The 53303-nt window shown below is 38.1% G+C and carries 46 protein-coding genes and 1 pseudogene; 42 read left to right on the plus strand and 5 right to left on the minus strand.

From position 1 onward, the window contains the following. Positions 1-179: 179 nt before the first annotated feature. The 38 genes from glmU to ACPLVE_RS05170 all read left to right on the plus strand — a co-directional run bounded on the left by glmU (position 180) and on the right by ACPLVE_RS05170 (position 42392). Entirely contained in the window at positions 180-1553 is a 1374-nt protein-coding gene (gene glmU, locus ACPLVE_RS04985; protein WP_424610374.1) for a bifunctional UDP-N-acetylglucosamine diphosphorylase/glucosamine-1-phosphate N-acetyltransferase GlmU, read from the plus strand. A 7-nt stretch (positions 1554-1560) separates the two neighbouring features. Further along, positions 1561-2511 (plus strand): ribose-phosphate diphosphokinase, encoded by a 951-nt coding sequence (locus ACPLVE_RS04990; RefSeq protein ID WP_424610375.1) that lies wholly within the window; start codon positions 1561-1563, stop codon positions 2509-2511. Positions 2512-2723: 212 nt separating this feature from the next. Beyond that, on the plus strand, positions 2724-3404 hold the full coding sequence (locus ACPLVE_RS04995; protein ID WP_424610377.1) for a response regulator: 681 nt from the start codon (positions 2724-2726) through the stop codon (positions 3402-3404). A gap of 2 nt (positions 3405-3406) precedes the next feature. Beyond that, the gene (locus ACPLVE_RS05000) at positions 3407-4816 is read left to right on the plus strand and encodes a sensor histidine kinase (protein ID WP_424610379.1); all 1410 of its coding nucleotides are present in this window, start codon (positions 3407-3409) and stop codon (positions 4814-4816) included. 264 nt (positions 4817-5080) lie between these two features. Next, positions 5081-6439 (plus strand): S1C family serine protease, encoded by a 1359-nt coding sequence (locus ACPLVE_RS05005; protein ID WP_424610381.1) that lies wholly within the window; start codon positions 5081-5083, stop codon positions 6437-6439. Positions 6440-6550: 111 nt separating this feature from the next. Then, positions 6551-7108, plus strand: a complete 558-nt coding sequence (gene pth, locus ACPLVE_RS05010) for an aminoacyl-tRNA hydrolase (protein ID WP_424610383.1) — start codon at positions 6551-6553, stop codon at positions 7106-7108. A 30-nt stretch (positions 7109-7138) separates the two neighbouring features. Beyond that, the gene (locus ACPLVE_RS05015; RefSeq protein WP_424610384.1) at positions 7139-7489 is read left to right on the plus strand and encodes a hypothetical protein; all 351 of its coding nucleotides are present in this window, start codon (positions 7139-7141) and stop codon (positions 7487-7489) included. Positions 7490-7495: 6 nt separating this feature from the next. Further along, positions 7496-11005, plus strand: a complete 3510-nt coding sequence (gene mfd, locus ACPLVE_RS05020; protein ID WP_424610385.1) for a transcription-repair coupling factor — start codon at positions 7496-7498, stop codon at positions 11003-11005. 45 nt (positions 11006-11050) lie between these two features. Further along, positions 11051-11971, plus strand: a complete 921-nt coding sequence (locus ACPLVE_RS05025) for a peptidylprolyl isomerase (RefSeq protein ID WP_424610387.1) — start codon at positions 11051-11053, stop codon at positions 11969-11971. A 101-nt stretch (positions 11972-12072) separates the two neighbouring features. Next, positions 12073-12624 (plus strand): stage V sporulation protein T, encoded by a 552-nt coding sequence (gene spoVT, locus ACPLVE_RS05030; protein ID WP_424610389.1) that lies wholly within the window; start codon positions 12073-12075, stop codon positions 12622-12624. 66 nt (positions 12625-12690) lie between these two features. Further along, positions 12691-13545: a sporulation peptidase YabG gene (gene yabG, locus ACPLVE_RS05035; protein ID WP_424610391.1), complete on the plus strand. Its 855-nt coding sequence runs from the start codon at positions 12691-12693 to the stop codon at positions 13543-13545. Between the two features lie 178 nt (positions 13546-13723). Beyond that, positions 13724-13996, plus strand: a complete 273-nt coding sequence (locus tag ACPLVE_RS05040; protein WP_424610448.1) for a Veg family protein — start codon at positions 13724-13726, stop codon at positions 13994-13996. A 101-nt stretch (positions 13997-14097) separates the two neighbouring features. Further along, positions 14098-15615, plus strand: a complete 1518-nt coding sequence (locus ACPLVE_RS05045; RefSeq protein WP_424610393.1) for a DUF3794 and LysM peptidoglycan-binding domain-containing protein — start codon at positions 14098-14100, stop codon at positions 15613-15615. A 91-nt stretch (positions 15616-15706) separates the two neighbouring features. Continuing rightward, positions 15707-16603, plus strand: coding sequence for a 4-(cytidine 5'-diphospho)-2-C-methyl-D-erythritol kinase (gene ispE, locus ACPLVE_RS05050; protein WP_424610395.1), 897 nt, complete (start codon positions 15707-15709; stop codon positions 16601-16603). Next, positions 16600-17277, plus strand: coding sequence for a GntR family transcriptional regulator (locus ACPLVE_RS05055; protein WP_424610397.1), 678 nt, complete (start codon positions 16600-16602; stop codon positions 17275-17277). Before ispE ends, ACPLVE_RS05055 begins: the two co-directional genes overlap by 4 nt. Positions 17278-17282: 5 nt before the next feature. Next, entirely contained in the window at positions 17283-18002 is a 720-nt protein-coding gene (locus ACPLVE_RS05060) for a nucleotidyltransferase family protein (protein WP_424610399.1), read from the plus strand. 127 nt (positions 18003-18129) lie between these two features. Beyond that, complete coding sequence (locus ACPLVE_RS05065; protein ID WP_424610449.1) at positions 18130-18297, plus strand: CLC_0170 family protein; 168 nt, start codon at positions 18130-18132, stop codon at positions 18295-18297. Between the two features lie 9 nt (positions 18298-18306). Continuing rightward, on the plus strand, positions 18307-19905 hold the full coding sequence (locus ACPLVE_RS05070) for a spore germination protein (RefSeq protein WP_424610401.1): 1599 nt from the start codon (positions 18307-18309) through the stop codon (positions 19903-19905). Next, a complete protein-coding gene (locus ACPLVE_RS05075) occupies positions 19892-20989 on the plus strand; it encodes a GerAB/ArcD/ProY family transporter (protein WP_424610402.1) in 1098 nt (365 codons plus the stop codon). Before ACPLVE_RS05070 ends, ACPLVE_RS05075 begins: the two co-directional genes overlap by 14 nt. Further along, positions 20986-22140 carry a Ger(x)C family spore germination protein gene (locus tag ACPLVE_RS05080; RefSeq protein ID WP_424610404.1) on the plus strand — a complete coding sequence of 385 codons (1155 nt, stop codon included), beginning with the start codon at positions 20986-20988 and terminating at the stop codon, positions 22138-22140. The genes ACPLVE_RS05075 and ACPLVE_RS05080 overlap by 4 nt, the downstream gene beginning before the upstream one ends. Positions 22141-22218: 78 nt before the next feature. Then, on the plus strand, positions 22219-22857 hold the full coding sequence (spoIIR, locus tag ACPLVE_RS05085; RefSeq protein WP_424610406.1) for a stage II sporulation protein R: 639 nt from the start codon (positions 22219-22221) through the stop codon (positions 22855-22857). A gap of 83 nt (positions 22858-22940) precedes the next feature. Continuing rightward, positions 22941-23645 carry a spore cortex-lytic enzyme gene (sleB, locus tag ACPLVE_RS05090; protein WP_424610408.1) on the plus strand — a complete coding sequence of 235 codons (705 nt, stop codon included), beginning with the start codon at positions 22941-22943 and terminating at the stop codon, positions 23643-23645. 10 nt (positions 23646-23655) lie between these two features. After that, entirely contained in the window at positions 23656-24990 is a 1335-nt protein-coding gene (gene ypeB, locus ACPLVE_RS05095; RefSeq protein ID WP_424610410.1) for a germination protein YpeB, read from the plus strand. 66 nt (positions 24991-25056) lie between these two features. Next, positions 25057-25254, plus strand: coding sequence for a small, acid-soluble spore protein, alpha/beta type (locus ACPLVE_RS05100; protein ID WP_009610892.1), 198 nt, complete (start codon positions 25057-25059; stop codon positions 25252-25254). A 129-nt stretch (positions 25255-25383) separates the two neighbouring features. Further along, positions 25384-26127, plus strand: a complete 744-nt coding sequence (locus ACPLVE_RS05105) for an alpha/beta fold hydrolase (protein ID WP_424610412.1) — start codon at positions 25384-25386, stop codon at positions 26125-26127. 6 nt (positions 26128-26133) lie between these two features. After that, positions 26134-27750, plus strand: a complete 1617-nt coding sequence (locus ACPLVE_RS05110; RefSeq protein ID WP_424610414.1) for a UDP-N-acetylmuramoyl-tripeptide--D-alanyl-D-alanine ligase — start codon at positions 26134-26136, stop codon at positions 27748-27750. 11 nt (positions 27751-27761) lie between these two features. Continuing rightward, complete coding sequence (locus ACPLVE_RS05115; RefSeq protein WP_424610416.1) at positions 27762-28931, plus strand: D-alanine--D-alanine ligase family protein; 1170 nt, start codon at positions 27762-27764, stop codon at positions 28929-28931. Positions 28932-29230: 299 nt separating this feature from the next. Next, positions 29231-30658, plus strand: coding sequence for an APC family permease (locus ACPLVE_RS05120; protein ID WP_424610417.1), 1428 nt, complete (start codon positions 29231-29233; stop codon positions 30656-30658). Further along, positions 30651-31412, plus strand: coding sequence for a M15 family metallopeptidase (locus ACPLVE_RS05125; RefSeq protein ID WP_424610419.1), 762 nt, complete (start codon positions 30651-30653; stop codon positions 31410-31412). The genes ACPLVE_RS05120 and ACPLVE_RS05125 overlap by 8 nt, the downstream gene beginning before the upstream one ends. 132 nt (positions 31413-31544) lie before the next feature. Continuing rightward, positions 31545-31967 (plus strand): DUF1934 domain-containing protein, encoded by a 423-nt coding sequence (locus ACPLVE_RS05130; RefSeq protein ID WP_424610421.1) that lies wholly within the window; start codon positions 31545-31547, stop codon positions 31965-31967. A gap of 2 nt (positions 31968-31969) precedes the next feature. Further along, positions 31970-33658: an arginine--tRNA ligase gene (gene argS / locus ACPLVE_RS05135; protein ID WP_424610423.1), complete on the plus strand. Its 1689-nt coding sequence runs from the start codon at positions 31970-31972 to the stop codon at positions 33656-33658. Between the two features lie 57 nt (positions 33659-33715). Next, positions 33716-34354: an MBL fold metallo-hydrolase gene (locus ACPLVE_RS05140; protein ID WP_424610424.1), complete on the plus strand. Its 639-nt coding sequence runs from the start codon at positions 33716-33718 to the stop codon at positions 34352-34354. Positions 34355-34881: 527 nt separating this feature from the next. Next, the gene (locus tag ACPLVE_RS05145; RefSeq protein WP_424610450.1) at positions 34882-37290 is read left to right on the plus strand and encodes a plasma-membrane proton-efflux P-type ATPase; all 2409 of its coding nucleotides are present in this window, start codon (positions 34882-34884) and stop codon (positions 37288-37290) included. 152 nt (positions 37291-37442) lie between these two features. Continuing rightward, positions 37443-38378, plus strand: coding sequence for an ABC transporter ATP-binding protein (locus ACPLVE_RS05150; RefSeq protein WP_424610426.1), 936 nt, complete (start codon positions 37443-37445; stop codon positions 38376-38378). Between the two features lie 10 nt (positions 38379-38388). Continuing rightward, positions 38389-39504 (plus strand): ABC transporter permease, encoded by a 1116-nt coding sequence (locus ACPLVE_RS05155; RefSeq protein WP_424610428.1) that lies wholly within the window; start codon positions 38389-38391, stop codon positions 39502-39504. Positions 39505-39525: 21 nt separating this feature from the next. Then, a complete protein-coding gene (locus tag ACPLVE_RS05160) occupies positions 39526-40644 on the plus strand; it encodes an ABC transporter permease (RefSeq protein ID WP_424610429.1) in 1119 nt (372 codons plus the stop codon). A 70-nt stretch (positions 40645-40714) separates the two neighbouring features. After that, positions 40715-41170 (plus strand): transposase, encoded by a 456-nt coding sequence (locus ACPLVE_RS05165; RefSeq protein ID WP_424610431.1) that lies wholly within the window; start codon positions 40715-40717, stop codon positions 41168-41170. Next, positions 41157-42392, plus strand: a complete 1236-nt coding sequence (locus ACPLVE_RS05170) for an MFS transporter (RefSeq protein WP_424610433.1) — start codon at positions 41157-41159, stop codon at positions 42390-42392. Before ACPLVE_RS05165 ends, ACPLVE_RS05170 begins: the two co-directional genes overlap by 14 nt. Here ACPLVE_RS05170 and ACPLVE_RS05175 read toward each other — a convergent pair whose 3' ends face one another. From ACPLVE_RS05175 to ACPLVE_RS05195, 5 genes are all read right to left on the minus strand, one after another. Continuing rightward, on the minus strand, positions 42393-43358 hold the full coding sequence (locus ACPLVE_RS05175) for an ABC transporter ATP-binding protein (RefSeq protein ID WP_424610435.1): 966 nt from the start codon (positions 43356-43358) through the stop codon (positions 42393-42395). Continuing rightward, complete coding sequence (locus ACPLVE_RS05180; protein ID WP_424610437.1) at positions 43355-44338, minus strand: ABC transporter ATP-binding protein; 984 nt, start codon at positions 44336-44338, stop codon at positions 43355-43357. The genes ACPLVE_RS05175 and ACPLVE_RS05180 overlap by 4 nt, the downstream gene beginning before the upstream one ends. An 11-nt stretch (positions 44339-44349) precedes the next feature. Then, positions 44350-45273 carry an oligopeptide ABC transporter permease gene (gene opp4C / locus ACPLVE_RS05185; RefSeq protein ID WP_424610439.1) on the minus strand — a complete coding sequence of 308 codons (924 nt, stop codon included), beginning with the start codon at positions 45271-45273 and terminating at the stop codon, positions 44350-44352. 13 nt (positions 45274-45286) lie between these two features. Continuing rightward, positions 45287-46252, minus strand: coding sequence for an ABC transporter permease (locus ACPLVE_RS05190; protein ID WP_424610440.1), 966 nt, complete (start codon positions 46250-46252; stop codon positions 45287-45289). A 62-nt stretch (positions 46253-46314) separates the two neighbouring features. Beyond that, positions 46315-48069 (minus strand): ABC transporter substrate-binding protein, encoded by a 1755-nt coding sequence (locus ACPLVE_RS05195; protein ID WP_424610442.1) that lies wholly within the window; start codon positions 48067-48069, stop codon positions 46315-46317. A 486-nt stretch (positions 48070-48555) separates the two neighbouring features. On the opposite strand from ACPLVE_RS05195, the pseudogene ACPLVE_RS05200 reads away from it, so the two are divergent. The 4 genes and pseudogenes from ACPLVE_RS05200 (at position 48556) to polX (ending at position 53200) form a co-directional block, all read left to right on the plus strand. After that, positions 48556-49229, plus strand: a pseudogene (locus ACPLVE_RS05200) (hydrolase). A 105-nt stretch (positions 49230-49334) separates the two neighbouring features. Beyond that, entirely contained in the window at positions 49335-50465 is a 1131-nt protein-coding gene (locus tag ACPLVE_RS05205) for an aldo/keto reductase (RefSeq protein WP_424610444.1), read from the plus strand. A 267-nt stretch (positions 50466-50732) separates the two neighbouring features. Further along, positions 50733-51206: a methylated-DNA--[protein]-cysteine S-methyltransferase gene (locus ACPLVE_RS05210; protein ID WP_424610446.1), complete on the plus strand. Its 474-nt coding sequence runs from the start codon at positions 50733-50735 to the stop codon at positions 51204-51206. 281 nt (positions 51207-51487) lie between these two features. Further along, complete coding sequence (polX, locus tag ACPLVE_RS05215) at positions 51488-53200, plus strand: DNA polymerase/3'-5' exonuclease PolX (protein ID WP_424610452.1); 1713 nt, start codon at positions 51488-51490, stop codon at positions 53198-53200. The last annotated feature ends 103 nt before the right edge of the window (positions 53201-53303 follow it).

Consider the following 53303-nt stretch of genomic DNA (forward strand, 5'->3'; position numbering starts at 1 on the left):
TTAGTTTAGTCGCTTTGCAACTCCGGAGCATTAACACAAAATGCCACTTAAATAAAAAGGGCTTTGTCAACAAACTGAAAGGAGCTTGTCTCCTTTTTATTTTTTTGTTGAACTTTGCGAGAATTATAGTTAAAATAGTATAGGGTAGAATAGTATATTTTTTATAGAAGGTGGGTAAAGTGGAAGAGCTAGTAAGTGTTATTCTGGCAGCTGGACTGGGCAAACGAATGAAGTCAAAGTATCCAAAGGTTATCCACAAAGTGTGCGGTAAGCCCATGATAAAATGGGTAGTGGAAGCGGCGAAAGAAGCAGGCTCTAAGAAAGTAATCGTTGTAGTAGGGCACGGGCGGGAAATGGTAGAGGAAGTGCTGGGGAATGAGGTTATATATGCATATCAGGAAGTTCAGCTTGGGACAGGTCATGCTGTTATGATGGCAGAAGAGTTTCTGCCAGAGAAGGGAGAAGTTTTAATACTAACAGGGGATACTCCTCTTATCACTTCTGACACCTTGAGAAGGCTCATAGGGTATCACTTTGAAAGAAGGAATGATGCTACTATTTTATCTTCTGTTTTTGACGACCCTACAGGCTATGGAAGGATAATAAGGAATGAAAGTGGAGATGTCGTGAAGATTGTGGAAGAAAAGGACGCAAGCGAAGAAGAAAAAAGGGTAAAAGAGATAAATTCAGGAATGTATGTTGTGAATATTTCCAAATTAAAAGATGCGTTAAAAAAGATAACTAATGATAATGCTCAAGGAGAATACTATTTGACAGACGCTGTAGAGATTATAAGGAATATGGGAGGGAAAATCGGCGCTATAGCCGGGGAGTCAGAAGAGATAATAGGAGTAAATTCTCGAATTCAGCTCTCTGTTGCAGAAAAGGAAATGAGAAGGAGAATAAATGAAAAGCACATGGAAAATGGGGTAACGATAATAGATCCAGACAGCACTTATATAGAGGCAGAAGTTGAAATTGGACGAGATACAGTTATCTTGCCGGGAACTATTCTGCAGGGTAAGACCAGGATAGGGGAAGACTGTGAAATAGGGCCTAATTCGAGGATTGTGGACTCTATCATTGGAAATGGATGTAGTGTAATGTATTCTGTGGTGCTTTCATCAAGTGTGGGCAACAATGTTAAAATAGGGCCTTTTGCCCACATAAGGCCAGAATCTGTGATAAAGAATAATGTAAAGATTGGCGATTTTGTTGAGATAAAGAAATCTGTCATCGATGAAGGGAGCAAAGTTCCACACCTTACTTATGTAGGAGATGCAGAGCTTGGAAAGAATGTTAATATGGGTTGCGGTTCAATTACTGTAAATTATGACGGAAAGCACAAGCACAAGACCATTATAGGAGACAATGTGTTTGTGGGCTGCAATGTCAATCTTGTGGCGCCTGTGAAGATTGGCAATAATGCGTATATTGCTGCGGGCTCTACCATAACAGAAGATGTGCCTGAAGGAGCTCTCGCCATTGCGAGGAGCAGACAGACCAATAAAGAGGGCTGGGTAGAGGAAAGAATAAAAAAGGGGAGGCTGTAATGTAAAAATGGCGAGGTATACTAATTCACTTAAGATTTTTACGGGGAATTCAAATCCCAAATTGGCCAGTGAAATAGCCGAACATCTGGGACTTAAACTGGCGGATTCAGAAGTCGGTACATTTAGCGATGGAGAAATAAGTGTGAGGATAGGGGAGAGTGTAAGGGGAGCAAGCGTTTTTGTAATTCAGTCGACTTGTGCTCCTGTGAACAACAATTTGATGGAACTTCTCATAATGATTGACGCTTTCAAAAGGGCTTCAGCTGCTGAGATTAATGCGGTCATACCCTATTACGGGTATGCAAGGCAGGACAGGAAGGCAAAAGCTAGAGACCCTATAACTGCTAAACTGGTAGCCGACCTCATCACAGCGGCAGGAGCTCATAGAGTGGTCACGATGGACTTGCACGCTCCTCAGATTCAGGGATATTTTAACATTCCTGTAGATCATCTGTTAGGAGGACCTATTCTTGCCAAGTACTTCTTGGATAAGGAATTAGGGGATGATGTAGTGGTTGTGTCTCCTGACCATGGAAGTGTAACAAGGGCGAGGTATTTTGCAGAAAAATTAAACGCCCCTCTGGCCATCATCGATAAAAGAAGGCCAAAAGCGAATGTGGCCGAGGTTATGAATATAATTGGCGATGTCAAGGGTAAAAAAGCAATACTTGTAGACGACCTAATTGATACTGCAGGGACACTTGTACAGGCGGCAGAAGCCCTTTTAGACCACGGAGCGGTGGAGATTTACGCCTGTGCAACACATGGTGTGCTTTCGGGTCCCGCTATTGAAAGGCTTAAAGAATCTCCTATCAAGGAGGTTGTCATAACCGATACCATTCCTCTTCCTGAAGAGAAGAAGATTGACAAGATAAAGGTAAGGTCAGTTGCACCTCTTTTTGCAGAAGCGATTTTGAGAATACACGAGGGCATGTCAGTGAGTAAACTTTTCACATAAGGCGATTTATGGGCTTCATATTAATTCAAGTGGCATTTTGTGTTTATACTTTTAAGTTGTCAAATTTAATCACTGCTTTGGCAACAAGGGACGTTTTTACACAAAATGCCACTTTTTGTACTTTGTAAATAGAGTAAGGCACTTTATGTCTTTTTTTTATTTATGGTATAATTTTAAAAAAGGCATTTTTAAGAGGAATAGAGGGTGGTTTTGTGGGAGAGAGCCAGAAGATTTATGTGGTGGACGATGACAAGAATATATGCGAAATTGTCTCTTTATACCTCGAAAAAGAGGGTTTTGAAGTAGAGCAGATTTACGACGGACAGACAGCTCTTAGAAAGATACAGGAAAATCCTCCAAAGCTTGTAATACTCGATATAATGCTTCCGGGAATTGATGGAATTGCACTTTGCAAAGAAGTAAGAAAATTTTCTAAAGTGCCCATAATTATGCTTACTGCAAAAGGAGACACACTGGACAAGGTTTTGGGGCTGGAGATTGGAGCCGATGACTACATTGTCAAACCTTTTGATGGGAAAGAGCTTGTAGCGAGGGTTAAGGCGGTTTTGAGAAGGTATGAGGGAGAAGGCGACGATAAGGCTGTGTCTTACCCAGACCTTTATGTGAGTTTGAGCGAGTACAAAGTGGTATACAAAGGTAAAAATATTGACCTTACGCCGAAAGAATTGGAACTTCTTTATTTTCTCTGCACCCATCCCAACAGAGTATTTACAAGGGATCAGCTTTTAGAGAATGTCTGGGGTTATGACTACATGGGAGACAGCAGGACGGTAGACGTTCACATAAAAAGACTGAGAGAGAAAATGGGAGAAGGGCCAAATTGGAAGCTTACAACCGTTTGGGGAGTAGGCTATAAGTTTGAGGTGAACTGAGTTTGAAGAAAAACAGGCTTTTTAAAAAGCTTTTTATAAGCAACATAATAATTGTTGCCATAACTTTGGCTGTCGTCTCTATAATGTTTTACATTATGTTTCAGAATTACTATTTTGCTGAAAAAGAAAAAATAATGCTGGAAGAAGCACAGGAGATAAACGCTATTTTGAACGAGTTTGCGGTAGGGGATATAAATTTAGATAAGTGGAATCAGGAGCTTAATGTTGTGACGAGACTTATTAATGCAACAGTGTGGATTGTGGACAAGGAGGGCCTTGTTTACAGCCAGTCTCAGCAGGGAAAGCCGTGGATGAAGATTACTCTCAGTAAGGCTGATATACAAAATATTTTAAAAGGAGAATCCATTGTAAAGAAGGGCTATTTTGGAGGGGCTTTTACAAGCCCTGTGCTTACAGTTGGAGTTCCTCTTGTGATAAAGGGGCATATTGAAGGAGCCATATTCATGCACGCATCACTGGAAGAGATGAACAGGACGGTTTTAAACATTTTCCTTTTGATGCTTTTATCAGGCGGAGTGGCTTTTGTAGTGAGCTTTATATTGATATCCTACACTTCAAACAGAATATCTGAGCCTCTTAAGAAAATGAGCCTTGCTGCAAGAGAGATAGCAAAAGGGAATTTTTCTGCAAGAGTTGACCATTTTGAAGAGGATGAGATAGGAGATTTAGCACGGTCTTTTAATGTGATGGCAAGGGAACTTGCACAGCTGGAAGATATGAGGAAAGAATTTGTCGCAAATGTCTCCCATGAGCTCAGGTCTCCAATAACCTCAATACAAGGCTATATAGACGGCATATTGGATGGGACTATTCCTAAAGAAAAAACTTATGATTACCTCAAAGTGGTGCAGGAAGAGACGAGAAGGATGTCCCGGTTGATAAATGACCTTCTGGAAATGACAAAGCTTGAGTCGGGAGAGTTTCCTCTTAATAGAACTGAGTTTGACATAAATGAGCTCATAAGAATTTGCATTATAAAGTTTGAAAAAAGAATAGTAGAAAAAGACCTTACAGTAAAGGTGGATTTTGAAGAGGATAGGAGGTTTGTTTTTGCAGATAGAGACAAGATAGAGCAAGTTCTCACAAATCTAATAGACAATGCTATAAAGTTTTCTAAGCCGGGAGGCGTTATTCACCTTTTTACTGAAGTTAAAGGAGATAAGGTCTTTATCACTGTTCATGACAATGGAATAGGTATATCTCCTGAAGATTTAGAGCATATATGGGAAAGATTTTACAAAGCGGATAAGTCAAGAGGAAAGGACGGCGCTGGTCTTGGCCTTTACATTGTGAAGAAGATAATAGAGGCTCACAAAGAAGAGATATGGGCTGAAAGCGAGCCTAGAAAAGGAACGTCTTTTACTTTTACTCTGCCAGTGAAAAAAGTTTAAGAAATCACAATAAAATATTTACATTTTATTAACAATTTATTAACAATTTGAGTTTATAATAACACTTGAGAGAGACAAATGCCTCTCCTTGACCTCCCTTATCATAGCGGTCCAAGAGAAATTCTTGGGCCGCATGTTTATTTAAAAAGAAAAGCAGTTAAAAATTTTAATAAAAACTACCCAAAATCTTTACATGATGTTCATAATTTGTTAATAAAGAGGAAGTATAATTAAAATCAAGAAAAGGAAAGGGAGTGAGTGAGGATGAGCATGGACTATGAAAAAGATTTTGAAAATAATATTGAAAAGAAAGATCCTGAGAGCATAGTTCCACCTCAAGAAAATTTAGGAGATATGCCGCAGGAACCTTCTGAAGAGGTGGTAACTGAATCTAAAGAAGAGAAAACTTTAACTTCTACTCCAAAAGTGGAGTTCAGAAACAATAAAAAGAGTGTAGGGCGTATGGTTAAAAGATTTAGGAGAAAACTTATTGCTTCTTTTGTGGCGGTTGCTTTGATCGCTGCTATAATTGGTGGTGGTGTAACAGGGGCTTTTATGAAATATTATGGCGTAGTCCCGCAACAGCAAGTTGTTACGAGGTATCTACCTCTAGCTGAAAATTCTGGCTCTTCTCAGGACAGTATACTTAATCTGATACCCAACATATACAAAATTGTAAGCCCTGCAGTCGTTGAGATTGACACGAGTACCGCTTATACTAACGGATACAAGACGGAATATGTGCCAAAAGGGAGTGGCTCGGGATTTATCATAAGCCCGGATGGCTACATTGTCACCAACAATCACGTAATTCAAGGGGCTTCAAAGATTACAGTAAAACTTTTGGATGGAAGAAGTGCCGATGCAAAACTGATAGGGGCTGACCCGAGGACAGACCTTGCGGTTTTGAAAATCAATCTTCCTAATTTGCCTGTTGTAAAGCTTGGAGATTCTTCCAAACTCCAGCCCGGAGAATTAGTAGTCGCAATAGGTAATCCTCTTGGCGAGTCTTTTGCAGGGTCAGTTACTGCAGGTATAGTAAGCGGTCTTAACAGGAATTTACAGAGCGACTACGGCCCTGTAAATCTTATACAAACAGATGCAGCTATAAACCCTGGTAACAGCGGTGGTCCTCTTGTAAACAGCAAGGCAGAAGTAATAGGCATAACAAGCGTGAAACTTACTGCCATAGGTCCGAGCATACAAGACCCCTTTGGGATTTTCCAAGGACAGAGCACACCGGTTGAAGGCATGGGATTTGCTATTCCTATAAATGAAGCCAAGCCTATAATTGAACAACTTATAAAACATGGATATGTGGAAAGACCAATGATGGGAATAGGTGCACAAACAATAACTCCGCAGGATGCAGCTCAGTACAACCTGCCAGTAGGAGTATATGTGGTACAGGTTCAACCTGGAAGCGGTGCTGAAAAAGCCGGAATCCAGCCAGGAGATGTTATAATAAAGGCAGATGGCAAACAGATTAACTCCTTTGAGGACCTTCAGACCATCATAAATAGCCACAAAGTTGGAGATACAATAAATGTGACCATATGGAGAAATGGAAGGACATTTACTGTTCCTGTCAAGTTACAAAGCAGTGCAAATTTCCAACAATAAGTTAAAATAGATATAGGCCTCCCACGCACCTGCCTGCCAACTTTATAGTTGGCAGGTTGTTTTTTATTGACTACATATTGTATAATTAATCTTATAAGGAAGGGTGAGAAGATGTATTTGATAGCCGGCCTTGGAAATCCGGGAAGGGAATATGAAGGTACAAGGCATAACGTAGGTTTTATGGTTATAGATGTACTTTCAAAAAAGCTTGGGATAGAAGTTTCAAGGCTTAAATTCAAGTCCTTAATGGGAGAAGGGTATTTTAACGGAGAAAAAATAGTGCTTTTGAAACCTCAGACTTTTATGAATTTAAGTGGCGAAGCGCTGTACGATGCTGTCAATTTTTATAAACTTCCACTTGAAAATGTAATTGTAATATACGATGATAAAGACCTCGATGTGGGGAAAATAAGAATAAGAAGGAAAGGAAGTTCAGGCGGTCACAATGGCATGAATTCGATAATATACTTATTAAAGAGTGAAGACTTTCCCAGAGTTAGAATAGGTATTGGCAGACCTGAAAATGGAGAGCTTGTAAGGCATGTTTTAGGAAGGTTCAATGAGGAGGAGAAAAAAGTAATAGAGGAAGCGGTAGAGAAGGCTGCAGAGGCGGTTATTGATATAATAGAAAATGGGATTGAGCATGCGATGAGCAGATTTAACGGCTAAAGGAGCTTGAAGATGTGGTTTTTATCAGGAATGGCAAGTATTGTTGTAGCATATCTTTTAAATAGCGCTGTGGTAAAAAAATACGGCGAGAAGGCTATAATCTACATTGTCCCTTTTATTGAAGAAACTTCGAAGACTGTCTTTGGATATTTAACATCTTCTATACTCGTCTCTCATTTTATGTTTGGAATTGCTGAAGCAGTAAATGATTACACAAAGGTCTCACATAAAATAAACGGAAGGGCTGCGGCGTTGAGCATATTGAGTCATTCAATTTTTGGCCTTGTTTCTTATGTTTTATACATAAAGATTAACCTTTTTACTGCAATTTTTTCTGCTTCTCTTCTTCATGTGGTTTGGAATAGGTTTATGCTGAGGTGAGGATGTATGTTTACAGTGCAGATTGAGGAACTAAAAGAGGTAAAAGCGATAGAGGAAGAGTTAAAGCAAGGGAGAGGTCCTGTTTTGATATATGGGCTTGTTGATTCTCAGAAGGCCCATATAGCGCATTATCTCATGAAAAAATTTAATAAGACTGTTTTAGTCGTAACTCCTGATGATGTGGAGGCACGGAGGATATATGAGGACTTATACTCCTTTAATGAGGGGAAAGCTTATCTTTTCCCTAAAAGAGATGTGGTGTTTTATAAGGTGGCGGCTGCAAGCCATGAAATCGTATTTGAGAGGCTTAAAGTGATAAAAGGACTTTGTGAGGAGACTCCTCTTGCTGTCGTCGCTTCTATAGATGCTCTGCTTGATAAGCTGATTCCTTTTAATCTTTTCAAAAAATACCAATTTAGAATTAAAGTAGGAGACAAGATTGAGTTAGAGGATTTCTCGAGAAAATTACAGGTGATGGGGTATGAAAGGGTACAGACAGTGGAGGGCAAGGGCCAATTTAGTGTAAGGGGCGGTATAATAGACATATTCCCTTCTACGGAAGAATACCCTTTTAGAATAGAACTTTTTGACGATGAAGTAGACTCTTTAAGGGTTTTTGATGTTATGAGTCAAAGGTCATTGAATGTGGTAGAAGAGGTTTTTATTTTTCCGGCTACTGAATTCATAGTAGAAGAAGAGCACATAAAAAGAGGAATATCGACTTTATCAAGGGATTTAAACGATTATCTTTCAAAAATCAGGAAAACAAAAAGCGGCATGGCGGAAAAGTTAAAGGAAAAGTTTGATGAGATAATGGAAGAGATAAGCGAAGGGAGAAAGAGAGAAAGTATTAAAGTACTCATAAATTATTTCTATGAAAACCCTGCCTCTCTCAGAGATTATGTAGGAAATGAGGCTATTGTGATTTTAGATGAGACGAGCAGAATCAAGCAGAGAATTAGCAATTTGGAACTTGAATTTAATGAAAATTTTAAAAATTTATTGGAAAGAGGAGAAGTTATTCCCGAGCAAAAAGATATCTTTTTTGACTATAATAAAATAGTGACAGACCTAAAAAGTAATTTTTTAGTAATTATGAACACGCTGGCTAAGCCGGAGGCAGAGTTCCATCCCCAAAGAATTGTTAATTTTGTATCAAGGTCTATGCATTCATTCCACGGGAAAATGGACCTTCTGGTAGAGGATTTAAAGTACTACAAATCGGCTGGGTATAAAGTGCTTCTTTTAAGCGGTAATAAGGAAAGAGCAAAGATTTTGAAGGATGCTCTGCAGGATTACGGCATCGACTCTGCTGTAGTGGAGGATAAAGAGCATGACATACAAAAAGGGCAGGTGGTGATATACCCTGCTTCGGTAACAAAAGGATTTGAATATGTGGATGCTAGATTTGCTGTTATAAGCGATAGTGAGATATTCGGACAAACAAAAAAGACAAGAAAGACCGTTAAGATGAAAAATGCGGAGAGGATAAAGAGCTATAGCGAACTGGAAGTAGGGTCTTATGTTGTTCATGTGAATTATGGCATTGGCAAATATGAGGGGATAGAAAAGATAAAGGTGGACGGTGTCATAAGAGATTATCTAAAAATAGTTTATGCCGGGGGCGATGTCCTTTTTGTGCCCGTTGAGCAGCTAGACCTTGTGCAGAAGTATGTAGGTCCTACTGACAACCCACCAAAACTCAATAAACTAGGTGGAAACGAGTGGCTAAGGGCGAAGAGAAAAGCGAAGAAGGCTGTAGAGGACCTGGCAAAGGATTTAATAGAACTTTATGCTAAACGGCAGATGGCAAAAGGGCATGCTTTTTCTCCAGATACTCCCTGGCAAAAAGAGTTTGAAGATCAATTCCCCTACGAAGAGACAGAAGACCAGCTAAGATGCATAAAAGAGATCAAGGAGGATATGGAAAAGGATAAGCCAATGGACAGACTTCTCTGTGGGGACGTGGGTTATGGTAAAACCGAGGTCGCTTTAAGGGCTGCTTTTAAGGCGGTAGCTGATGGGAAGCAGGTGGTTTTTCTGTGTCCGACCACTATTTTAGCTTATCAGCATTATACTAATTTTTTAGAAAGATTCAAACATTTTCCGGTAAAGATAGAGATGTTAAGCCGTTTCAGGACTCCAAAGGAACAAGCTCAAATAATTAAAGGGCTAGCAGATGGGACGATCGACATAGTAGTTGGTACCCACAGGCTTTTACAAAATGATGTAAAGTTTAAAGATTTAGGGCTCTTGATAATAGACGAAGAGCAGAGATTTGGAGTGGCTCATAAAGAGAAAATTAAGAAGTTAAAAGAAAATATAGATGTTTTAACGCTCTCTGCTACTCCTATACCTAGGACACTGCACATGTCCCTGATTGGCATAAGGGATATGAGCATACTGGAAAATCCACCTGAGGACAGGTTTCCTGTGGAAACCTATGTGGTGGAATTTAATGAAGAGCTCATAAAGGATGCTATTTTGAGGGAGGTGGGAAGAGGGGGACAAGTGTATTTTGTATACAATAGAGTCCAAGGGATAGAGAGGATGGCTAATTTTATAAAGGAATTAGTGCCGAATTGCAGAGTTGCAGTTGCCCATGGTCAGATGGAGGAAAGCAAGTTAGAACAGGTCATGGTGGATTTTTTAAAAGGAGAATACGATGTGCTTGTGACTACTACTATAATTGAGACAGGACTTGACATACCGAATGTAAATACCATAATAGTGTACGATGCAGATAAACTGGGGCTGGCACAGCTTTATCAATTGAGGGGAAGAGTAGGCAGGTCAAATAGATTGGCTTACGCTTATTTCACTTACAGAAAGGATAAGGTATTAAGTGAAGTGGCAGAGAAAAGGCTTGAAGCCATAAAAGAGTTTACTGAATTTGGTTCAGGTTTTAAAATTGCCATGAGGGATCTGGAGATAAGAGGAGCGGGAAATTTGCTGGGGGCGGAACAGCACGGGCACATTGATGCTGTAGGATATGACCTTTATTTAAAACTTTTAGAAGAGGCAATAAGGAATCTCAAAGGGGAGCAACCAAAAGAAGAAATAATTACCACCATAGACTTAAAGGTTAGTGCTTACATTGATTCTTCCTATATCGAAGATGAAAACTTAAGACTTGAGATGTACAAAAAGATAGCTTCTATAGAGTCGAGAGAAGATATGATGGAGGTAGCAGAAGAGTTAATAGACAGGTTTGGGGACTATCCTAAGCCTGTAGAGGCGCTTTTAGATATAGCGTATATAAAGGCGGTTGCATCGACGCTTTCCATAATAGAAATAAGCGAAAAGACAAATGGGGTTATACTGAAGTTTAAAGATAAAAACTCCGTCGATGTAAGCCTTATTGAAGATATGGTGCGAGATTATAAGGGGAACCTTGTATTCTCAAGTCAAAACCCCCCATATCTAACCTACAAATACAATAAAAAAGAGACTTTACTCAAGGAATTGATAGAATTGGTTGAGAAAATGAAAGATTTGCAGTTGGCCAAGAAATGAGATATAATAGTGCTGTGGCAAATTTAAGATTAGGAGGATGTAATTTTGAGAAGAAAAATTGCTTTAATTTTAGCTGTTATTTTTATCGGGGTCTCTCTTTCCGCATGTTCCTCCAAAAAAGAAGCTGTATCGGGGGATGTTGTTGCCGTAGTCAATGGAGAAAAGATTACCAATGCAGAGTATCAGCAGATTTTTAATCAAGTGAAAGAACAAATAGAAAGCTCTCCTACTTACACTAAAGACATATGGGATAAAGACTATCAGGGGAAAAAGTTTCTAGACCTTGTTAAGGAAAATGTTTTAGATAGTTTGGTTGCACAAAAACTTCTTTTGCAAGAGGCTAAAAAGAAAAACATAACAGTAACGGATAAAGAAGTCGAAGAAGAATACAATAAAGAAAAGCAATTTAACAGCAAAGTCACAAAAGAACAGATAAAAGATTATCTTATCATAGACAAGCTGTTTGCAGAATACACAAAAGATGTGAAAGTGACCGAGGAGGAGCTTAAAAAATACTACGATGAGCACAAAGAAAGTTTTGAGATAGCAAAAGCTCGTCACATTCTTGTTGCGGATGAAAAGACGGCAGAAGATATATACCAGAGGCTCATGAAAGGTGAAGATTTTGCTGCTTTGGCAAAAGAGTATTCAATTGATACGGCTACTAAGGACAATGGAGGAGAGTTAGGAGAATTTCCAAGGGGAGTTATGACACCTGAATTTGAGGATGTAGCTTTCTCCTTAAAGCCTGGAGAGATTTCTAAACCCGTGAAAACCCAGTATGGGTATCACATAATACAGCTTGAAAGCATTACTCTAAAACCTTTTGATGAAGTAAAAGCTACGATTGAGAGTTATCTTTTACATGACAAGAAAAATGAGGTTATAAAAGAAAAATATGATGAGCTTGTGAAGGCTTCTAAGATAGAAAAGTTTCCTCAAAATATAAAAGTAAAAGTTAGTTAAGGGCTGGCATACAATTGCCAGCTTTTTTTTACGCATAAATTTATGGAAAAACATAAATACTAATCTTGAGCTAAAAATTTTAGGAAATGGAGGTATTTACTTTGAAAGCAACAGGAATAGTTCGCAGAATAGACGATCTGGGAAGAGTTGTCATACCTAAAGAGATAAGAAGAACCCTTCGAATAAAAGAAGGGGACCCGTTGGAAATCTTTACTGACAAAGAAGGAGAAATAATATTAAAAAAGTACTCGCCTATAAGCGAATTGAGCGATTTTGCACAGGAATACGCCGATAGCATATATCAGTCTACAAAGCACGCTGTGTGTATAACCGATACAGACACGGTAATTGCAGTGGCAGGAGTTCCCAAAAAAGAGCTTATAGATAAACCTATAAGTCAAGAATTAGAAAACTATTTGGGAGAAAAGAAAACAGTGATTTTAGGGACAGGAAAGGACAAGGCTCCGATTAAAATAGCCGAGGGACAGGAGTTTAGTATAACTTCACAAGTGATTGTGCCAATAATTTCAAGAGGAGATACTATAGGAAGCGTGGTGATATTTACAAAAGAGCCTGGAGAAACGGTGACAGAAGTAGAGGCAAAAATTGCAGAAACTGCTGCGGCTTTTTTGGGCAAACAGATGGAAGAGTGAATTATATCACCTTTTATATATCCCCCTGCATATTATGGAGTATAGAAAAACGCAGGGGGGTATTTTATGGCTTTTCGCATAAATGACATTGTAATGAGGAAGTCCTATGGCTCTGATATTTTGTTCAGGGTCATTAATGTCATAGATAACAAAGGAATTAGGTATTATCTTCTTCATGGGCTCAACATGAGGATAATAGCAGACGCGCCTGAAGATGACTTAATTGAAGCTTCTCGAGCTAAGATAATAGAACACGACAGGCCATACAGAGAGAAGGCGGAGTACCTTTTAAAAAAAATTGCTCAATCAAAAAGCCTTCAGCGAAGAAAAAGCATGGCAAGAGGAATGCGCCAAGAACCTTACGGAAGGCCAGGAAAGGTTCTTCACATCGATGGAGATGAGGAATATTTAAATGTGTGCATGGAGGCTTATAGGAAAGTAGGTATGGAGGTCGTAGGAATAGTTTTAAAAGAAGAGGAACAGCCGGAGAGGATTTATGACCTTCTCGAAAGGCACAGGCCGGATATTCTGGTTATCACAGGTCATGACAGTATAAAAAGTGATGCGAGAGATTACGGTGATTTGAATAATTACAGGAATTCGAAGTATTTTGTTGAGTCAGTGAAAAATGCCAGAAAATATGAGCCCTCCTTAGATAATCTGGTGATTTTTGCTGGTGCCTGTCAGTCCAACTACGAAGCTTTGATAAAGGCAGGAGCAAATTATGCTAGCTCCCCGGAGAGAGTACTGATTCATTGTCTGGACCCGGTACTTGTCAGTGAAAAAGTAGCTTTTTCCCATATAAATGAACTCGTTAAAATAGAGGAATTGATAGAACACACTATCACTGGAGCCGCCGGGATTGGAGGATTACAGACCATGGGGAAATTCAGATATGGAGTGCCTAAAGGGAAATATTAAAAGAATTTGTGGGGAAAGTATCTAAAAAACCTGCAAATAGGCAAGCTATTTGCAGGTTTTTTTATTTTTTTGAATAAAAATACTTGTTGACAAAAAGCCTCATACCTTGGTATAATATTATGCCCTTGACATTGTCTGAAAATTGTGGTATACTATTTTCAGCACTGCTAAGGAGTTGATGCAAGTGGCTGATAGATCAACCCTTGATGAGATAAAAAAACAGTTGGAGCAACATGTAGGCTCGCGGGTCAGGCTGAAAACTAATGGGGGAAGGAAAAAGACGATAATAAAAGAAGGGTTACTGGAAAAGACTTATCCCAGCATTTTTATTGTAGTACTTGATGGACAAGGAGCGACCCGCAGGGTATCCTACAGTTATTCAGATATTTTGACCGAAACGGTAGAACTTACGGTGATGGATGAAAATAAAAGAATTCCCTGCCTGCAGTGACCGAATTTTTCGGTCTTATTTTTTTTGGCATAATTTTATCTCTCTCATTATATATTATACTAGCATATTCCTTTGATGATATATTTTGAGGAGGTAAAATTATGCCACAGGTTTATAAAGATATCTTGGAGTTCGATATGATAGCCGGAAGCTACAATACAGAATTTCTTGTAGAGGGCGATATAATCATTCCTGAAAATTATCCAGATATACTGACAGTTTTGGCAATAGACTCTTCTACTTACATAGATGATATTTTTTTGACTTCTGACAAAATTCAGTTTGAAGGAAAACTTCTTTTAGACCTTCTTTACCTGAGTGAAAAAGACGGAGAGATGGTGTCAGTAGAAAGGGAGCTGGATTATTCTCAGGTTATAGAAGGTGACATTGATAAAAGAGGAAGGTATGTCGCCAAAGCTTCCATTGAAAATCTGGATTACAGGATTGTAAACAGCAGAAAATTGAGCATAAGAGCTGTTGTAAGAATTCAGTCCAAGCTTTTTGTTTCGGAAAAGAAAGAAGTGGTAGTGGGAGGAGAAGAGTCTTTAGGTTTGCAGACGCTGAAAAAGAAGATTAGACTTATCCGTGCTGTAGGGCAGAATACTGGAGAAGTATTTGTAAAAGAAAAAGTAGAGCTTGAAAAAGAGGAGGTGCCTTTCAGAAAGATTTTAAGAAAACAAGTATTGGTCTTTCCTGAAGAGCCAAAAGTGTCGGAAAACAAAGTGATTGTGCAGGGGAATTTAAAATGCCAGATTTTGTACATTTCTGCAGAGGGGGAGCTTAAAAGTCGGGACGTGAGTTTAAAATATGCAAATTTTGTTGATGTGCCGGGGGCTTTAAACTACATGAGGGCTAATACCAGTGAGGAGGTTGTAGATGTAGAAGTTACTCTACTTGAGGATGAAAAAGGTGAAAATAGGGCTTTAGATGTAGAAATTATCATGAAAGTCCGGGTAGAAGTCTACGAAGAAGAGGAAAGGGATATACCTGTGGATGCTTATGGCACGCAAAGCTATGTTGAACCTTTGCGGGAAGCAACGAAAGCTTTGTCTTCGATAAGGAGCTATTCTTCTCAGTTCATAGTAAATACAGAGGTTGAACTTCCTTCCATGGTAAGAAGGATAATGGAAGTGCTTTTAGTGCCCTCTATATCTGACTATAATTGGGAAAAAAATAAGTTGATTTTGGAGGGAGTATTGAATTACACTGTACTTTACATGTCGGAGGATGGTGGAATAAAGAGTTATAAAGACGAGTATCCATTTAGGACTTTCTTAGAGACGGACGGAGAAGGTGAAGTCTTTGTAGAAATTTTTGTACCCCATGTTTCTTACGAGATAAACAATATAAAGGAGGTTGAATTTAAGTTCACTTTGGAAAGCCATGTGGAGGTTTTAGAGGAGCTACAGCTGAATTTTGTATATGACCTCAAGGAGGTAGATATGCCAAGGGGTGAGGTCAATCACAGCATAATAATCTACATGGTACAAAGAGGAGAAAAACTCTGGGACATTGCAAAGAGATACAGGGTGAGTGTAGAGGATTTGATTATTACAAATGGGCTTTCCGATGAAAAAGTTTCTGAAGGCGAAAAGCTTATTATACCTATAAAAAGGTAATTTTTGCAAAGTGGGCTGTGCACTTTTAATACTTTTAATTTTACTGGCACAGCCTGCGTATTTTTTTTACAGAAAATTTGTTGTATAATGTATGTATAAAAATATGATTGCTAAAGTAGGGATAGTAATGCTAAAGATAAAGGCTTATGCAAAAATAAATCTTACACTGGACGTCATTTCTAAGAGGGAAGATGGTTACCACGAGATAGTCAGTGTTATGCAGTCTATTGACCTGGCAGATATTTTAGAATTTGAGAAGGCCAAGAGCGTTTTTTTTGAGTGTGATCACAGTAAAGTTCCTGTAGGAGAAGAAAACCTGATAATAAAGGCTTTCAAACTTATAAAACAAAGATACGATTTAAAAGAGGGTATAAGGGTAAGACTTCATAAAAACATCCCTTTAGCTGCCGGCCTTGCTGGGGGAAGTGCAGATGCTGCTGCTACAATAGTAGCATTGGATAGGCTATTTGATTTAAAGCTTTCCGATTTTGAAAAAGCGGAAATAGCGCTGCAAGTAGGGTCTGATGTGCCTTTTTGCCTCATTGGAGGAACAAAGGTAACCCGTGGAAGGGGGGAAAAAATTCAGGATTTAAAGGGTGTGAATTTACATCTGCTTCTTGTAAAACCAGAACTTGAGATTTCTACAAGAGAGGCTTATGAAGAGTGGGACAGGGCGGGATTAAAAACCTCAAACTTCACCTTTTCTTTCGTAGAGGCTTTGGGAAAAGGAGATATAAAAAAGGCTGTTCTTAGCATAGGAAATGACCTTGAAAGAGTAATTTCTAGGAAATATAAAGTAATTGAAGATATAAAAAAATTTTTAATGGGTAAAGGAGCTATTTCTGCTGCCATGACAGGAAGTGGACCTACAGTATACGGGATTTTTGAAACTGGCGAAGAACTTGAAAATGCCTACCATGACCTTAAGGAGATTTATCCTTTTGTTTTTGTTTCTAAAACTGTGGATAAGGGGTTAGAAGTGCTATGAGCGAATTTTTTACACTGGAGAACTACAAGCCTTTGAGAGATTTGGTATTTGACTACATGAAAGAGGCAATAATAACAGGAAAACTTAAACCGGGTGAAAGGCTCATGGAAGTCCAGCTGGCAGAAAAACTTGGAGTTAGCCGTACTCCGGTTAGAGAAGCCATAAGGAAGCTGGAGCTTGAGGGACTCGTGGTTATGGTGCCGAGAAAAGGCGCATATGTGGCGGATTTGAATGCGAAAGACCTTTTAGATGTATTGGAAGTTAGGGCTTCTCTTGAAGGTTTAGCGGCTTCGCTTGCTGCCGAAAGGATTACCGATGAGGAAGTAGAGAAACTTAAAAGCCTTGTGGAAGAATTCAGGGTCAAAATGGAAGAAAAAGATATGGAAGCCTTGGTAAGACTTGATAAAGAATTTCATGATTTAATTTTTGCTGCATCACGTAATTACAAATTAATCCAAATAATGAATAATTTGCAAGAGCATGTACATCGATTTAGAGTAAGGTACATTACAGAAGAGAAAAGAGCAAAAAAGATATATCAGGAACACAAAAAAATAGCAGAACTTATTGAACAAAGGGATGCAAATGGTGCTAAAAAATGGGCAGAAAAGCATGTTCACAGTTTTCAAGAAGAGGTAGCGAAAAGTGGTAAATATTTTAGCGACAGGGAGTGAAGCCCATGAATGCTGTTATTGTGGCCGGCAGCACTAAAGAGGATAGGCTACCTGATAAGGCTTTTGTAAAGCTTAAAGGGAAGTTCATGATTTCATATGTAATAGAGGCTTTAAGAAAATGCGAAAAAATAGAAAAGATTGCCGTAGTAGGAGACCCTGAAAAATTGAAGCAGGTTGAAGGAATAGACCTTATTGTTCCCCAGTCGGATAATATGATGGAGAATATATTAAGAGGGATACAGCCTTTTAAAAACGATAGGAGGGTGATAATTTTAACCTGTGACATCCCTTTCCTGACAGGGGAGGCGGTATGCGATTTTATTGAAAAGGCTGAACAAACTGGTGCGGATTTATGTTATCCAATCATAAGGAAAGAAGACAACTTAAAAAAATTTCCTGATGCAAGAAGGACTTATGCTAGAGTTAAAGAAGGTGTATTCACGGGCGGGAATATTTTTTACATAAATCCCGCTGTCATAGACAAGCTTGTAAAAGAAGCCAAGAAAGTTATTGCTTACAGAAAAAAACCATGGAAACTCGGTAAATTGCTGGGAACAAAAATTCTCTTTTTATTTTTGATAGGCAGACTTTCTATCTCTCATATAGAGAAAAAAGTAGAAGAGGTTTTTGGAATAAAGGGTAAGGCAATAATTTCGCCTTATCCCGAGATAGGAAACGATGTGGACAAGGAAGAAGACGTAAAAATGGCTATAAAGTATCTTTAGAATAGGCGCAAGCCTATTTTTTTATTTGTATATTTTTTTGTTTACTGTAAAAGATATATGAGAGAAAGGATGAGATAAAAGTATGTGGCAATTTCTTCATTTTATAAGACAGTATTTCACTGTCTATATGTTTGTCTTAGTTTTTATTGTAGGTATCTACGAGGCTTTTATAGAGCCAAAACTTCTAGAAAGAAAAGGACTTTATAAAGACTCAAAAGTTTGTAAATCAGTAGGAGTTTTTTATATATTAACAGGCATAATTGCGCTTATTCTGAGAATTCTTTTTCCAATGTGAGGGATTGATATGGGGCTTTTTGATCGGTTTTTTAAGAGGGATGCTCAGAAAAAAGAAGGAGAAGGCAGACCTTCTTCAGGAAGTTTAAAAGAAAATCTTGATTACATAAAAGGAAAGCTTAAAGATTGCGATGATGTAATATATAGAGATTTATGGGTGGGAGAAAATCAGGAATTTAATCTGGCAGTAGTTTTTATAGATGGGCTTATTGACAAGGCTTTAGTGAATGACCATGTTATTCATTCACTCCTTTTAGATTCAAGACAGGCAGACCCATCTATCGATAAAATAAAAGGGAATCTATATGAGGTAATAAAGAAAGGCACGATAAGTGGGGGAGATATAAAAGAGGTTAATGATTTAGATAAATGCATTCTTTCAATACTAAGTGGTGATACCGCCCTTTTGTTCGAAGGCTCTCCGGATATTGTGATAATTTCTAGTAAAGGATGGGATAAAAGGTCCATCTCTCCTCCAGAGGCCGAAACGGTGATAAGAGGAGCAAGGGATGGCTTTACTGAGACTTTGAGGGTAAACACTGCTTTGGTCAGAAGAAGAATAAGAGACCCTAACTTAAAAATAAAGCAGATACAGGTTGGGGAAAGAACCCATACAGATGTCGCTATACTTTACATGGACGATATCGTTGATAAAAATGTCTTGAATAAAGTGATTGAAAGAATTAAGAATATAAAAATAGATGGTATTTTTGAAAGCGGATATATAGAACAGCTTATAGAGGAAGACTGGCATTCCCCTTTTCCACAAATTTTAACGACGGAAAGACCAGATAAAGTGGCAGCTTCGTTGCTGGAAGGAAGAGTAGCCATTTTGACAGACAATACGCCTTTTGCTTTGATACTTCCTACGACCTTAGCTACTCTTTTTCAGTCGGCAGAAGATTATTACGAAAGATGGATGATATCTTCCTTACTCAGGGTTTTAAGATTCTTAGCGGCACTGGTAGCCCTTACTGCTCCAGCGGTTTATATAGCTTTTACTGCTTATCATCCCGGTTTGATACCTACAAAGCTCACTCTCTATGTAGCGGCTACTAGACAGGGCATACCATTTCCGGCTTTTTTCGAAGCCTTGATAATGGAAGCGACTTTTGAGCTTTTAAGAGAGGCGGGAGTCAGACTCCCTGCTCCGATAGGACAGACAATAGGTATTGTGGGAGGTCTCATCATAGGACAGGCTGCAGTTCAGGCGGGTATTGTGAGCCCACTTATGGTAATTGTGGTAGCAGTAACGGCTGTAGCGTCTTTTGCTATACCAAGCTATTCGGCAGCCATAGCTTTTAGGATGTTAAGATTTGTATTCATGTTTTTAGCAGCTGTCTACGGACTTTACGGTATAATGCTGGGGCTTATAATAGTTTTGACACATCTTGTTGTTTTAAAAAGCTTTGGGGTACCGTATCTTTCTCCTTTTGTGGAAATAGATTTAAGCGACCTTGCGGATACTTTAATACGGGCTCCTTTAATGTATTTTAAAGAAAGGCCAGAAATACTCAATACTCCTGATAAAAGAAAGATGGTAGATCTGAGAGAAGAAAAAATAGAAAGTTTAGAAGAGGACAGGAGAGGGAGAAATGATAAAAAATAACGACCAAATTTCTGCAAATCAAGTAGCAATCTTGCTATTTACTACGATGGTGGGAGCAGGGATACTGAGCCTTCCTGCTGATGTTGCAAAGGAAGTTGGACCGAACGGGCTTTTAGCCATTTTGGCAGGAGGGTTTGCTTCTTTATTCTTTGCAAGGCTTATACTCTGGATTTCTTCTAAATTTCCCACAGAAACTTTTTCCGAATATGCTTCAAAGCTTGTGACAAAACCTTTAGCAATTGTTTTAAGCATGGTCTTGATATTTTACTTCAGTGTTTTTGTAAGTCTGGATGTGAGGATTTTTGGCGAAGTACTGAAGATATATTTGCTTCCCAGTACCCCCATTGAGACCATAATAATCACTATGCTTTTTGCTTCTGCGTACCTGGTAAGGTATGGGCTTGAGCCTATTGCGAGGATGTCGGAGATATTGTTTCCTGTGATTGTAATACCTCTTTTGTTACTTTTTTTGCCGACTTTATCTGATGTGGATTTGACAAATTTTCTTCCTTTTATGAGAGTCTCATTTGTCCATTTTTTGAAAGGAGTCCTTTTTACTACATATAGCTTTGTAGGTTTCGAACTTTTATACATGGTTTTCCCGTATGTGGTAGATCAGGAGAAACTTAAAAAGAGCGTAAATGTTTCTATAATTTCTACAACACTTTTTTACATGTACATATGCTTTTTTGTAATAGGAATTTTTGGATATAAGGAAACCAAAGAACAGCTGTGGCCCTTTTTGACCTTGATTAAGTCTATAAACTTTCCAGTATTTTTCATAGAGAATGTGGAAGGAATCGTGATGGCGATATGGACATTCACAATTTTTACTTCTATTTATTCTTTTCATTATTTTGCTGTTCTGGTTTTATCGAAACTCATAAAGGCAAAAGAGCATTCTTATCTCGTCTTGCCGTTACTTCCTCCCATGTACTTAATGGCAATAATTCCCGATTCCATAGTGACCCTTTATAAATACGCTAATTTTGTGGCACAATATCTTTCTATATTTTTTATAGCGATTTTGCCAATAGTTTTAGCTTTTTTAATGAAATTGAAAAAAACGGGTGATGAAAAATGAGACAAAAGATATTCACAATCATTTTGATGGTGTTTCTACCCCTCCTTTTGACAGGGTGCTGGGACAAAATCGAAATAGAGGACAGAGCCTTTGTAATGGCGATTGGAATAGATTTATCTCAATCAAATAAAAGATATTTGGTAACTTTCCAGTTTCCTAATGTCGCCCAATTGGCAAAAGGTTCAGGCGGCGGGGGTAGTGGTGGAAGTGAAAAACCAAGCTTTGCTGTGTCTGAAGTGGCAGACACGATTTTTTCTGCTTCCCGCCACATAAGTGCAAGATTGGACAAAGCTCTGTATCTTGGGCATACGCAGGCAATAATTTTTGGGAAAGAGGTTGTAGAAGACAAAGCAAGGTTTCAAGAAGTTCTAGATTCGCTGGACAGGAGTTATGAATTAAGTAGAAAAGTGTACCTTCTTGTTACACCAGGAAAGGCACAGGATATACTTTTAAAAAAATATGATTTAGAGCCTAACACGGGTGCCTATATAAGAGATATATTTAAACATTACAACCTGACATCAATTTTTCCTTCTGTAAATTATAACAAAATCACAAAATCTTTACATGAGACAAATGGAAATGCAATAATTCCCAAGATAGTAGCTGGTAAAAATGAGGTCAAAATTGCAGGTTCAGCTATTATCAAGGATTACAAGCTTGCTGGATGGATGGAAGACGATGAAAACATGGGATATATGTTTTTGACAGGCCTTGTAAAGGGTGGAGATGTTACGATAGGTCTTCCTGCTAATGAAGGAAATGTAAAGGTACCATTTAATGTGTCAAATGTAGTGCGAAGAAGAGGAATTGAAGTAAAAGGCGGGAAAATTGTTTATAGAGTAAAGTTGGATGTGGAAGGAGATGTTACAGAGTATACTTTTGAAAAACATGGGGAGATGATAAAAGGAGATATTGTCAACTTGATAGAAAAGGAAACCAGCAACAAGATCAAAAATATGGCTCATAAAGCTATAAATCGATTCCAAAAAGAATTAAAGGTTGATATGCTTGGAATTGGAGATTATATTGAAAAATTTTACCCTTCATTGTGGAGTAAAATTGGCAAAGACTGGAATAAAATTTTTCCGGATATAGAAATAAAAGTCGATGTAACTTCCCATGTAAGAAGGATAGGTCTTTTCAGGTAGTATGTATATTTTTTATTTAGGCTGTCAATACTTAAATTGTAAAGAATACGGTGAAATTTGGGGAGATGATGGGTAAAGATGAAAAAAGTATTTGCAGCCTTTTTGATTGGAGTCATAATTATTTCAATAATTTCAGGGAGAGTTTTAGAAAATAAGATAGATGTCGGTGCTTGGTCAAAAAAATTGATCCGATTTCATGTTATTGCCAATAGTGATTCTTCTGAAGACCAAGAGCTGAAACTCAAGGTAAGAGATGCTGTTCTTGTTGAACTGACTCCTGCTCTTGAAGGGGTAAAGACAAGAGAACAATCAGAAAAGGTGATAAGGGGGAATTTAGAGAATATAAAAAAGTTAGCTGAAGAAATAGTTAAAAAGGAAGGGAAAAAATATAAGGTCAAGGTGGAGTATGGAGTATTTTCTTTTCCAACGAGATATTATGGAGCTCTTACGGTTCCTGCAGGAAATTATACCGCCCTTAAAATCGTGTTAGGAGAAGGAAAAGGTAAAAATTGGTGGTGCGTTGTTTTCCCGCCCTTATGTATTGTGGATGCAAAACACAGTTTTACTGACGAGAAAACGGCAGAAGAGATAATGAAATACATTCTAGAGGAAGATAAGGGAAAGTTAGATAAGAACAAGATAAAATTCAAGGTTGCGGAACTTTTTGAAAAATATTATTCAAAGTTAAAAATGGCATTAGCACCAGAAAGGCCTTGATAAAGGGCCTTTTATTTTTTACTGAATAATAGTTTTATTACTACAAAAAATATTTACAGACGCAAGAAAGGAGGAAGGTAAAGTTGAGCTTCAAAATACGCTTTAAAATCATAATAGCCATATTGATAGTTTTTGCGACTGCTGTGTTTGAATATACAGCCATAAGTATGACAAAAACTGCTATGTCTAATCTATATTGGGGGAATACTGGAAACGATGTGGCTAAAGTACAGGCAAGACTTAAAGCATGGGGATATTACGATGGCCCTGTGGATGGATTTTTTGGCGTAAAGACATGGCTTGCAGTAAGGAAGTTTCAGGCTTATAACGGTCTTGCGGTGACAGGGATAGTAGATGATGACACAAAAGTAGCTTTGGGTTTTACAACCACTGCACAGGACTTAGCGGCTTATAGATCGACTTCTTCTGCAGGTATAAGCGATGATGTCTATCTTTTGGCAATGCTCATAAACGGTGAAGCAAGAGGAGAACCGTATATAGGGAAAGTGGCTGTTGGAGCAGTAGTGATGAATAGAGTTAGGGATCCGAGATTTCCCAAAACCATTCCGGGAGTGATTTTTCAACCGGGTGCCTTTTCTGCCGTGGAAGATGGACAAATGTGGCTTCCTCCTACGGATGAAAGTATAAAAGCTGCAATAGATGCCATATCAGGATGGGACCCGACTGGAGGAGCTCTTTACTACTATAATGCAGCGAGAGTCTCAAATTACTGGATATTTACAAGACCCATATTAACTCAGATAGGACGTCACATATTTGCAAGGTGAGGTGAAAGTCATGTTAAAGCGATGGTTTACGGCTTTTGTGTTAATTTTAGTTTTAGTTTTAGGAGCCTGGGGGTATAGACAATATTTAGAAAAAATTTCCTACCACCGATATCTTCAGGCTCAGTATGATCGTTCCTTTTATCAGCTCATTTCAAATGTAGAAAATATAGAAACTTCAATGGGTAAACTCATGGTAGCCTCTTCTGACAAAACTACTATTTCGATCTTGGATGAGATATGGAGAGAGGCTTTCTCAGGGCAAGAGCATTTGAGCCAGTTGCCTATTGGCCAACCTGAAATAGACAACACATCGAAATTTCTGGTTCAGGTGGGAGATTACGCATATAGCCTTACAAAAAAAGTAGCGGCAGGAGAAAAGCTTACAGGAGAGGACTTAAAAACTCTGACTACGCTCCATAACTATGCAGTTTTCCTGGGCAAGAATCTTCATGACCTGAGCAAAAAAATTCAGGGAGGATATGAACTGGGGAATTTAAGAAAGCAGGGTACTCAAAAAATGGCTAAGATTGATAGCAAAATTTTGAATGTAAAGATGAACACGGTGAATCAAACAATGACAAATTTTCCTACTTTAATATATGATGGACCTTTTTCAGAAAGCCTTTCAAAACTTACTCCTAAAGGACTTACAGGTCCCGAGATTTCTTATGACAGAGCCGTGGAAATAGCAAGGAAATTCTATGGGAAAAATGTAGAATCTGAGAACAAGTATAGTCCTACCAATGGCAAAATAAAAACGTACGGAGTAGAGCTTAAACCTCATGGGAAACCACCTGTTTACATAAATGTGAGCAGAAAAGGCGGATATGTGGTGTGGATGATGGATGAAAGAAGCCCTTCAAAAGTAAATATTTCAGCTTCTCAAGCTTTAAAGCATGCAAAGAATTTTTTAGAAACCCACGGATTTAAAGACATGGAAAGCAGCTATTCCATGAAAGCGCCAGGCTATATTCAGTTTAACTTTGTACCTGTTGAAAATGAAGTCTATCTTTATCCAGATATTGTAAAAGTTAAGGTGGCTTTGGACAACGGAGACATAATAGGATTTGATGCCACAGCCTATTACATGAACCACGTAAAGAGAAAATTAGAAAAGCCAAAGCTCACATTAGAACAGGCAAGAGAAAAGGTCAATAAAAATCTAAAGATAGAGAGTACAAAATTGGCATTAATTCCGCTGGAGGGCGGGAAAGAAGTTTTGGCTTATGAATTCAAAGGAACTTACAGAGGAGATACTTTCTACGTCTATATAAACGCTATAAATGGGAGCGAAGAAAAGATATTGAAGGTTATAAAAACAGAACATGGGGATTTGACCATGTAGTTAATAACATAAAGGAGGTTTTGATGAGCAAAATAAGTGTGAGGGGTTAAAAAGGAGGGGATAAAAATGGGTAGACGCAGAGGGTTGATGTCAGACCAGCTCAAGTACGAGCTGGCGAAGGAACTCGGCGTTTACGACACCGTAATGAGGGAAGGTTGGGGAAGCGTAACCTCAAGGGACTGCGGTAACTTAGTGAAACTTGCAATTCAGAGAGCAGAGAAGATGCTAGTTGAGAACTACAACAACGGAAAAGTCACCCTCTAAACCCTCGGCCGGGAATTTTCCCGGCTTTTTACCTACTAAAAATTTTTAAATTGTGAGTAAATGTGGTATTATACTTGTCGTACAAATGCTATAATATATATTAGCAATTTTGTCATAGGAGTGAAAAAAGTGTATATAAATATAGACGGTATAAATATTTTTTATAAAAGAGATGGGCAAGGTAAAAAAGTTTTATTTTTACACGGATGGGGAGGAAATGCAAATAGTTTTTTACCCGTATTTAATGCTCTTTCAAAGGAATTCGAGGTGTATGCCATAGATTTCCCGGGCTTTGGTCGTTCAGATTTTCCGGATGGGGACTGGGATGTCACTAGATACATGGAAATTACATATAAGTTTATAGAAAGGTTAGGGCTTGGTAAGGTGAATGTAATAGCGCATTCCTTTGGCGGACGTGTTGCTATAATGTTGGCGGCTATTCACCCTGAGGTGGTAGATAAACTTGTTCTTGTAAATAGCGCAGGCTTAATTCCAAAAAGAGGATGGAAGTATTACTACAAGGTGTACAGGTTTAAGCTTGTAAAAACTATATTTTCGCTTTTAGGTAAGAAGGATGCAGTAGAAAAATTGTATGAAAAATATGGGTCGAAAGATTATAAAGAGGCGGGTCGCTTAAGGGGTACTTTCGTTAAGGTGATAAATCAGGATTTGAGAGGATATTTGAAAAAGATAAAAGCTCCTACGCTCCTTATATGGGGAGATAAGGACAGGGAAACTCCTATTGAATTTGCAAAGGTCATGGAAAGAGAGATTCCTGATGCCGGATTAGTGGTTTTTGAAAATGCAGGGCATTTTTCTTACCTTGAAAGATTGGGAGATTTTATAATCATTGTGAGTCATTTTTTGAGGTGATAGAAGATGTCGTATTTGTTTAATATATTTGATATATTTGCGGTTTTAGCTTTTGTTTTTGCGGTATTTTTTTATGGCAGGAAAGAGCTTCATATGGCGCAACTGGAAGGTTATAAAATAAAAAATTTTTTTAAATGGCATGTGAAGAATTGGGATAAATGGACAAAAGAATCATCGCTTTTTCTTATAGGTAGTCTGATTGTTTTTCTATTGGATTATTTCCTGTTTTCATCAAAACTTCTTCTTTTAATACCGATGATTTTGTTTGTTTACGCCACATACAAGGAAGTGACTTTAAAGAAAAGACCCAAAAAACCCCTTGTGTTTACTGCGAGAGCAACAAGACTTTTTACGACTTTCTGGCTTTTTATGGGACTTTCTCTATATTTTACACTAAAAGTGTATTTTAAAATTCCAAATCTTTTATCTACTGGCTTATTGCTCATAGCTGCTTTTGTTCCGGTTTATATGCTTTTTAGCTTGTTAGTTACTTATCCTTTGGAGATGTTTATTCAAATGCTTTATTACAAATCGGCTCAGCGCAAGATAAGGAGCAGAAAGGATTTAATTACCATAGGCATAACGGGTAGCTATGGCAAGACGAGTACAAAGCATTTCATTACTGCTATTCTTTCAGAAAGATTTTCTGTTTTGATGACCCCAGAAAGTTATAACACGCCTATGGGGGTTACAAAGGTCATCAGAAATGACCTTAAGGATTCTCATCAGATTTTTGTTTGCGAAATGGGGGCGAGACAGAAGGGAGACATAAAAGTTTTAGTAAAGCTTGCGAATCCAAAGATAGGAGTCATTACATCAATAGGTCCTCAGCATCTTGAGACTTTTGGGACCATAGAAAATGTTGCCAGAACTAAATTTGAGCTTATAGAAGGTCTCCCGGAAGATGGGATTGCTGTATTAAATGGGGATAATTACTATTGCAGGACTTTTGGAGAAAAATTTGGTGTACGAAAATTATTCTATGGAGTAGAAAATCCAACTGAAAGGAATTATTTTCTTTGGGCAGAGAATATCATTAATACTAAACAGGGACTTAAATTTGATGCAGTCACTGAAGATGGAAAAAGGATAAAGTGCGAAGTCCCACTGCTTGGGAGGCATAATGTGAGCAATCTTTTGGCGGCAATTTCTGTGGCGATAGCGTTGGGCATGGAGGAGGAAGAGATAAGAAGAGGGCTTTTGAAGGTTGAACCTGTTCCCCACAGGCTTCAGCTTATATCCACTCCTCATGGCGTAACCATTATTGACGATGCATTTAACTCAAACCCTGAGGGGGCAAAAGAAGCCCTTGCCTGTCTTAAGGAGATGGATGCAAAGAGGAGGATAATCGTAACTCCAGGAATGGTGGAACTGGGGGAGAAAGAGTATGAAGAGAATAAAAATCTCGGGAAAAACATTGCAGAGGTCTGTGACTATGCAATTTTAGTCGGGAAAAAGAGAAGTAGACCTATTTTTGAAGGGTTGAAGGAAGCCAGTTTTCCCGAAGAAAAAGTGTTTGTTGTGGCTAACTTGGATGAGGCTACAAAGGTTTTACAGACGCTACTTCAACCGGGAGATGTGGTGCTTTTTGAAAATGACTTGCCTGATAATTATGAAGGATGAGGAGGATTTTTATGTTGAAAGTGGCTGTGATGTTTGGGGGAAAATCAGTGGAACACGAGGTTTCTATAATTACAGGGCTCCAGGTCATTGAGAATATGAACAAAGAAAAGTATGAGCCAATACCGGTATACGTGGGAAGAGACGGGAGATGGTACACTGGCAAAGACCTTTTAGATATATCTAATTACAAGGACATACCTTCCCTTTTAAAAAAGTGCGAACAGGTTGTGCTGCCTCCTGTGCCGGGGCTTAACAAATTGTATTACTACCCTTTCAGGAAGAAATTCATGTCAAAAGAGTATGAGTACATAGACATAGATGTTATCTTTCCTGCTTTTCATGGAACTCATGGAGAAGACGGCACTATGCAGGGATTGTTTCAGCTGGCAAATATACCCTATGTGGGCAGCGGAGTAGTAGGGTCGGCTACGGGGATGGATAAGGTGATAATGAAAGATATATTTAAAGCTAATAATCTTCCTATAGTTAAATATCTCTGGTTTTTGAGAAAGGAATATGAAAAGGACAGAGAAGGTATGCTTAAATATATAGAAGAAAATCTCAGCTATCCGATGTTTGTTAAACCGGCTAATTTGGGTTCTAGCATAGGTATAAGCAAGGCTAAAAATAGGGATGAGCTTTTTGATGCTATAGAAATTGCTATTTATTATGACAGGAAGATAATTGTCGAGGAAGCCGTGAAAGAACCTATGGAAGTGAATTGTTCTGTGATGGGAATGGATAAGGAGCTAGAAGTGTCTCTTTGTGAGATGCCTGTCGCATGGGAAGAATTTTTGAGCTATCAGGACAAATACATGAGGAAAGAAAAAGGGGGAAAAGGCTCAACTACAAGACAGATTCCTGCGCCGATTCCCGAAGAGAAGACAAAAGAAATACAGGAATTAGCAAAAAAAGTCTTTCAGATTCTGGATTGCAGCGGATTGGCAAGAGTTGACTTCTTGCTGGAAAAAGAGACGATGAAGGTATATGTCAATGAAATAAACACAATACCTGGATCTTTTGCATTTTATTTGTGGAAGCCAATGGGGATAACTTTTGAGAATTTAATTGACAGGTTAATACAACAGGCTTTGGAAAGGCATAAAGAATATGCGAGGAACATGTATACCTTTGAGACTTCTTTACTTCTTAAAGCAGCAGAAAAAGGATTGAATAAATAGTAAATATTGATAGAATAAGGAAGTGGCGTTTTGTGTGTAAATCCAGTTTAAAAGTATTTACACAAAATGCCACTTCTTTAAATTTGTAAATAGTGTAAAAAATTTTTCATAAAACCCCCATTTTTATTGACAATTTTAAGCAGTAATAGTATAATAGTAATTATTGATGTAATATATTAAAGGGTTGAAACACATTTAGCGCACTTTTCTAACCTCACATCTTTTCAATTATCCCTCCAATGTATTTTCTAATTTTCCCTTTAAATCCTAATATATTATTGTGAGGGGGTCTTTAAAAAATGAGTGAGCTAAAAAAACAGATCACTTTTCCCGGCCTTATAGCATTAGGAATGGGAGGAATCGTAGGTACTAGTTGGATTTATACTAATAGTCGTTTTTTTGCAAAATACGGAGCTGGGGGAGAAATTTTCGGATTCTTGTTGGCGACTCTACTGGCAACTTTTATTGCATTAGCTTATGCGGAGTTGTCTACAGCTTTTCCTAGGGCAGGAGGAGAAGTTGTCTATACATATGTGGCTCTAGGTAAAGGCTGGTCTTTTGCAGCAGGTTGGGCCTTGATAGGAGCATATCTCAGCTCCTTGGCTTTTTACGTTGCTGCTGCAGGTTGGCTTTTTAGTTGGGCTATTCCTCAAATAGAAAGTGGACCTTATTACATGATAGCTGGCATGAAAATATATGTTTCTGAATTAATAATAGGTGTAGCGCTGGCTCTTCTGATTACCTGGTTAAACTATGTTGGCATAAAATCAGTTTCTATTGCTCAAATTGTTATGGTGTCAATCAAAATCCTTTTGGGATTAACTCTAGTAGCTGTTGGTTTTGGAGTGGGTAAAGTAGGAAACTTTTGGCCTGCTTGGAGCCCGGATATGAATCCTACTCTTGCTACTTTACGATTTGTATTGCCAGCCATGACCTATTTAACAGGATTTGAATTAGTAGCTGTTATGGCAGAAGAAGCAAATATGCCGCCGAGAAGGATTGGTCTGGGAGTTATTTCTTCTGTGATTTTGGCGGGACTTTTCTACACTATTGTTCTTCTTTCATCTGCCTGGGTAATACCATGGCAAGATACAGCAAAGATGGAATTAGGAACAATAGATGCTTTTAAGGCTGCAGGATTTCCTGCCTTGAGTATTGCAGCTTATCTAATTTCTTTGCTAGGATTAGGAACAGCTTTTCTTGGGTTATTTGCTGCTACCCCCAGGTTAATACTTTCCTTGGCGAGAGCAAAAATACTCCCAGAAAGTTTCACCAAAACCCATCCGAAGTATGGCACACCTATAAATGCTATATATCTCACTCTGGCTTTTGCAGTTGGGTTAGGATGGTTAGGCAAGAGAGCTATAATATGGTTTTTAGATATAGGTGGTTTTACCGTAGCTGCTGCATGGATTTTGGCCGTAATAAGTTTGTTTGTTATCAGAAAGAAGTATCCAAATTTAGAAAGGCCATATAAAGTGTCTAGCATGTTCTATCCGATTATAGGAGCAATAATGGCAGGGCTTATTGCAATTTCCACGCTTATACCTGGTACAGATTTGTCCCTGGAATGGCCATATGAATATATAATACTCGCAGTTTGGATAGTAGTAGGGTTTATACTTTACCTGTATTCTCCGCGCGGAGAAGAAAAAGAGGCCTTAAAAGAGTTGCTTGGTCCGGAGTACAGCAAGATTGCTGGAGAAAAGGGGGATAAAGATGAGTGACGTCGATTTTAAGAAAGTTGCCATTTCTACGCCTATTGATAAGTGGAGTTGGGAGGAAGTAAGGAAGGTACCGATTAAAGAAAATAACGAGAAGCTGGTTCCATTAAGTTTATATCCAGAAAGAATAGTAGTGCATTCAGAGTATTTTCTTCAAGGATTAAAAGGAGCGCTTCCCGAATGCTATGTGAGAGAAAGTGTTTATGAAAAATTGATTGAAGCAGCTAATTTATTACCACCGGGTTACAAATTTGTGATTTTTGATACGTGGCGCCCGATTCAGGTACAGCAATCGCTATTTGACACGTTAAAAGAGCGGTTTAGAAAGCAATACCCTAACGAATCTGAAGATGAGATCGTAAAAAGAACTCTCACATATGTGGCATTACCCTCTACAGATCCCGCAAGGCCTTCTCCTCACAATACGGGTGGAGCTGTTGATTTGACTATAGCTGATGACAAGGGAAGATTACTGAATATGGGGACAGAATATGATGACCCCACTGAGAAAGCAAGAACTACCTATTTTGAAGAACTATTAAAAGAAGGGAAAGTCCTTTCAAAAGAAGAGGAAGAGGCGCTCGAAAATCGGAGGTTGCTTTTTAATGTGATGACATCTGTGGGGTTTACAAATTATCTGGATGAATGGTGGCACTATGATTATGGGAATCAAAATTGGGCATGGGTAGCTAAAAAAGAATATGCTATTTACGGAAGAGCAAAACCTTTCTTTGCATGGAGGGACGATATAGAATAGTTTTTTCGGAGAGGGAGCGATACAGGGTTGCTCCCTCTTTGAATTTTTTAATAGGGGATACTTGAATTGAAGCTGATTGTGTGTTAAAAAATAATAGAAAAGGATTTTTCGTTGGAAAAAGGGGAGAGATAGTTGAAAAAAGCTATTATTTCTGTAAAAGGCATGCAAAGAAACGATATAGATGAGGTAGATACTATAGAGTTAATTACGGAGGGAAGCTTTTATATAAAAGGCGATACTTTTTATGTGGTATATGAAGAAAGTGAACTTTCGGGGATGGACGGAACAACTACGACGTTAAAAATTACAAGGGACAAGGTTACTCTCTTGAGATTTGGGACTAACAAATCGAAAATGATTTTCGAAAAAAATAAAAGGCATGAGACGGATTACAATACTCCTTATGGAAAAATTCTTTTAGGAATCATGTCAACAGACCTTGCTGTGGATATGGGAGAAACCGGTGGAGAGGTAAAGATAAAATATGTGTTAGACTTAAATAATCAAAGAGTCAGCAATAACGAATTACACTTAAGAGTGAGGGAGGTACAATAAACTTGGACAACATAATTCAGAAAGCCAAGGAAGAAATAAAAGGTCTCGTCTTGGATGCGATATCAAGGGCAAAAGAAGAGGGACTCATTGATTTTGGTTCTATTCCTGAGATAGAAGTGGAAGAGCCAAAAGAAAAACAACATGGTGACTTTGCTACTAATTTTGCAATGATTATGGCACGAGAAGCCAAAATGGCTCCCCGTAAAATTGCAGAAATTATCGTTTCTAAAATAAACTCTTATGGTAGTTTTATAGAAAAAGTTGAGGTGGCAGGTCCTGGCTTTATAAACTTCTTTCTTAATCAAAAATTTTTGATTGAAGCACTTAAGTTAATTCATAAAAAAGGAGAAAATTACGGAAGAGTCAACATAGGTAATGGGAAGAAAGTCCAGGTTGAGTTTGTTTCTGCTAACCCTACAGGTCCCATGCATATGGGGAATGCAAGGGGCGGTGCTATAGGGGATGTTTTGGCTTCTATACTCGATTATGCAGGATATAATGTTACGAGGGAATTTTACATAAACGATGCTGGCAATCAAATAGAAAAGTTTGGCTATTCACTTGAAGCAAGGTATTTGCAGCTTCTTGGAATAGATGCACAGGTACCAGAAGGAGGATATCACGGCGAAGACATAATAGATAGGGCAAGAGAATTTTTAGAAATTTATGGTGATAAGTACAAGGACGTTCCCTCTGAAGAAAGGCGTAAAGCTTTAATAGAATATGGACTTAAAAAGAATATAGAGAAAATGAAAGAAGATTTAGCGCTTTATGGAATAGAATACGATGTATGGTTTTCTGAGCAGTCCCTTTATGAGAGCGGAGAAGTGTACAAGGTCATAGAAGAGCTTACAAAAAAGGGATATACTTATGAAAAAGATGGGGCTTTATGGTTTAAGATGACTCTTTTTGGGGCAGAAAAAGACGACGTTTTGGTAAGGTCAAATGGCATTCCTACATACCTTGCTTCTGATATAGCTTACCATAAAAATAAATTTGTGACCAGAGGTTTTGATTGGGTAATAAATGTTTGGGGTGCTGACCACCACGGGCATGTTGCTCCAATGAAGGGAGCCATGAAAGCTTTGGGGATAGATCCTGACAGGTTGGATGTAGTTTTAATGCAGCTTGTCAAGCTTATAGAAGGTGGTCAGGTCGTCAGGATGTCCAAAAGGACGGGAAGGATGATTACTTTAAGGGATTTAATAGAAGAAGTGGGTAAAGACGCAGCGAGATTTTTCTTTAACATGAGGTCACCAGATAGCCCAATAGAGTTTGATTTAGATTTAGCAAAACAGCAGACAAATGAAAACCCTGTTTTTTACGTGCAGTATGCCCATGCCAGAATTTGCTCTATAATAAGGCAATTAGAAGAGATGGGGGTTAAGATAGAAAATATAGAAGATGTAGACCTTGGGCTTTTAAAAGAAGAGGAAGAAGTCGATTTGATAAAGAAACTTGCTTATTTTCCGGAAGAGATATCTATAGCGGCGAAAACCTTGGCTCCCCACAGGATTACAAGGTATGTCATAGACGTTGCTTCTTATTTCCATTCTTTTTATAACAAGCACAGGGTTAAAGGGGCGGAGGAAAATTTGATGAAAGCGCGTTTTGCTTTGATTTTAGCTGTAAAAACAGTTCTTAAAAATGCTCTCGACATGCTCAAAGTTACTGCACCAGAAAGAATGTAAAAAGGCGGTTTTTACCGCCTTTTTTGTGTTATAATAGGTTTTAGGAGGTGGTCTTTTATGAAAATAAAATGGTTAGGACATGCTTGCTTTAAATTGACTGCCGAAGATGGGACCACAATTGTCACGGACCCTTTTGATGATTCCGTAGGATACCCTATGCCAGATGTGAGAGCGGATATTGTAACTTCTTCCCATTCCCATTTCGACCACAATTATTTTAAAGCTGTAAAAGGAAAATTCGAAATAATAGACAGGATAGGAGAACATAACATAAAAGGAATAAAAATAAAAGGAGTAAGTACCTTTCATGACGAGGAGCAAGGGGCGAAGAGGGGAAAGAACATAGTTTTTGTTTTTGAAATTGACGGTGTGAGAGTGTGCCATATGGGAGATTTAGGACATGTATTAACAGAAAAGCAGGTCAATGAGATAGGTCCTGTAGATGTCCTTCTTATTCCTGTAGGGGGATACTACACAATCGATGCAAAACAGGCAGTAGAAGTTATGAAACAGCTAAACCCTAAAATAACCATTCCAATGCACTACAAAACGGAGTACATAGATTTTCCAATAGACACGGTCGACAACTTCCTGAAACTCACGAATGGGGAACAGCTTTCTTCTTCTGAGCTGGAAGTTAAGAAAGAAGATTTGGAAGGGCAGCCAAAAGTTATTGCATTAACTTTCCAAAAATAGATAAAAATTCTTAGAATATTAGACGTGAAAAAGGAAAACATAATAGTGTAAGGTTCGCGATGGTTGAGCCAAGGTCATTTAGAGGCGTGAGCCTTAAATGGCCGGCCAAAGATTGATTTTTTAAATCAGTCGGAGGGCAGATTGCAATGCGTCTTGATAAAGCGTAGAGCTAAAAAGGATGCATTGCAGTCGAGCTAAGACTGTTATGGGTGCCGCAGGCAGAGTACGCGCTTTTGCGATGTACTTAGGCCGGAAGTCTTAAAAGAGGCTTCCTAAGGTATCCATACCAGTCGAGCATAGGTCAGTACAGGTTGTGAAGTGCCAGATGGCGCCGAAGGACCTGTACTGGCTGAAGCGAAGACCATCGCGGACCTTACTTTTTTATTCAGACAAAGGGGACGGTTCCTTTTGTCTGTTTTTAATTAGTTTCTGTTGAAAATCAAAAAGGGAAAAGGTATAATGAAAATAAAAGGTAGAGCTGTAAATTGTTCTTGAGGTGATGTATTGTGGCGGACGAAGAAAAAGCAATGTATGAAAAAATGAGTATAGAGGAAGTCGTAGAAAATTTAAAAGTAGACCTGAAGGAAGGCTTGACAAAAGAAGAGGTGGAAGCGAGAGCGAAAAAGTATGGATATAACGAGGTGCCAGAGAAAAAGGAGAATCCTTATATAAAATTTGCGAAAAAATTCTGGGGTTTGACTGCTTGGATGCTGGAGGCAGTCATTGTGTTATCTTACATACTTCATAAGTATCTTGATATGTACATTATTGCTGCATTGCTTCTTGTTAATGCTGTAATAGGTTTTATGCAGGAAGAAAGAGCTTCCAAAGCTGTTGAGGCCTTGAAACAAAGGTTAAGAATAAATGCAAGGGTCCTGAGAGATGGCAAGTGGCAGCTTATACCAGCGAGAGAATTGGTGCCAGGGGATGTTATTAGGTTAAGAGCCGGTGATTTTGTTCCCGCGGATGTAAAATTGGTAGAAGGGGAAGTAGAAGTAGACCAGTCGGCTTTGACAGGAGAATCTTTAACTGTTGCAAAGAAAAAGTCTGATATGCTTTTTTCTGGTTCGATAGTAAAGTCCGGAGAAACTACTGCTGTTACTGTTTTAACAGGAGCAAATACTTATTTTGGGAAAACTACGGAGCTTGTTCAGTTAGCCAGACCTAAACTTCATGCTGAAGAGGTTACTTCTCAGGTGGTCAAATGGCTTCTTATAATAGTATCCATTGCACTTCTGGTGGCTTTTTCTGTTTCTTATATGATGAGTATAAATCTTATCGAAGTCGTTTCTTTAGCGCTTGTGCTCCTTGCTTCCTCTATACCTGTGGCTTTGCCTGCCATGTTTACAATAAGCATGGCGATAGGGTCTATGGAGCTCGCAAAAAAAGGAGTTCTGGTCACAAGGTTAAGTGCGGCGGAAGATGCGGCTACTATGGATACATTGTGTCTTGATAAAACGGGCACAATTACTATGAACAAGCTCTCTATAACCGACGTAATTCCAATGGAAGGTTTTACTGAAAATGAGGTGTTGCTTTACGGCGCTTTAGCTTCTCAGGAAGCAAATCATGACCCTATAGATTTGGCTTTTTTGAAGGCTGTTGAGGAGAGAGGAATTTCTTTAGAAGGCTACCTGCAAAAGGTTTTTCATCCTTTTGACCCAAAGACTAGGAGGACAGAAGCTGTAATTGAGAGGGAAGGCAAGACCTTTAAAGTGATTAAAGGAGCTTTAAACGTAATAGCTGAACTTACAAAAGAGGATGAAAAAGCTTTGAATGACAAAGCAATGAATTTTGCAGAAAAGGGTTATAGAACTCTTGCTGTTGCAATGGGGGAAAGCGACGAGAATTTAAAAATAGTAGGACTTGTGGCCTTATACGATATGCCAAGGCCGGATGCCAAGAAATTCATTGAAGAGTTAAAAAGTCTGGGTGTTTCTATAAAAATGTTGACAGGAGATGCTCTTCCTATTGCAAAGGAAACCGCAAGTCAAGTGAGCATAGGAGATAAAATAACGAATGCTCAGGAGTTTAGGGAATTAGTAGAAAAAGACCCGGAAAAAGCGGCAATGATTGCAGAAGAAAGCGATGGTTTTGCAGAAGTTTATCCACAGGATAAATACTCTATAGTAAAAAGCCTTCAAAAAAGAGGACATATCGTTGGTATGACAGGAGATGGGGTAAATGATGCTCCTTCGTTAAAACAGGCGGAAGTTGGCATAGCAGTAAGTACAGCCACCGATGTAGCAAAAGGAGCTGCGAGTGTTGTATTGACTGGAGAAGGGCTTTCAAATATAGTGGATTTAGTAAAGACGGGAAGAATGATTTACCAAAGGCTGTTGACTTGGATTTTTAATAAGGTAGTCAAGACATTCCAGATCGTTGTATTTGTAGTGGTGGCATTTTTATTGACAAAAAAATTTATAGTCTCTGCTTTTGATGTGATACTTTTGATGTTTGTAGTGGATTTTGTAACCCTTTCAATTTCTACAGATAATGCCAGATGGTCGAAAGATCCTGATACCTGGGATGTTAAAGGAATTGTGCTGTCCTCGATGCTTTTGGGTATACTGGTGGTAATAGAATCGTTAATCATTCTATACATTGGAATGAGATATTTGGGGCTTAATACTGATTACAATTTATTGCGCACATATTCTTTTTCTATTCTTTTCTACTTTGGAATATTTACTGTATTTGTAGTAAGGGAAAGAGGGCATTTTTGGGAATCAATTCCCAGTAAGTCTTTGCTATATACTGTAATAGCAGACCTTATTGTAGTGACAATTTTAGTAAGTGTTGGGATACCAGGAGTTAAACCAATCCCTATAACCCACACTGCCACAGTAATCACTTTATCTTTACTGTTTTCTTTCTTAGTCAATGACCCTGTAAAGTATTTGATGCTCAGACGTAAGTCTTTAAAATCTGTTTAGATAAAACACCGGGGACGGTTCCTTTCGTCTGAAAATCAAAATGAACGGACAAGAGGAACCGTCCCCTTTGTCTTGAAAAAACTAAATTAATTTCAGACAGGAGGGACGGTTCCCTTTGTCTGAAAATTTATTTTGTAAGGAGAGGATATTTTATGAAGATAGTTAAAATGAAGGATGTAATAAAAAGGTTTGGTGATGTTATAGCTTTAGATAATGTAAATTTAGAAATAGAAGAAGGAGAAATTTACGGTCTATTAGGCCCAAATGGGGCAGGAAAGACTACGGCTATAAGCATAATCTGTGGACTTATAAGTTTTGATAAAGGCGAAGTTTATGTTTTTGACAAAGACATACGTAAAGATGCTGAATTTATAAAGAAAAATATAGGTATTGTGCCTCAGGATGTTGCTATTTATGGAGATTTAACAGCCTATGAGAATGTAGCTTTTTTCGCAAGCCTTTATGGACTTGGGGGAAAAGAGCTAAAAGAAAGTGTAGAAATGGCTCTTGAATTTGTAGGTCTTTTGGATAAAGCAAAAGAAGTGCCAAATAAATTTTCAGGTGGCATGAAAAGAAGACTAAATATTGCCTGTGCCATTGCCCATAGACCTAAATTGATGATAATGGATGAACCTACAGTAGGTATAGACCCTCAATCGAGGAATCACATTTTGGAATCTGTTAAAAAGCTAAATCAAATGGGTAGTACAATTATTTACACAAGTCACTACATGGAGGAAGTAGAGGCTATCTGCACCCGGATTTCTATAATGGACCATGGCAAGGTTATAGCTCAAGGTTCAAAGGAAGAACTCACTTCAATGGTTACAGATGTGAATACAGTTTATATTGAAATTGGCTCAATTGATGGAGTAAAAGAGGAGGAATTGAAAGGAATAAAGGGTGTAAAAGCTGTTGAGATAAGAGATAGCACGATAAAGATAACAAGTTTAAAAGATGTGGGGAATTTTAATGATGTAATACAATATTTTATTTCAAAAAACATACCAATACGTAACCTAAGAAATGAAATTCCAGATTTGGAGACAGTTTTTCTTACACTTACAGGAAGAAAATTAAGAGATTAGAGGTGAGAATGTGAGAATCTTTACCATAATGCTCAAAGAAATAAAAGAAATATTTTATAATAAGCAGGTATTGATGCTTATGATATTGCTACCCATAGTTTTGATTGGAATTTTAGGTTTTGCCTTTTCGTCAACATCAGATATAAAATTAGGGTATATAAAAGTCATATATACAGATGAAGGAGATAGGATACTTTCACAGAGTTTTAATATTTTCATTAAAGAAACTGATAAAATGGGAGTAAAATTTGTAGAAATAAAAGATGTAGATAAAGGAATAAGTGAAATAGAAAAACGCAAATATGATGGTTATGTTTTTTTAAAAGGTAAAGATATCACTTTTTATAAGAATGAAAATGGAGATATAAAAGCAGAGATTGCAGCAAGCATGATTGATTCTTTTATTGATACTTTTAAGGGAATGACAGCGATAGCTTCACAAAATCCTGCCTTTCTTAAAAATAGCGGCGATATAAATTTAAATAAGGAATTTGTAAAAATAACCTCTATTGACAGAAAGGTTAAACAAACATCTTTTGATTATTATTCTGTTACAATGCTTACTTTGATAATTTTATACGGTGCTATGAGTGGTGTATTTTCAATAGATATGGAAAGGACAAAAAAGACAGGAGCAAGAATATTAGCTTCTCCTGTTAAGAAATATGAAATATTGATGGGGAAGGTATTAGGAGTAACTTTTTCTACCTTTATACAGGCTCTGATTATTGTTATTTTCAGCAAATATGTTTTTGGAGCTAACTGGGGGAAGGATATTGTAACAATTTTTGTAATTATAATTAGTGAAATAATCCTTGTAGTTGGTTTAGGAGTGAGTATGGGGTTTATTATAAAAAACGGAGCAATGGCACAAGGTTTACTAAACGGCATAATTCCTTTTATAGCTTTTTTAGGAGGGTCATATTATCCTGTAAAAGAAATGGGAAGTCAGTTTATTGAAAAACTGTCCAATTATTCACCAATTACATGGACAAATGCAGCTATATTTAACGTAATATTGGGAAGCAATTATCAGTATGTACCAAAAGCCCTCATGGTAAATTTGATTCCTGCGGCCTTTTTTATAGTGTTGTCAGCTTACTTATTCAGAAGGGAGGCTTTTTGAGTGAGAGAGCTATTTTTAATTATGAAAAATACAATGAAGCTGTTTTTTAGAAGGAAAGGGAATATTATTTTATTGATTTCGGGTATTATAATTCCACTTTTCTTTTTGCTTTTTACCTATGGAGGCAGCGGACAGCTTAGAATAGGTGTTGTAGATAAAGATAAAAGTCTTATTTCTCAAGATTTAATTAATTCATTAGGGGAAACTGATAAATTCAAGGTTGTTTTTTTGAAAGAAGACGAGATAAATGATAAAGTATCGAAAGGAAAAGTTGACAGCGCTATAGTGATTCCTCAAAAATTTGAGGAAGGGATTTTGAAGGGAAATCCAAAGGATGTAGAGATTGTATCAATAAAAGGGGAAGAAGCTACCTTATTTTTGAAAAGTTATCTTGACCGCAAGATAAATGTTCTTTACAATCTGGCTAGAGCATCTTATGGTAATGAGGAAAGTTTTTATAGGATGTATAATATATATAAGAACAACCCTTTTCGCTTACAGGTTGTGATTGTTCAGGATATAAGTAAGACAGCAGTGGCAATAACGAGAAGTTTGGGATTTTTTATAATGTTTTTGATGTTTAGTACTTTTAATATTTCTAATTTTATACTTGTAGAGAAAAGAGATAAAACTTTTTACAGAATTTTTGCCTCCCCTTTAAAGCCAAAAACTTATTTAGTGAGTAATTTCCTTTTAAATTTAATTATGACAGTTTTTCAAATAGCTTTCGTACTTTTATTTGTTACCTTTATATTAAACTTAGGCTTCACAAAAGCTACATTTGATGTCTTTTTAGTACTGGTTTCTTTTGGAATAGCTTCAATTGGTTTAAGCTCAATGATAGTTTCTTTTTCACCCTCTACAAGTTATTCTAATACCTTGTCTACTTTGATTATCATACCTACTTGTATGTTGGGGGGAGTTTTCTGGCCGCTTTATTTAATGCCTGAAACACTTCAAAAGCTTTCTGATTTTATACCACAGAAATGGGCAATAGACGCTATAGAAAAAATTCAAATGGGTGGTAGTTTAAGCAATGTTTATATCGATATAATTATACTTTTAGCCTTTGCCTTAACTTTTATTCTTCTAGGGATATATAAAATTAAAACTTCTGAAAAAATGGGAGATTTTATCTAATTTATATGTTATAATCAGACAAGGGGGACAGTTCCGTTTGCCTGAATTATTATTTTTGGAGTGGATGTAAATGCCTAGAAAGCCAAGAGTTAAAAGAAAGAGCGGGTATTATCATGTGATGCTGCGGAGAAATGAAAAGAAAAATATATTCAGAAGTAATGAGGATAAAAAGCGCTTTATAGAAATATTGGCAGAGAAAAAACTGGGCGGGAAGTTTTATTTAACTGCTTTTTGTCTTATGAACAACCACGTTCATTTGATGATCAAGGAAGGCAATGAGGATTTGTCAAGTTCTATTAAGAGGATTGCAGGAATTTATGCTTCTTATTTTAATAAAAAATACGATAGGGCAGGGCATTTATTTCAGGATAGGTTTAGAAGTGAGCCGGTTGGAAATGAGAGTTACGTTATAGGATTAGTAAGATATATTCATCAAAAACCAGTAAAAACGGGACTAGTGAAAGAGGAACCGTCCCCTTTGTCTGATTGGGTAAAGAGAAAGGAGAAAGGGTATGGGGCTTTTTGACCAGGTAAGATATCTACCAAGAGAAGTGAAAATTTTTGTGGCAACAGAAGCGCTTTTAGGTATAGGGATGGGAATTTTGGGCTTCGTGCTCAATTTTCATTTTTTAGCATTGAACATTTCACCTGAGGAGATTGGTGCTTTAAATTCGGTAGGTACTTTTGTTATGGGGCTTTTTTCACTGCCTGCAGGATTTATGGCAAGGCATTTTGGGAGGAAAAGGGTATTTATAACAGGGATTCTACTGATAGGATTGGGCTATTTGATGTTTGGAATTGGGACCACTCTTTATGCCTTTTATCCGGCCCAAGTAATACAGTTTATTGGGATCTCACTTTTGGTTTCTACAGAGATACAGCTTCTTTTTTCTTATGCCGGGACAAGTGAAACAGAGACTTTAAGCTACAGTCTTCTCTTTGCAGTTTTTACTCTTTTTAGCGGGATAGGCACTCTTATGGGAGGATTTATCCCGCAGTTTCTCAAGGATGGTACTACTAAATATCAGTGGTCAATATACATCTCTGCCCTGGCCATTTTTTTGTTGGCGATTTTAAGAGGAGTATTCTTGCCCTGCCTTAATAACGATAACAATAGAGTAAAAGTAGAGAAAAAGGGCTTAGTGGAAAGTTTTAAAGAGCAGTTGAACAGCAAAATAATAACTTTGACGTTGTATCTTTTTTTGATGGGGATAGCATTTTCATTGGTTATACCTTTTCAGAATGTCATAATAAAATTTACTACAGGGTGGCACGATGAAGCTGTCTCTTATGTTTTGACTGCCAATGGGATAATTCTGTTCTTTGCTTCAATAATAATGCCTTGGCTTATAAATGAGGTAGGAATAATTAGGTCTTATTACTACGTGTACGCTATAAACATAGGGATGGCTTTTATTCTTTACTTTAAGATGCTTCCCATTGCTTTTGTGTTAATTTTCCTTTTGAGGAGTGGCAGTTTTACACTTTTTCTCAATATGGTGGACAGCCAGACGATGTCGGCTGTAGAGGAAGATAAAAGAGATTTTTTTGGAGGTGCAAGGACTTTTCTAAGGAGTATAGGAGGTGCTATTGGAAGCTTTATAGCAGGGTACGTAATTCAAAGGGGTAAGAGCACATTTCCTTTTCTTATTACTTCTCTGATTCTTTTGATAAGTTTTGTGTACTTTGAATTTTTGGTGAAACCCATTTTTGTAAAAGAAATCGAAAAAAAGGGGGAGGGCATGTAGCTATACTAAGTGGCAAGCTACATAATGCCCTCCTCCTACATCTCTTAATTCAGGCACTTGCTCTTTGCATATCTCTTTTGCAAAGGGACATCTTGTGTGGAATTTGCAGCCTTTTGGCGGATTTGCAGGACTTGGTATATCACCCTCCAGTATTATTCTTTCTCTTTTTAGGTCAGGGTCAGGTATTGGCACTGCAGAGAGAAGTGCCTGCGTGTAAGGATGCAGTGGATGGTCAAATAACTCGTCTCTTGAAGCCATTTCAACAATGGTTCCGAGGTACATTACTGCTACTCTCGTGCTTATGTGTTCTACTACGCTCAAATCGTGAGAGATAAAAAGATAAGTAAGACCTTTTTTCTCCTGCAAATCCATCAAAAGGTTAATTATTTGAGCCTGTATAGAAACGTCCAAAGAAGATACAGGTTCGTCCAAGACTATAAATTCAGGATCTAAAATCAGTGCGCGTGCTATTCCTATTCTCTGTCTCTGACCGCCAGAGAATTCATGAGGATATCTATCTACGTGGTAAGGTGCCAGACCGCACATTTCTAACGTTTCTATTACTCTATCCCTCAGTTCTTTTTTTGAAATAAGGCCATGGTCTAACAGGGCTTCTCCTACTGCATCGCCTATTCTGAGTCTGGGGTTTAGAGAACTGAAAGGGTCCTGGAATACCATCTGCATTTTTGGGCGAAGTTTTCTAAGTTCAGTTTTTTTGAGGCTGTGTACTGGGATTCCTTTAAATAAAACTTCGCCTTCCGTTTTGTCATAAAGCCTTATTATAGTACGACCTACTGTGCTTTTTCCACAGCCGGATTCTCCCACAAGACTTAGAGTTTCACCCTTGTTTATAGTGAAACTTACTCCGTCTACGGCTTTTACGTATCCTATTGTGCGTTGTAGAACTCCTCCTCTTATAGGAAAATACTTTTTCAAATTTTTTACCTCAATCAATGGTTCGCTCATTTTTTCCACTCTCCTTCGTACAGCCAGCAGGCTACTTTATGGCCATTTTCGTCAGCGACAAGAGGAGGGATCTTTTTGCGGCATACGTCCATAGTGTATTCACATCTGTCGCTGAAATAACAGAAATCCCCAAGTCCTATAGGGTTAGGTACCTGCCCAGGTATGGTATAAAGTCTTTCTTGTCTTCTTCCAATCACAGGTTTTGCTTTTAAAAGGCCTCTTGTGTATGGGTGTTTGGGGTTTTTGAAAAGTTCTCTGACTGGAGCTTCTTCTATGACTTTTCCTGCGTACATTACTACAACGTAGTCTGCCATTTCGGCGACAATTCCTAAATCGTGGGTTATGAGCATAAGAGCCATTCCCTTTTCTTCTTTTAGTTTTCTCAATAGGTCCAGTATCTGAGCCTGTATGGTAACGTCTAGAGCAGTTGTAGGCTCATCGGCGATCAAAAGTTTGGGGTCACAGCTTATGGCCATTGCTATCATTATACGCTGTCGCATTCCGCCGCTTAACTCATGAGGATAGCTTGTCATGATCTGTTCGGCGCGGGGAATACCCACCTGTTTTATGAGTTCTACTGCTTTATTCCACGCTTCTTTCTTGGTCATGTGTTTGTGAAGCATTAAAGGTTCCATCAGCTGGTCTCCTATTGTGAGAACGGGGTTTAATGAGGTCATTGGCTCCTGGAATATCATTCCTATTTCATTTCCTCGAATTTTTCTCATTTCAGCATCGCTTAATTTAAGGATATCTCTTCCATCAAATATTATCTCTCCACCTTCAATTCTTCCAGGAGGCGACTGTATAAGCCTCATTAAAGAAAGAGCAGTTACACTTTTCCCACATCCTGATTCCCCAACGACGCAGACGGTTTCACCCTCGCGAATTGAAAAACTGACATCATTTACTGCTTTTACAACACCTTCTTCGGTATAAAAGTAAGTTTTAAGATTGCGAAATTCTACAATATTTTTTGCCATTTCAACTCCTCCTAAATCTTTTGTCTTGGGTCAAAAGCGTCCCTTAAGGCATCGCCTATGAAGTTAATAGCAAGAACGGTAAACATTATAGCGATACCTGGTGGGATCCAGAGCCACGGACGCTTTGCAAAGTCTATCATATTATTAGCAGCAGAAAGCATGTAACCCCAAGAAGGTGTTGGAGGCACTACGCCTAAACCAAGAAAACTTAAAGTAGACTCTGCAATTATAGAGCTTGCCACTCCTAATGTTCCAGCGACAATCACTGTTGGTAGCACGTTGGGGAAAAGATGCTTTATTATCTTTTTGGTGTCTCTCAAACCCAAAACTTCTGTTGCCAGCATGAATTCTTGCTCTTTTAAACTTAAAATCTGGCTTCTCACAAGCCTTGCAACACCAACCCATGAGATGATACCTAATATGAACATGACGTAGTATATCCTGTGGGCTGGAGGTATTTTTAAGTCCGACATTATGGCACCCATCACTATCAATATTGGAAGCCCGGGCATAGCGTATATGATGTCTGCGATTCTCATTATTATGACATCAAGCCATCCCCCGTAATATCCAGAGATAGACCCCAAAGTTACTCCAATCAACAGGAGTATCAAAGTAGCAGCTATACCTATAGTGAGAGAGATTCTTCCTGCGAGCATAAGCCTCAAGAGAACATCTCTTCCTAGATTATCTGTTCCAAGCCAGTGTTCTTTGCTGGGAGGCTGATTTGCTTTTGTCACATCGGGTACGTCCTGATGTGGTGAAAAATAAGGCCCTACAAAAGCGAACAAAAACATAATTGTAAGTATTATCAAACCGAGTATGGCATACTTATTCCTTATAAAACGGTAAAAAGCGTCCTGCCAGAGGGAAGTACCACCTCTTTTTTTGTTTCTTTTCTTCGTGTAATCTAGAGTCGGAGTAGGTCTTTCCAAATCATATCCCTCCTTATTTAAGCCTTACCCTAGGATCGGCTATTCCGTATAATACGTCTGCCAGTATATTTGCAAGAATTGTGAGTACGGTTATTAACATGGTGTATCCCAAAAAGAGAGGATAATCCCTTACGTAAATTGCCTGTAGGACTACCTTACCGATTCCGGGCCAATTATATATTCTTTCTGTTATCATTGCTCCTGCAAAGAGGCTTGGTATTTCAAGTGTGAAAAGAGTTATCAAAGGCAAAAGAGCATTTCTTAAAGCGTGTTTGAAGATAACAGTTCTTTCCCTTAATCCTTTCGCTCTTGCTGTCCTTATATAATCCTGCTTTATAACTTCCAGCATATTGGATCTAAAGTAGCGGCTTAAACCTCCCACGCTTATTAAGGTTAGAGTTGCAACAGGGAGTACCATATGCCTTGCAACATCTACTATATGAGCCCAACCGGTATAGTTAGAACCGGTAGTTATCATGCCCCCCACGGGAAACCATCTTAAATCGACGGCGAAGTACTTTAAAAGCAATAATCCAAAGAAGAAAGAAGGCAGTGAATATAGTAAAAAGATTAAAATGGTGGCCACTGTGTCAAAGAAAGAGTACTGTCGGACTGCCGAGTATATGCCTATTATTGAGGCGATCAGCCATTCAAAGAACATTATGGCAACTCCTAAAAGAAAAGAGTTCCATATGAAGTCGTTTATCACACTTATGACAGGCTTTTTGAACATTAAAGAGTCTCCCATTTCGCCTCTTAGCATGTTTCCAGCCCATCTTAAGTATCTTTCTGGCAAAGGCTTGTCAAGGCCATATAATGACCTTAACTGTTCCATCCTTTCAGGAGTCATTTTAGGGTTTTCAAACTGTCGTGTAACATAATCTCCGGGAGCGAGAGCAAAAATTAAAAATATTATTATGGATGCACCTATTAGTGTTGGAATACTTTGCAAAAGCCTTCTTATTATAAACTGTGTCATCAAATCCCCTCCTAAATGCATTGGAAAAGCCCGGCCCAAAGTCCGGGCTTTTCTTCCCTAATTTAATACTGAAGAATTTCTGCTTGATAGAGCGAGTAGGTGAAGTCTCTAAAGGATGAAATCTGGAATCCTACTACTCTCATGTTCTTGGCATTGAGGTCATGTCTCTGGTACATGAAGATGTAAGGTAAATCTTCGTTGAGCACTTTGTAAAGCTCATGATAGAGCTCTTTGCGCTTATTCATATCTAATTCTTCACGAGCTTTTACGAGAAGCTCATCAACTTTTGGATTGGAGTAACCATTTCTGTTCTGTGAACCTTTGGAGTGGAATATATTGTATGGGTCTGGTTCAGCACCTAAACCCCAAGCCATGAAGTACATGTCAAAAGTCTTTTCTTTGGCTTTCTTAATTTTATCAACTATTAAGTTAAACTCCATGGGTTCTGCTATAAACTCAATACCTAATTGTTTGTAGTTTTCAACAGCAATTGGCACTAAAGCGTCGTTAACAGGGTTTGGTGTTGATTGCAGGAAGTGAATTGTGAACTTTTCACCATTCTTATAGCGATACCCATCAGGTCCTAACTTCCACCCTGCCTCTTCAAGGAGCTGTTTTGCCTTTTCTGGGTCGTAGTTATATGGATTTATTTCATTTTCAGGTGGATATGCCCAGGACACTTTTGATTGAGGAACGTTTCTCACTTCTGCCAATCCCTGGTATACTGCATCAACTATAGCTTTTCTGTTAAGACCGTATGTCAGAGCCTGGCGCACTCTTACATCCTGGAATTTTGGCTGATAGAAGTTAAAAGCGATATAGCCATATCCGTTTGTGGGCAACAGTGCATAGTCCACAAATCCAAGGCTTTCAAGGAGCTCTACATTGTCCTTTTTAGCTGTGATGTTAGAAGTTTCATAGTCTGTTTCTCCTGCCTGTAACATCTGAACTGCTGTTTCGTCTGTAGTTGTCTTGAAGATGAGGTTCATTATTTTAGGTTTACCTTTCCAGTAGTGCTCATTTGCTACTAAGCGCACTTCCTGACCAGGTACGAATTTATCAAATACATATGGTCCCGAACCAAGTGGATTTTGCATTAAAGCTTTTACGCCCTCAAGATTTCCCTTCTTAAAGTCTTTTCCGTAGTAATGCTTTGGAATAACGGTTATAGCTAAGTCTGGCAAACTGGTTCCCATGAGTTTTTCCAATTGAATTTGTATTGTGTAGTCATCTAAGACCTTTATACCTTCAATTTTGTCTGCATTTCCTTGATTATACTCCTTAAATCCTACTATGCCTGCGGTAGAAAGGTCATATGGACCATCATAGGTTGGATCTGCTACTACATAATATGAGAATTCTACATCATGAGCAGTTAAAGGTGTACCATCGCTGAATTGTACCCCTTTTCTTAAGTGGAACGTTACAGTGTTATTGTCCTTGTCTAAATCCCACTTCTCTGCTAAGCCAGGTATATATGTTCCGTCAAAGTTTACTTCTATTAAGCTGTCAAATATAGCGCTTAAGACGTAAGCATCATAGGCTGTCTCATAAAAGAGTGGGTTAAATGTTCCTGCTGGCTCATGCAGACCTATTATGAGAGTATCCACACGAGTTTTTGAAGCTTCTGGTATTTTTGAAGGGTCTTTTGCTTTTGTCCAGTTGTCGCTGTCCTGGACAGAAGCTGTTGGAGTCGTTTGTTCTTGCTTGGGTTGTTCGGATGGTTGTGTCTCCTGTGGTTTGCTGCAAGCAGATAGGACAACTGATAGGGCGAAGACGAGCACCACTAAAAGAGGAAGCCACTTCTTTCTTAGCATCTTCAAAAATCCCCCTTACCTTTAATTTTGTTTTTAATCTGTAGACGATTACTATTATAGCATATTTAATATTGGTTGGCAATACAGCTGCTAAAAATGTAAAAGTTTTGTGAAAAAATTTATTTTTTTGGAATGCGATTTGAAAAATGTTAAAAAATTATGAACAAATTTATCAACTTTTAAATTAGCTATTTAAATTTTATGTTTCTCCTTGCAAGTTTAGTATTAATTATTATAATTTTTTACAAAAAATCGATAAAACTTCAAAATAAATTGTAATAAAGACAAAGAAATTAAATTTATATATATCAAAAAGTGTGAAAATGGTTTTCAAAAATGATATAATTTAAAAATAATAAACTTATTTAACAAGGTATTAAAAATGCGAACATAAATTTTGAAACTGAATTTTCCAAGGGTTATTGAATTAATGGATTTTATTGAGTAATATAGTACTATAAAGGAACAAAAAGGATGGTGAGAGGCATGGGAGAGAATTTTATCCCGGAAATTACTTCGCCTTTGAGACAGAAAATGGTTTTGGTGCCTGAGATAATACATCAAAAGGCTTCTGGTATAAAGGTGTATGGGAAGCTAATAAAATCTTTGGTTTTTACTACAGATGTGGCTTTGATTAAGAACACTAATGCTAATGCTGTTTTGGCTGTATATCCTTTTACACCACAACCTGTAATTACTCATGCTCTCATAATGGCAGCTGACATACCTGTTTTCTGCGGTGTAGGGGAAGGGCTTACACAGGGGAAAAGAGTTATAAATCTGGCTCTTGATGCTGAATTCTCCGGTGCCATGGGTGTTGTTGTAAATGCTCCGACGGCGAATGATATAATAAAAAGATGAGAGCTACCATCGATATACCGATAGTTGTCACTATAGTGTCTGAGAAGGAGGACATAAAGGGGAGAATAGAGGCGGGTGCTACAATTCTTAATGTGTCGGGGGCTCAAAAGACTCCTGATATAGTGAAAAAGATAAAAGACATAGATCCTGATATACCGATTATAGCAACTGGTGGTCCTACTGAAGAGACAATTTTGAAGACCATAGAAGCAGGTGCCAATGCAATAACTTATACACCTCCAACAAATGCAGAGATTTTCTCGGAAATAATGGAAAAGTATAGGAAAGAAAGAGAGTGAATTTACATTGATAGGGCTTTTGCCCTTTTCTTTTTTATAAATTTTGTTCTCAAAAAAAGTTGTGATATAATTACTTTACAACTTTAAAGGAAAGGGGAGAGGATTATGCAATATAGAAAATTTGGGAAATTGGATGTGGCAGTGTCTGCATTAGGGTTTGGTTTGATGAGACTCCCTGTCATTGACAATGACAACAGCAAAATAGATGAAAAAGAAGCCATAAGGATGATAAGGTATGCAATTGACAATGGGGTTAATTATCTTGATACTGCCTGGCCTTATCATGGGGGCAACAGTGAAATAGTTGCAGGTAAAGCGTTAAAAGATGGCTACAGAGAGAAGACCTTTCTTGCAACTAAGCTTCCCACATGGCTTATAAATGAAAAAGAGGATATGGACAAATATCTAAATGAACAGCTCAAAAAGCTTCAGACTGACCATATAGATTTTTACCTTTTGCACGCTTTAGATAAAAACAAATGGGAAAATATGAAAAGAGTTGATGCCTTAGCCTGGGCTGAAAAGAAAAAACAGGAAGGAAAAATAAGATACATAGGTTTTTCGTTTCACGACGAGTTTCCCGTTTTCAAAGAAATAATAGACTATTATGACAGATGGGATTTTTGCCAGATACAGTACAATTACATGGACATAGATGTGCAGGCAGGAGAAAAGGGGTTAAAGTATGCTGCATCAAAGGGATTGGGAGTTGTAATAATGGAGCCCATAAGAGGAGGAAGACTTGCCAATCCTCCAAAAGCTGTGCAGGAGATATGGGATACAGCAAAAGTGAAGAGAAGTCCTGCTGAGTGGGCACTCCAGTGGCTCTGGAACCAGCCTGAAGTCTCTGTTGTTTTAAGTGGCATGAGCACTTTTGAGCAGTTGAAAGAAAATATAGAAAGCGCTAATAGGTCCGGAATTGGTACTTTGACTTCTGAAGAGCTAGAGATTGTGGCAAAAGTTAGAAATAAATACAAAGAGCTTTCTCCTATTGCTTGCACGGGATGTAATTACTGCATGCCCTGTCCAAATGGGGTCAACATACCGAGAAATTTCGAGCTTTACAATGAAGCGCATATGTACAATATTTATGAGGCGAATCGCAAAGCCTATGAGGATTTAGGGGATGCAAGAGCTAGCTCTTGTATAGCGTGCGGCAATTGTGAGAGCGTATGCCCACAGCATCTTCCGATTATAGAGTATCTTAAAGAGGTTGCCAGCTATTTTGAGGGGTAGGTTTTTGCTACCCCTAAATTTTAGGATAAAATGCTGTTGTAAAAAGCATTATTCCAAGGAGAAGGCATAGAAGGCTCAATGCTAGAATAATAATTAAGTAAAACTTTCTCTCCATTTTTTATCTCTCCCTGACGAAATCTCCCCAATGTTATAGACGTGGAGTAACACTATTTGGTTTCATTTTTACGTATTATTTTTTCTCGTGATTGTGAAGTTTTTCTGTGCAAGTTTACTTTTTGTTTTAAAAATGATAAAGGGGAATTTTATATGATTTACAAAAGATTTAACTCTCCGGTAGGTGTTCTTACAGTATTTTCTTCTGGCAAAGGTATATGCAAAATTGAGTTTGGAAATGAAAAATTTCCATTAGAGGATTTTGAAGAGGGAACCGATTTTTATATTGAAGAGTGCATTAAAGAGCTTGACCTGTATTTTCAAAAGAGGCTGAAGAATTTTAATGTGAAGCTGGATTTGCAAGGTACGAAGTTTCAGATGGCTGTGTGGGAAGAGACTTTGAAAATTCCCTATGGATCTGTTGTGACATACGGTGAAATTGCAAGAAGAATTGGGAAACCCAGAGCAGCGAGAGCAGTAGGGCAGGCCCTTAATAAAAATCCTATTCCCATTATAATTCCCTGTCACAGAGTTATTGGAAGCGGCGGAAACTTGACAGGTTTTGGAGGGGGGATTGAGGTAAAAAAGTTTTTACTTAAGCATGAAGGGGTTAAGATTGGTGGATGATAAGAAGAAGCCGGAGGGAATTGGATAAGAGCTTACAATGGCGCAATTGATAATAATTTTGTCAATTGTGCCATTATTTTTTATTGACCTTATGGTATAATGAGGATAGAAAGCAGGTGATGGGATGGAGTATCTATATAGACATAGCGGTTTATTTAAAGGAATACGATGAGGGATTTGTATATAATTTGTGGAATGAACTGGAGGATTTGCTTAAAAAGGATGTAGAGATACAGACAGGAAAGAAGGGAGAAAAGTGGTTAGAAAAGAAGTGGTGGGTTATGGATAAAAAGACTGTTGTAGATATATTGAATGAGATTGGACTTTTGTTAGAGCTTAAAGGGGAAAATCCTTTTAAATCAAGGGCCTATTACAATGCTGCGAGGGCAATTGAGCTTCTTGATGAAGATTTGGAGACACTTGTTAAAGAAGACAGGTTAAAAGATGTGAAAGGGATAGGAGAAGCGCTTAACAAGAAGCTTACAGAGCTTATCACCACCGGACGAATGGAATATTACGAAAAATTAAAAGAGTCGGTACCGCCTGGCCTCATAGAAATGTTAAAAATTCCCGGTTTGGGGCCTAAAAAAATAAAGACGCTTTATGAGAAACTTGGTATAACCACGATTGGGGAATTAGAATACGCCTGCCTTGAAAATAGACTTTTGAAGCTTCCAGGTTTTGGAGAAAAAACGCAGAAAAAGATATTGGAGGGAATACAGTTTGTGAAACAATATAGCGGACACCATCTCTACTTTGAGGCCTATGAAGAGGCTACTAAGATTAAAGAATACATCGATGGCACAGGGCTTGCCATCAAATCTGAAATTGCCGGGAGTTTGAGAAGGAAAAAAGAGATAGTCAAAGACATAGACATACTCGCAACTTCAAAGGAAGCTTTAAAGCTCATGGATGCATTTGTTAATTATGATGGAGTGAGGGAAGTAATTGCAAAGGGAGAAACTAAAACCAGTGTAGTTTTAAAGTCAGGGATAAACGTGGACTTAAGGGTTGTGAAGGAAGAGGAGTTTCCGTATGCTCTTCACCATTTTACTGGCAGTAAGGAGCATAATACTGCAATGAGACACAGGGCAAAGTCTATGGGTATAAAGATGAATGAATACGGACTTTTTAAGGGGGACCATCTCATAGAGTGTAAAGAGGAAGAAGAGATATTTTCTAAGCTTGGCCTTTTGTATATTCCCCCTGAATTGAGAGAGGACATGGGAGAGATTGAAGCAGCAGAAAAAGGGGAGATACCCGTCTTGGTAGAGGAAAAGGACATTAAAGGAGTCTTTCACGTGCATACCACTTACAGCGATGGGAGAAATTCTCTAGAAGACATGGTGAGAAAGGCAAGAGATCTGGGGTATAAGTATATAGCGATTACTGACCACAGCAAATCCGCCTTTTATGCAAATGGGCTTACTGAAGAGGTGCTTTTAAGACAGTGGGAAGAGATAGATGAATTAAATAAAAAATATCCTGATATAGTTATTTTAAAAGGGATAGAATCTGATATTTTGCCTGACGGGTCACTGGATTATGAAGAAGAAATTTTAAAAAGGTTTGATGTGGTAGTTGCTTCAATACATTCTCACTTCAGAATGAGCAAAGAAGAAATGACTAAAAGGGTTATAAAAGCGTTGGAGAATAAATACACTAAAATTTTAGGACATCCAACAGGTAGACTCCTGCTTGCCAGGGATAGTTATGAGATAGATATATATGAAGTGATTGAGGCAGCGGCTTACTATGGCAAAGTCATGGAAATCAATGCCAATCCTTTTAGATTGGACCTTGATTGGAGATACATAAAGTATGCAAAGGAAAAGGGGGTAAAATTTGCCATAAATCCTGATGCTCACAGTGTTGATGGACTTGAGGATGTCAAATACGGGGTGGGAATCGCAAGAAAAGGCTGGCTTGAGGCTAAGGATGTGATAAATACTTATGAAGTGGAGGAAGTTTTAAGTATTTTGCGCAATATCTGAAACTCTTCAGACTGCCTTAGTTTTAATGCAGTCTCTTAGACTGTTGAGAAAGTTTAAAAAGTGGCATTTTGTGTGTAAATGCGACTTGTTGCCAAAGCGGTAA

The organism is Caldanaerobacter sp. (assembly GCF_049701115.1).
Lineage (GTDB): Bacteria > Bacillota > Thermoanaerobacteria > Thermoanaerobacterales > Thermoanaerobacteraceae > Thermoanaerobacter.

What these genes read in the sequence shown, in the direction of transcription:
- ACPLVE_RS04990 (WP_424610375.1), top strand. Translation starts at nt 1,561, where the DNA reads ATGGCGAGGTATACTAATTCACTTAAGATTTTTACGGGGAATTCAAAT.
- ACPLVE_RS05005 (WP_424610381.1), top strand. Translation starts at nt 5,081, where the DNA reads ATGAGCATGGACTATGAAAAAGATTTTGAAAATAATATTGAAAAGAAA.
- pth (WP_424610383.1), top strand. Translation starts at nt 6,551, where the DNA reads ATGTATTTGATAGCCGGCCTTGGAAATCCGGGAAGGGAATATGAAGGT.
- ACPLVE_RS05015 (WP_424610384.1), top strand. Translation starts at nt 7,139, where the DNA reads ATGGCAAGTATTGTTGTAGCATATCTTTTAAATAGCGCTGTGGTAAAA.
- mfd (WP_424610385.1), top strand. Translation starts at nt 7,496, where the DNA reads ATGTTTACAGTGCAGATTGAGGAACTAAAAGAGGTAAAAGCGATAGAG.
- yabG (WP_424610391.1), top strand. Translation starts at nt 12,691, where the DNA reads ATGGCTTTTCGCATAAATGACATTGTAATGAGGAAGTCCTATGGCTCT.
- ACPLVE_RS05040 (WP_424610448.1), top strand. Translation starts at nt 13,724, where the DNA reads ATGCAAGTGGCTGATAGATCAACCCTTGATGAGATAAAAAAACAGTTG.
- ACPLVE_RS05045 (WP_424610393.1), top strand. Translation starts at nt 14,098, where the DNA reads ATGCCACAGGTTTATAAAGATATCTTGGAGTTCGATATGATAGCCGGA.
- ispE (WP_424610395.1), top strand. Translation starts at nt 15,707, where the DNA reads ATGTATAAAAATATGATTGCTAAAGTAGGGATAGTAATGCTAAAGATA.
- ACPLVE_RS05055 (WP_424610397.1), top strand. Translation starts at nt 16,600, where the DNA reads ATGAGCGAATTTTTTACACTGGAGAACTACAAGCCTTTGAGAGATTTG.
- ACPLVE_RS05060 (WP_424610399.1), top strand. Translation starts at nt 17,283, where the DNA reads ATGAATGCTGTTATTGTGGCCGGCAGCACTAAAGAGGATAGGCTACCT.
- ACPLVE_RS05065 (WP_424610449.1), top strand. Translation starts at nt 18,130, where the DNA reads ATGTTTGTCTTAGTTTTTATTGTAGGTATCTACGAGGCTTTTATAGAG.
- ACPLVE_RS05070 (WP_424610401.1), top strand. Translation starts at nt 18,307, where the DNA reads ATGGGGCTTTTTGATCGGTTTTTTAAGAGGGATGCTCAGAAAAAAGAA.
- ACPLVE_RS05075 (WP_424610402.1), top strand. Translation starts at nt 19,892, where the DNA reads ATGATAAAAAATAACGACCAAATTTCTGCAAATCAAGTAGCAATCTTG.
- ACPLVE_RS05080 (WP_424610404.1), top strand. Translation starts at nt 20,986, where the DNA reads ATGAGACAAAAGATATTCACAATCATTTTGATGGTGTTTCTACCCCTC.
- spoIIR (WP_424610406.1), top strand. Translation starts at nt 22,219, where the DNA reads ATGAAAAAAGTATTTGCAGCCTTTTTGATTGGAGTCATAATTATTTCA.
- ypeB (WP_424610410.1), top strand. Translation starts at nt 23,656, where the DNA reads ATGTTAAAGCGATGGTTTACGGCTTTTGTGTTAATTTTAGTTTTAGTT.
- ACPLVE_RS05100 (WP_009610892.1), top strand. Translation starts at nt 25,057, where the DNA reads ATGGGTAGACGCAGAGGGTTGATGTCAGACCAGCTCAAGTACGAGCTG.
- ACPLVE_RS05110 (WP_424610414.1), top strand. Translation starts at nt 26,134, where the DNA reads ATGTCGTATTTGTTTAATATATTTGATATATTTGCGGTTTTAGCTTTT.
- ACPLVE_RS05115 (WP_424610416.1), top strand. Translation starts at nt 27,762, where the DNA reads ATGTTGAAAGTGGCTGTGATGTTTGGGGGAAAATCAGTGGAACACGAG.
- ACPLVE_RS05120 (WP_424610417.1), top strand. Translation starts at nt 29,231, where the DNA reads ATGAGTGAGCTAAAAAAACAGATCACTTTTCCCGGCCTTATAGCATTA.
- ACPLVE_RS05125 (WP_424610419.1), top strand. Translation starts at nt 30,651, where the DNA reads ATGAGTGACGTCGATTTTAAGAAAGTTGCCATTTCTACGCCTATTGAT.
- ACPLVE_RS05140 (WP_424610424.1), top strand. Translation starts at nt 33,716, where the DNA reads ATGAAAATAAAATGGTTAGGACATGCTTGCTTTAAATTGACTGCCGAA.
- ACPLVE_RS05145 (WP_424610450.1), top strand. Translation starts at nt 34,882, where the DNA reads ATGTATGAAAAAATGAGTATAGAGGAAGTCGTAGAAAATTTAAAAGTA.
- ACPLVE_RS05150 (WP_424610426.1), top strand. Translation starts at nt 37,443, where the DNA reads ATGAAGATAGTTAAAATGAAGGATGTAATAAAAAGGTTTGGTGATGTT.
- ACPLVE_RS05160 (WP_424610429.1), top strand. Translation starts at nt 39,526, where the DNA reads ATGAAAAATACAATGAAGCTGTTTTTTAGAAGGAAAGGGAATATTATT.
- ACPLVE_RS05165 (WP_424610431.1), top strand. Translation starts at nt 40,715, where the DNA reads ATGCCTAGAAAGCCAAGAGTTAAAAGAAAGAGCGGGTATTATCATGTG.
- ACPLVE_RS05170 (WP_424610433.1), top strand. Translation starts at nt 41,157, where the DNA reads ATGGGGCTTTTTGACCAGGTAAGATATCTACCAAGAGAAGTGAAAATT.
- ACPLVE_RS05175 (WP_424610435.1), bottom strand. Translation starts at nt 43,358, where the DNA reads ATGAGCGAACCATTGATTGAGGTAAAAAATTTGAAAAAGTATTTTCCT.
- ACPLVE_RS05180 (WP_424610437.1), bottom strand. Translation starts at nt 44,338, where the DNA reads ATGGCAAAAAATATTGTAGAATTTCGCAATCTTAAAACTTACTTTTAT.
- ACPLVE_RS05190 (WP_424610440.1), bottom strand. Translation starts at nt 46,252, where the DNA reads ATGACACAGTTTATAATAAGAAGGCTTTTGCAAAGTATTCCAACACTA.
- ACPLVE_RS05195 (WP_424610442.1), bottom strand. Translation starts at nt 48,069, where the DNA reads ATGCTAAGAAAGAAGTGGCTTCCTCTTTTAGTGGTGCTCGTCTTCGCC.
- ACPLVE_RS05205 (WP_424610444.1), top strand. Translation starts at nt 49,335, where the DNA reads ATGCAATATAGAAAATTTGGGAAATTGGATGTGGCAGTGTCTGCATTA.
- ACPLVE_RS05210 (WP_424610446.1), top strand. Translation starts at nt 50,733, where the DNA reads ATGATTTACAAAAGATTTAACTCTCCGGTAGGTGTTCTTACAGTATTT.
- polX (WP_424610452.1), top strand. Translation starts at nt 51,488, where the DNA reads ATGGATAAAAAGACTGTTGTAGATATATTGAATGAGATTGGACTTTTG.